Here is a 57,671-nt window from a genome sequence, read left to right as displayed (position 1 = left end):
ATGATCCTGTGTGAGGTCATTGAGCATGTGGATGAGCATCGTCTGAACCGGGTGATGGATACGATTGTGACAGAATATCAGCCGGGTGTGCTGATCGTGACGACTCCCAATCGCGAATATAATGAGGTGTATCGTATGGATCAGCAAGAGCTGCGGCATGGCGATCACCGTTTTGAATGGAGCAGAAGCGAGTTTCGTGAACGATGCGAGCAATGGATTGAGGAAGCTCCCTATTCATTAGCGCTGGAAGGGGTCGGAGAAGAGGTCGAAGGCTTTGGACAACCGACCCAAATGGCTGTATTTACGCGCAGAAAGGAGCCGAAGAATTCATGAGCAATTCATCCGAACGAACGATTAATCTACCGCATGCTGGACTGGTTGTGTTGGTAGGGGCCTCGAACAGTGGCAAAACCACTTTACTGGACAGGTTGGTGAGCGAAGGGATTCTATTGAAAACGGAAGTGGTATCCTCAGATCATTTTCGCCAGCTGGTCGGAGATACGGAATTTATAGACTGGAGCGGACTTCCAAGACTGGAATCGGACGTGCTGTTTTATGAGTATCAGCAGATGTCAGCCAAGGCGTTTGAAGCGATGGATACCATTCTGGCTATGCGCTGTCGTCTGAATAAGCTGACGGTTGTGGATGCCACCCATCTGTATGCTGAGGATCGCCAGAAATATGTACAGCTGGCAGCCAAAGCGCATGTACCAGTGATGGCCTTGGTGCTGGATGTGCCCGAATCTGTGCTGCTGGAACGTGATGCAGGTAGGGCGCATCCGCGTGGTCGCCAACGGGTCAAGCAGCAGGCACAGCTGTTAAAGCGGAACCTGCGCGGTATCCGGGAAGAAGGTTTTAACGCTTGTTATGTCCTCAAGGATGTAGAAAAGGTTAACTTTGCCCGCCGTGCTCAGCCGCTGTTTCATGATATAGGTGCAGGCATTGATATCATTGGTGACATCCACGGGTGCTACCGGGAGATGCTGGAGGTGTTAGAGCGGCTCGGATATATGGAAGATACGGAAGGACTATACCATCATCCAGAAGGCAGAAGACTGGTATCCGTTGGGGATGTGATGAGCCGTGGCCCAGCATCGTTATTAGCGGTGCAGTTTTGGAAAAAGCACGTGGATGCCGGACTCGCCTACATGATTGATAGCAATCATGGCTGGAAAATCGGTCGTTATCTTGATGGAAGAAAAGTAACTCTCAATCATGGAGATGAACGATTCGCAGAGGAACTGGTTCAATATGAACAAAAGGTGGGCAAGGCAGCAGCGGAACAGCTTAGAGGCGAGCTGAGGGATTTTCTGCTACATGCGCCCTCTCATCTTATTTTCGGCAGAAATGGGTTGCGACACCTGGTTGTGACTCATGCGGGGATTAAGGATCATTTTATTGGCAAACAGTCGGCACGTATTTCTGATTACTGTCGTTATGGAGATACGGATGGTCAGGATGCAGACGGAAAACCAATCCGCAAAGATTGGTTCGTAGAACATGAATCGGGAGAAATAGTAGTATGGGGACATGACCCGAGACCGCAGCCTACGATTGTGAACCAGACGGTGAATATTGATCAGGGTGTGGTATTTGGCGGCATGCTGACCGCTTATCGTTATCCGGAAAAGGAATTTGTCAGCGTTCCGGCTCATGAGAATTATGCGAATGACCCCGATAGCCCACTTGTCCGGTGGCAGAAAAAACGGTTTTCCCCGCCGAATTTACGTAAGCTCATCGCTGGTTACAGTGTACTAACGGAATCGTATGGCGAAGTGCGCGTACAAGGAGAATGGGTCAAATCCGCTATAGATACCGTGTCACATGTGACAGTACCGATGGAGGAACTGGTGTACATTCCACCAACTATGAGTCCTGCTCCCACGGTTTCCGCAGAAGAAGGATATCTGGAGCATCCGCGTGAGGCGCTGGCTTATTATCGTGGTCAAGGCGTACAAACGATGGTAGCGGAGAAAAAGCATATGGGTAGCCGGGCGATTTTGCTATTATTCAAAAACGAACAGGCTGCTGTCGAATATGTAGGATACCCGACATTAGGCACGATCTACAGCCGCAGCGGCCGCCCTTTCTTTGAACCAGGCCTTGCGAAGCAGGTGCTGGAAAAGCTGAATGCCGATCTACAGACTGCCGGGTATTTTGAGCGGAATCAGACGGATTTCGTGTTGTTGGATGCGGAAATTGTTCCGTGGAATCTCAAGGCTCGGGAACTGATTGCTGCACAGTATGCGCATGTGGGTGAAGCAGCTCTGCTGGATCGCAGTAAGCTGGTAGACAAGCTGAAGCAGGCGGAGGTTGCAGGCCGGGAGGTTGGAGACTGGCTGGAGGAAATGGAACGGAAATATGGCAATGCCGTAACGTTCCAAGAGGTTTTTCAAAAATATTGCTGGGATGTGGACGGTCTGGATGAAATTCGTATTGCACCATTTCATACACTGGCCCACAGCGGCCGGACGTTTTTTGACCAATCTCATCTTTGGCATATGGAGCACAACCGGGAGCTGGCAGGACTGTCCTCGCTGTTTATGGAGACAGAGTATCGGGTCATCACGGACGAAGCAAGCGAGGAAGAGGTTATCCGCTGGTGGAACGAGATGACAGAGGATGGTCATGAGGGCATTGTGATCAAGCCGGAACGCTTTTTGATGAAAAATCGGGACAAGATGATTCAGCCTGCAATCAAGGTGAGAGGCCGGAAGTATTTGCATATCATTTACGGTATGGATTATCTTGCCCCTGAGAATTTAAAGCGTCTGAAGCAGCGCCGAACGAACAAAAAGGAGCGTCATGCCCTGATAGAAGGAGCGCTTGGTATGGAGGGCGTGGAACGTTTTGTCCGTAAGGATACGGTGGATCGTATTCATGAATGCGTCCTTGCCGCGCTATCTTTGGAATCGGAGCCGATTGATCCGAGACTGTAGTTTGCGAAGGAGGGATTGAGATGGATAGGAGTACACCGTTAATTGATATTGGTGTGAACTTGATGCACCGTTCGTTTCATGCAGATCGGGAACAGGTGGTAGAGAGAGCAGCGGCTGTAGGAATTACACCGTTGATTATTACCGGAACCAGTGTCCGGAGCAGTCGGGAGGCTGCTCAGTATGCGGCTCGTTATCCGGGTAAACTGTACACGACGGCTGGCGTGCATCCCCATGATGCCAAAAGTTGCAGCACAGATACGATTCAGCAGCTCCGCCAACTTGTGGCTCAGCCGCAGGTCGTATCCATAGGGGAATGCGGGTTGGATTATAACCGTGATTTTTCTCCGCGTGATGTACAGCGCCGATGGTTCGGAGAGCAGATTCAACTGGCGGGGGAGCTGCATATGCCTTTATTCCTGCATGAACGAGATGCGCATGAGGACTTTGTCGCTATGTTGCGAGAGCATCAGGGGCTTGTTGATAAAGCGGTGGTGCATTGTTTTACCGGTACTGCACAGGAATTGCATACGTATGTGGAGATGGGACTGTATATCGGTATTACGGGCTGGATCTGTGATGAACGGCGCGGCAAGCATCTGCGGGAGCTGGTCAGGGATATTCCATTGGACCGGTTGATGATTGAAACGGACGCTCCATTTTTGACCCCGCGTAATTTGCCCGTGAAGCCCAAAGAAGGGCGTAATGAGCCGGTGTATCTCGCTCACATCGCCGCTACGATTGCCGAGTGCACAGGCCGCAGCATGATGGAGATCGAAATTGCGACGACGGAAACGGCCAAACGTTTCTTCGGATTATAGGATTGTCAAAGCCATGGATGTGGTATATATTATAGTGAATTAAAAAGCATTGTCGGGAGCTTGAGATAGTCAGGCTGAGAGGGTGGCCCTTGCCGCCGACCGTGAAATCTGATCTGGGTAATGCCAGCGTAGAGAAACCTAGAACACCTTACAAGAAACAGGAATACCGCCGATTAGCGGCGGCTAGTCGATGGATACGTTTCATATCCTATATCAAGTTAATGAGCTACAGTCTGTAAAAAGTTGCAGACGGACAAGCGTGTCTTGTTCTGTACCTGACTTTGGCTTGGTTTCAGTGCAGTAGACTGCTGTGCTATATGAGATATGTCGACAACTGATAATGTATGGTGATCATTTTATGACTGCGCATAAAGCTTGCCTGGAGATTCAGCTCCGGACAGGCTTTTTTTTATGGCCAAATGGCCTATTTTAAAGAAAAAGGGGAGCGTATCAACAATGAATACGAATGTAAGAGGAGTGTCCAAAGGGCTGAAGCTGACTGATATTTTGGTCACGATTGTAATCTCTGTAGTGTTTGGGCTGGTCTACAAAATATGGGGACCTGCCTATGATTTGATGAAACCATTCGGTCTGCACGCCGAACAACTAATGTATGGCATGTGGTTTATGGCTGGCACGTTCGCTTATCTCATCATTCGCAAACCGGGTGTTGCGATTTTGGCAGAGGTGGCCGCGGCAACCGTCAGTGCCTTTTTGGGAAGTGAATGGGGCATGTCCACCTTGTACTACGGTTTGCTGCAAGGCTTGGGAGCGGAGCTGTTCTTTGCGATTTTTCTGTATCGGAACGCCAACCTGTGGGTTGCTTCACTAGCTGCGGCAGGAGCGGCTGTCACTTCTCTGATTTTAGACTTCAGCTATGGGTATATTGATCAGCTATCGACCTGGAACTATGTTTTGTATATTGGATTTCGGATGATTGGCAGTATTGTGATTGCTGGAATATTCGCTTTCTATCTGGCTAAGGCATTGGAAGTAACCGGCGTTACGCGAAGTTTGAGACCGGCAACGGAACAAGATTATAAGGGGCTGGATTGATGAGTCCGACCAACGAAGATGTGGTGGCTTCGATCACCCGTCTTCGGTTGAAATTCCCCGGTGAGCAAGAGCTGCTTTTTCACAATATGTCCTTATCTGTTCGCAAAGGGGAAAAGCTGCTGCTACTGGGGCCGAGCGGATGCGGCAAATCAACGCTGCTTCAGGTGCTGAGCGGTCTGATTCCACGCACGATAGAAGTGCCTATGAAATGCGATGCTGCCGTGATCCCGAGTCTCTCTGGTATTGTATTTCAAGATCCCGACACACAGTTTTGTATGTCATATGCAGACGAGGAACTGGCTTTTGTATTGGAAAATAAGCAGGTTCCAAGGGAGCAGATGCCATCCCGTATTCGCGAGCTGCTAATGCAGGTTGGTCTTCCAACGCATGATATACATCTGCCCATTGCCAGCATGTCACAAGGAATGAAACAGCGGCTGGCGATTGCATCGGTGCTGGCTATGGAACCGGAAGTGCTTTTTCTGGATGAGCCGACAGCCTTGTTGGACGAGGAAGGTACTACACAGGTGTGGGATACCATTCGCAACATTTCGGCAGACCAGACGCTGGTGATTGTAGAGCATAAAATTAATGAAATTGTCCAGGATGTGGATCGGATTGTGGTGCTTTCTGCTCAAGGGGAGATTATTGCGGACGGAAGGGCGGAAGAAGTATTTCATATACACCGACAAGCATTATCCGAGTATGGCGTGTGGTATCCGGGAGTATGGGATGAATCGTCTTCACCACGTTGGAATGATTCTATGACGCAGCAGAATGATGCGTTGCTTGCGGATAGTCCGTCCACTTCAGCATGTACAACAAATTTGCTGGAGTTGAAACATTTTAGCGGACTTCGGGGAGGGAGCTCAGTCATTTATGTGGAGCAAGCGCAGGTGAAGCCTGGCGACTGGATTGGTGTGGTCGGTGAAAACGGGGCTGGCAAAAGCTCGCTTTTGCTCTCTATGATGCGCTTACTTCACACGCAGGGGTGTTATCGCGTGTGCGGAGCTGAGGCAGGCAATACGGAGCAACTGGCTGGGCGCATTGGGTTCGCGTTTCAAAATCCAGAGCTGCAATTTGTAGCGAACACCGTGCGAAGTGAACTGGAGTATTCGTTACCCAAGAGTTTGTTTACAGCTGAACAGTGTAGGGAACGAGTGGATCGAATGCTTATACAATTCGGAATGGAGCGGCTGGATGAGCGCCATCCGTATCAGCTCTCGCTGGGTCAAAAAAGACGATTAAGTATTGCTACGGCAATGATCCGGGAGCCGGAAGTGCTGCTGCTGGACGAACCGACTTTTGGGCAGGATGCGCGTAATACCTTTGTCATGCTGGATATGTTGGAACAGCTGAGAGTGGCAGGCACGGCCATTGTGATGGTTACGCATGACCCGGAAATTGTCCGTCGATATTGTACTGATATATGGCGGATTCAGAAAGGGGAACTACAGTATGAGTCTGTCCTTTCCTCATCATGAAACATGGCTGCATCGTGTGAATCCGGGCCTAAAGCTCGTAATGTTTTCTCTGCTGTTTGTGATCGTTATAGTCATCCATGATCCGAACGTTATGTTTAATGTTACATGTGCTATGCTGCTGTTGCTTGTCTGGTCAGGCCATCCATGGAAGCGGCTGCTGCTGTATGGATCTCCCTTTATATTGGTGTTTATTTCAACCTCAACAGGCATGATGATGTTTGGCAAGGGAGTGACGACCTGGTGGACATGGGGCCTGATCCATATTACGCAGGAAAGCTTTTTCCGAGGGATGCATCTGGGTTTTCGTGCACTGAGTATGGCCGCAGCAGGGTTGCTGTTTGGTTTAACGACTCGTCCGGTGAGCCTTTTTTATTCACTGATGCAGCAATGGAAGCTCCCTCCCAAGTATGCGTACAGCTTTTTGGCAGCTATGCGGTTGATGCCGATGATGCTGGATGAATTTCAGGCTTTGAGACATGCCCACCGTATTCGAGGTTTGCACCAGCATGTGTCCAAATGGAATATGTATGCCACGCTGCGCAGGTACGCCATTCCGCTGCTCGCTCAAAGTATCCGGCGTGCGCAGCGCATTGCTATAGCCATGGAAGCCAAGGGTTTTGCTAATGAAACCAAGCGTACGTATTATTATGCGATCGGCTATTCGGCTGTAGATATTATATTTATTTTGTATTTTGTGGTGCTGCTGATGCTAGCTTGGGGACTTGGTACCTGCTTTCCTTATGTGGGGGTATGGGATGTACGTTAATTGTTGTCAAAAGGCTTTGCCCGATTTCTGCTCTGTGGTATATTAATGCAATGGGAATTGACGGCTCGTACAGACCCGCCTGGGCTGGCGGGCTTATTACATTTTCCCGCAGTAATGGATCATCAGGAGGCCAAGTTTCATGATTACGCTGCATCAGGTAAACAAGCATTATACCACCTCAAGCGGCCCATTTCATGCGGTTCAATCCGTGTCTCTTCAAGTGGAGGAAGGGGAAATTCACGGTATCATAGGTGCCAGCGGTGCCGGCAAGTCTACGTTACTCCGGTTGATGAATGTATTGGAAAGGCCGGATGAGGGAAACGTGGTTGTGAACGGGGAAGATCTGACTCGCATGCCGGAAAAACATCTCCGTGAAGCGCGGCGATCCATAGGGATGATTTTTCAGCATTATCATCTTGTTCATAATCGGACGGTAAGTGGAAATGTAGCAATGCCGTTGGAACTGGCAGGTGTCGCGAAAAAAGAGAGAGCAGAACGCGTGCGCGAATGCCTGCAATTCGTTGGTTTAGCGGATAAGGCAGAACAGTATCCGGCACAACTGAGCGGAGGCCAAAAGCAACGTGTGGCGATTGCCAGAGCACTGGCGAATCGTCCTGCGGTGCTGCTTTGTGATGAGCCGACCTCGGCCCTTGATCCGCAGACGACTGCGGATATTCTAGGTGTGTTACGGGAGATCAACCGTGAACTGGGAGTTACGATTGTAATCGTCACACACGATATGGACGTGGTACGCAATATTTGTACCCGTGTATCCGAAATGCGGGACGGGCATTTACTTTCAACGAAACATGTAGCTGACCCTATGGTAGGTTCAACCTTGGAAGCAGGTGAAGCTGATGAATGACATGTTGAGCATCATTGCGCAGTATCAGTCAGAGATATGGAAAGCCATCGGGGAGACGTTTATCATGGTGGGGATTTCCATTGCAGCAGCTGTGCTGTTAGGGCTTCCGGCAGGAACGATTTTGTATTTGTGCGGCAAAGGGCAAAAATATGAAAATCGACTGCTCTTCACCATACTGAACAGTCTGGTCAATGTCATCCGCTCGTTTCCGTTTTTGCTGCTCGTGGTGTTTATGATTCCATTTACACGTTTGGTGGTAGGCACGGCGCTGGGCACGATGGCTGCTACGGTTCCCTTGTCAGTGGTAGCCATCGCCTATTATTCGAGACTGGTGGAACAATCGTTGCTTGAGGTGCCCAAGGGTGTGATTGAAGCCGCTACGTCTATGGGAGCATCCACGCTCCAGCTTATTTTTAAATTTCTATACGTGGAAGCCCGTTCCGGACTTGTACTGGGTTTGACCACATCCACCATTAGCTTCATCTCCTACTCCACGGTGATGGGCATAGTGGGCGGCGGCGGGGTAGGCGATTTTGCCATCCGCTATGGTTACCAGCGGTTTGAAACAGGCTTGATGGCGTTCACCATCGTCGTTATGATTATTTTCGTACAAACGATCCAGTTCACCGGAAGCACCATATCCCGCCGGATCGACAAGCGGTAAGAGGTTTATGAATCTCTTTATTAACACTTGCACAACTCACTATGGGAAATAAAAATGACTTTACAGTGCCTCAAAAGCGGAGCGGGCAGAATTGTTCTGGAGAAGCGTTAGCGTTCGCCTTTGAAATGGGATTCTAACCTATCATCACTTTAAATGAGAGAATCCCATTTCAACAGCGATCGGAAGAACAATCTGCACGCGAAGCGGCTCGACCTCCCACTGTAACTCATTTTTTATCTTCCCAATCACAACTAATTTGGAGGTTCATCATCGAATGAGTCGGAAAAACAACATGAAAACGAACTTGAAATTACTTACACTATTTGCAGTGGTTATGCTGCTGGTTGCCGGATGCGGTGGTCAGAAGCAGGCTACACAAGAAACAACAACTAAAGAAGCAACATCCCAAAAAGAAGTGACCTTGAAAGTAGCCACGCTGATCCCACCGATGACAGATGTGCTGGATATCGTGAAGCCACTGCTTAAACAGGACGGAGTCAATCTGGAAATTGTTGTGCTGTCAGACAATATCCAACCGAACAACGCATTGGCAAGCCGTGAAGTGGATGCTAACTTCTTTCAGCATGCTCCGTTTATGCAACAATATAATGAAAGCAACAAATCTGATTTGGTAGCGGTAAAACCGATTTACAACGCCATTTATGGCGCGTACTCCAAAAAATACAAGAACGTTAAAGACCTGCCCGAAGGTGCGACGATTGCCATTGCCAATGATCCGGCTAATACCGGACGTTCTTTGGTAATGATGGAGCAAAACGGTCTAATCAAGCTTAAAGAAGGTGTAGGCTATAATGCTACACAGGCTGATATTATTGAGAATAAGAAAAAGTTAGTGTTTAAAGAAGTGGATTTGTTGATGCTGGCGCGGTCGCTGGATGATGTGGACATGGCTGCCATGTATCCTGCATATGCCAAGCCGCTCGGTCTGACACCGAAGAAGGACGCGCTGATTACCGAAAAAGATGATACGCACTTTGCCATTAATTTGGTAGCGCGTAAGGATAATGCAGATTCCGATGCCATTCAAAAGCTGGCAAAACGAATGACCGGACCGGAAGTACGCAAATTTTTTGAGGACAATTACAAGGATAGCGTGGTTCCAGCATTTTAAATAAATGAGGATTTTGCAAAAATCCAATAAGCGACTTCCAATGAATAAGATATAGATCGAAATGGTTTAGTTCGTCTATATCTTGCACTTTGGAGCGACTGGAATCGAATTTTGCAAAATCCTGAAATAAGTATTGAAACATTATTTTTGATGATATTTGACCTGTATAATGGAGTGCAGTCTGTGAAGAGCAGATGGTCTCCCTTGTGCAGGTCTTTTTCTTTTTCATCCTTAATATGGGTAAAATTCATCGAAATCAGGGTACAAAGTCTTATTTTTTAAGATTTTAGTGTATTACAGCACTGTGAATTTTGGTCATAAAGGGTGATAGAGTAATGATAAGGAACCTATTAAAATAAATATACGAACAAACATTCGTTTTATGTTTTGTTAACGATGTTTGTAGGAGGGTCGAGAAATTCAGCTGACAACGGTTCAAAAGCGTCAATAAAAAGGAAGGTAAACAATATGAAGCTGTTTGTAACTGTAAAAAGTTTGGGAAAGCGTAAACCCGCACTCGCACAACAGGAAATAGAGCTGAGCCCTACTCCAGAAACATTGCGAGATTTGATTACAGCAACCGTTGCCCTGAATGTTCAAAAGCTACGAGAAAAGCAGGAGAGTGTCGCGCTGATTCCGTTCCTCACGGGAGAGGAAATTCAGGCACAAGGCGAGACAGGCAAAGTTGGATTCGGTTCCATATATAATGATGGTGTTCCTAATATTGAGGCTGCCGTGAACACGGCGATGCAGGCCTTTGAGGATGGTTTATACAGGGTTTTTGTATGTGATGAGGAAGCGATTGAACTGGACGCTCCTTTGTCACTTCATGCAGGGGATGAGATTGTATTTGTACGTTTCACAATGTTGGCTGGAGGCCTATGGTAGAGGAGGAGACGAAATATGCATCAGGAGAACAATGAGCAAGAATATTTCGCCACACTGAAAGAGCGCACGACGCAACTGGGTGGACAACAGCAGGAGTTGGCTCAGTATGTTGTGGAACTGGGTAAGCTTCATTACATACAAGAGGTTGAGGAGCCATTTATCAAATGTCAGCAAATACTGAAAGAACGGGCGGCAGAAAGCGGAGAACCGCTGTTCAAGCCACTGGCAGAAGTGTTGCGTTCTCTAATTGGACAAACAGCTGGCGATGTGTTTGCACATCTAACCGAGCATGTGATCGAATATCCTTACAGCACTGGGTATGAGCGCAGACCGTTTCGCACTTCTGATATTACCGCTCATACTTCCCGGGTTTATAAAAAAATGGTGCAGTTGATCCGAATGGACTGTATCGGATTCTCTATAATGGATTATTTAACGAAAAAGGATTACGAACCAGGCAGGGATTACCGGATTCAGGAAACGATTGGTGATTGGATTGCTTACGAGCTAGACAACGGCAATTCACAGGTGCTAGAGGCGCTAAAAGCTATTATTTATGGGGATAATCAGGCGGCGCTACTTACGCGCAATATGATTAAAGGCATGCTGCTAAGCCATCAAGATGAGAATTATCACATGATTGGCGAGCTGCTGGCAGCGGCCAGGCTTCAAGAGGGATTACGCCAAAGCATTGTGGAGCAAATGGATGAAGGAACTCCTCAGGCTCTCATTTATCTGTTAAAGGTGATCATCGACCAAGGCTTCATTCGATACAGTTCGGTAGTGCGGGCGCTTGCAGTGTGGACGGGCATGGGCTTGGAATCTGCCAATCAGCGGGTCGTTCGCCAGCTGATCGAGCAGGCATATGAAGCATTAACTCGCACTGAACTGCGCCAGGAATGGCTGACCAGCTCAAATGCTAACGAACTGTATATGAGCTTGTGGGCTACGGCAGTACATGAGGAACGTGATTTATATGGACAGGTTCGCCAACTTATGGAGCAGGGAGCAGCATACCAGAAGATTGTAGCACAGTATGTACTGTCTAATACTAAAAACAAGGATCTGCGCCTCGGAATTGCGAGAGAATATCTGGATGAGACGGACCCCGAGCTTCGCTATTGGATACTGACGAACTATACAACTGATTATTTTTATGAATGGGTAGAAGGCGGGACGGTCGCGGATCGAATCGTTAAAGTGGCGCGCACTCCTTTGCTGGATAGCAAAGAGGAGCGTCGTAAGGATTTTGAACGACTTCATAATCTATTTGTACATATGAAAAAGGGTGAGTCTACCGAGCCTTCCAAGGTGCTGGATTATGTAAACCTGTATCACCGCTCGGATGCACCTATTCAAAAAATGCTGTATCTCGCTGGTTATGATATGGATGCTTCCTGGATTGGGGAAATTATAGCCTTAAAGGATCAGATTAGCCCTAATCTGCGCAGCGAGATATTGAACCATTTTGTGCAGAACCCTGAGGATGCGGTACAGCGTGATTTTATTTTTTCCAGCTTGTCTGACAAAAGTATGAGTATCCGTGAGTTCGCTGTGGCCAAGGCGCGCAAGCTGACGCTGTCGGAACCAGAAATGCAGCAAATGGAAGCTTTATTAAAGCTCAAGACAGGCTCGTTGCGACAAAGTGTCATTGGTGTGTTGCTTTCACAATCGGAAGATCCGCTCGCTGGCTCATTGGAACGCTTGCTTCGTGCGAAGGCGGAACTGCAACGATTGGGTGGACTGGAAATATTGACAAAGATATATGCAGACCCGGATCGTGCCCAGCAGTATGAAAATCTGCGGGCTTTAGCGGATATCATTCAGCAACCCACCGCCAAAGAGGAGCAACTGCTGTCCAAGCTGGGACAGGAGGATGCTTATACAGGGACAAACGGCTTTGGCTTGTACGATCCGAATGTCAAGGAAGCTTGGTTGGAAGAGAAGGTTGATCTGGGTGATTTCCGAATGGCCGATGTTTTTGCTAGTCCATTGGAGAAGCTCAAGCAGTTTTTGAGTGGACTGGATGAGCTTGTTCATCATCATCGTGATGTGGAATATACTGCGGAGTATTATTCAGGCTACAAAGATACATTGCTTATTGGGACGAATCTTCGCCCTCTACGACTGGTTCAGGTCGATGAAGAAGTAGATTCCAGGCTGTCTTTATATCCTCTTTATGAGGAATGGGAACGTTATTTGCAGGAAAGCGGCATAGAAGCACGTGATCTGCTGGAGCTTGTTTTATATGATCGATTGGAGCCAATGGACCAAACGTTGGATCGCTACTATCGATATTTCTCATTTAACTTTGGCTATTCAGAACAAAGCAAGCAAAAGCTGCTAGAAGGATGGCGTAAAGACTTCGCCGAACAAATGTATCCTTTAGAGCGGATTAACGAGGTTCAAAAGTGGATGGCAGAGCTGACCTATTCCGATCAGGTAAGCACATTAATTAATGCTTATTTTATGGACACAGCCGGTTCCGAAACATTTGACGTAATCGACCTTGCCTTCAATTCACTAATGCAAAGTATGCCTAAGGATAGACCTGTAGAGGATATGGGAATGTTTCATTTATTGTCCGGCCCGTGGTTGGCATTGGAGAAAGGGCGAGTCCATGATAATGAGTCCTTTAAGCGTTTTTTCCATACCTTTGTGAACTACGCAGAATGGCCAGGCATGGAAAATCGTTTTTATTCTCCGCTGGACCTAGAGGATCACTTCAAAGCCTATGAAAAAGGGCTGATCAGTGTAGGTGAAGTGTATCGGGAGCTGCTGGCCGGTAGTGAAAGCAGAAGGCATATGAGCACCTTAACCAATGCTCGTAATACATGGATTTCCAGCAAGCCAGAATTTTTGGAGATACGTCGTACGGTTATTGATCGACTGTTAGAGGTTGAATTGGTTCGAGGCGATTTGCCTACCGAAGCCACGTCAAAGGTGATGGGTCTGAGCCGGATTGAAGGCATGGATTATTTTATCCGTATTCTGGAGGGGCTCGACAAGGAAACGTTCGTGCGTGGTTATGTGTATGGCTACGGTGATCGTATTACCAAAAAAGAATCGTTCAGCCACTTGCTCAAGGCATGTTATCCAAGTGATGGCGAGGATGCTGCATTACTCAAGGAGAAGCTGAAGAAAACTAAAATTACAGATAAACGTTTGTTGGAGGCGGCAATGTATGCCCCACAATGGATTGAGATTGTAGCAGGCTATCTCGGGTGGGAAGGACTTCGCAGTGCAGCATGGTACTTCCATGCGCATATCAATGAAGGCTTTTCGGCTGAGAAGGAAACGATTGTAGCTCATTATTCACCGATAGCTCCGCAGGATTTTAATGATGGTGCCTTTGATATTCACTGGTTTCATGAGGCCTATGAGACGCTGGGCGAGGAACGATTTGATCTGCTGTACGACTGTGCCAAGTATATTTCGGCTGGAGCCAATCATCGTCGATCCCAATTGTTTGCGGATGCGACGTTGGGTAAGCTGAAACGGAGTGAAATGGAAAAATCGGTGGAAGACAAGCGAAACAAAGACCATTTGTTGACCTACAGTTTGATTCCACTTGCCGAGCCGCCTGAACCAGATGTCCGCGAACGTTATGATTTCATCCAGAAGTTTCTGGAACAAAGCAAGAAATTCGGGGCACAGCGTAAGGCTAGTGAGGCACTGGTTTCACGGATTGCGCTCGGGAATTTGGCACGTAATGCAGGTTATGATGACGTAACCCGTCTCGTCTGGGACATGGAAGCTCGCAAGCTGGATGATCTCCGCTCTTATTTTGAGCCCCATGCCTTGGATGAGGCTACAACGATACAACTCGTCATTGATGATGAAGGAACGGCAGATATTGAAATTGTCAGCAAAGGGAAGACGCTGAAATCCATTCCGGCTCGTTTCAAGAAGGATGAGTATGTTACGGCGTTGAAAGAGCTTAAAGGAGATCTGGTAGACCAATATCGCAGAGCTCGCAAAGAATTGGAACGCTCTATGGAGTCTGGTACGACCTTTATGGTGAAGGAATTAAGAGGATTGTTAGGCAATCCTGTGCTTACTCCGCTGGTGAGGACACTGGTTTTCAAAGCTGGTGATCACCTCGGTTATTTTAATGGGGATACGTTGGTGTTGACTGCTCCTTCTGCTGAACAGCATACTATTGGAGAAGAGGATAAGTTGGTTATTGCACATCCACTTCATTTGTACGAAAGTGGTCGTTGGAGCGAATTCCAGAAGGACTTATTCGACCGCCAGATACGCCAGCCATTTAAGCAGGTGTTCCGTGAGCTGTATCTGCTGAATGCTGATGAACGTGCCAACGCGACAGTTTCCCGTCGGTATGCGGGACATCAGGTACAGCCGAATAAAACGGTATCCTTACTAAAAGGTCGACAATGGACGGTCAGCTATGAGGATGGACTACAGAAGGTGTACTATGCCGAGAATTTGATTGCGAACCTGTATGCTATGGCCGACTGGTTCTCACCAGCGGATACTGAGGCTCCTACACTGGAGACCGTGCAGTTCTTTGATCGGACAACATATAAGAGCGTGCCTTTGGAGGAAGTTCCACCTGTTCTGTTCTCTGAAGTTATGCGGGACGTCGATCTGGTCGTCAGTGTTGCTCATGTAGGCGGCGTTGATCCAGAGGCTAGTCTGACAACCGTTGAAATGCGTAAGGTCATTGTACAGGAATCCCTTCGTCTGCTGAAAATTAGCAATGTACGCTTAGATGGGAATTACGCACGTATAGATGGGAATCTTGGCGAGTATGCGGTGCACCTCGGAAGCGGTGGGGTCTACAAGCAAGCCAAGGGAGCACTGCACATTATTCCGGTGCATTCGCAGCATCGTGGTCGCATCTTCCTGCCGTTTCTGGATGAGGATCCAAGAACAGCCGAGATTCTATCCAAAATAGCGTTGCTGGCTGATGATCAGAAAATCAAGGACCCACAAATTCTTGAACAGCTTCAAGCGTAGGATAGAAATTGTAATATAGAGAAATTCATAATTAACTCAACGTTCGCATCTAGACAAGGTTTCAAATCATCGACTGTGCAAGTGGAAGCTAAGTTTAGCTGCGGAGGTTGAGTTATTTAATATCAGGTATGAATCGAGCTCGAATAAGGAGATATGCGTAAAAGTTGTTCCTGGTTTTGAAGGGAAGCTTACGGCATCACAATTGACGATAATAGGAGAATACAGCGATGATAAATAGTATCCTTTTACAAGAGTACACAACTGAGTATCAATCGCAAGTAGTCGATTTAATTCTACATATTCAACAAAATGAATATAATATCGCCATCACTAAAGAAGATCAGCCTGATCTGCTTGATATTGAAAACTTTTATCAGCATGGTAACGGCAACTTCTGGGTGGCTCTTCATGAAGGAATCGTAGTAGGGACGGTTGCCTTACTAGATATCGAAAACCATAAGACGGCGCTCAGAAAGATGTTTGTCAAACAAAACTATAGAGGCAAAACCTTTAATGTTTCGAATCAATTACTTCAGCATGCCATAGGATGGGCCAAGGAACGGTCTGTTGAGGGAATCTATCTTGGAACAACACCGCAATTCGTAGCCGCTCATCGTTTTTATGAGAAGAATGGATTTGTTAGTATAGCTCTTGATGAATTGCCAATGGGCTTTCCAGTTATGAAAGTAGATAAAAAGTTTTACAAATACACCATTCAATAAATGGCCTGAACCAAGACGATCCTAAAGGAAATTCCTGCTCAAAACTGACTTCGTGCTCGCCTCGCTGCCTTCCTGCCGAGCTGCAATACAAACTGCCGCCGAGCAGGAATTTCTTTTGTTTAGGACAGGTGTTTGCTAGAATGAAGAAGACCGTGTAAGCCAATGTTAACTATACAACTGGGAGGGATACAAGTATGAGCAAAAAGATTAAATGGGGAATTGTCGGTACGGGATGGATCTCAGATCAGTTTGTTGCGGATTTGCGACATGTTACGAATGGAGAAGGATATGCCGTTGGATCACGCAATATTGAAAGCGCTACCGAATTTGCGGCCAAGCATCAAATGGCACAGGCTTATGGTAGCTATGAGGAATTAGTGCAAGATTCCGAGGTCGATGCTATTTACGTAGGGACTCCTCATCCTTTTCATAAAGAAAATGTTCTAGCGGCTCTTCGAGCGGGTAAAGCCGTCTTGTGTGAGAAACCCTTCACCGTCAACAGCAAAGAGTTGGAGGAACTAATCCGTTACGCCCGTGAACATAAGCTATTCCTGATGGAAGCAATGTGGACGCGTTTTTTGCCTCCGATACGCCAAGTGCAGGAGTGGCTACATGCGGGACGTATTGGTGAAGTGAAGTTGGTGAAGGCGGAATTCGGTTTTCGCATAGATTGGAACCCAGAGGGAAGATTATTGAATCCCGAGCTGGGCGGAGGGGCATTATTAGATGCGGGAATTTACCCCGTTTCTTTTGCTTCGATGGTGTTTGGCCCTGAACCAGAGCATGTATGGAGTACTGCTTATATCGGGGAAACGGGCGTTGATGAGACATTTTCAATCATGTTGGATTATGGAAAAGGACGTACAGCTATGCTTAATGGGGCAGTTCGTCTCGGACTGACGAATGAAGCTTATATCCATGGAACCAAGGGCTATATTCACATTCCGTCGTTCCTGAATGGTACATCGGCTACTTTAGTTGTGGACGGTGAAGAGGCGCAAAACTTTCAGGATGATCGTTCCTCTACAGGCTATGCTTTTGAGGCAGAAGAAGTCGGGCGCTGCTTGAACGAAGGTTTGCTCGAAAGCTCTACTATTTCTTTGGATGAATCATTAGGAATTATGAAATTGATGGATCAGATTCGTTCACAGTGGGGACTTCGGTATCCGTTTGAATAATCACATTGAATCCACAGTGCTTCCAGGGACCGTTCAGGTTCCTGGATTTTTTTGTTACCCAAACTTTTTTATACATAAGTATTCCCAATTTCCTAAATAGAGGCTTTGGTCGCACGCTAAAAAAGACCATAGAAGCATGTCAAAGTGTGGGACATATGAATCATTTTTTATGATTATAAATAGTTAAAAATACGTCATTAAAAAGTTACAAAAGTGTAATCTTATGATCGGTTAACTGAATTGTTAGCGTTCTCTTTTTATGAGAAAGAATGAAGGTCCTAGTGTTCTCCTTCCAAAAACTTTCAATGAAATTTCCGAAAATGTGCGGTAGGGTGGTAAACGTGTCACTTGAGCCATTGCGGCTTTTGCTGATTTGCTTGCTTACCCCGTGGCTCTGGATTTTTGTTGGAGCTCGCAGGGTCGAGAGCCTTTGCAAGCCTGTGAGCGTTGAATAGGCATTCACCTCATGACCAAACATCAAGGAGGAATTACAAACGTGAAAGTAAAATCAACATGGGTGTTCCGTATGGTGATGATGACAGTCATTGCGGCTGTTGTGATCGGACCTATGCATATTGCAGGAGCGGCAGGAAGCCGGACAGATCGGCCTTGGATGAACACGTCCATGTCGGCTGAGAAACGGACAGCATTGCTGTTACAAGAAATGACGCTGGAAGAAAAAATAGATCTGGTGACTGGTAAGGTCAACAATTATTATGGATTTTATAATAATTCGATGGAACGGTTGGGTATTCCAGCGTTAAAGATGGCAGATGGACCTGCGGGTGTGCGGATCGCCAATCCGGATGTGCAGGACAAGCAATCAACTGCGTTGCCGGCCCCTATTGCACTGGCTGCAACGTGGGATACTCAGGCTGCCAAACAGTATGGAGATTTGATTGGAGACGAGGCTTTTAATACAACTCATAATGTGGTGCTTGGACCGGGGATGGATATTGCCCGTATTCCATGGGGATCGAGGAACTTTGAATCTATGGGCGAGGACCCGCTACTGCAATCGCAAATGGTGACCGCTTATGTCAAAGGTGTACAAAGCCATCCTGTTTTGGCGACTGCGAAACATTACCTTATGAATAATCAGGAGACGGAGCGTTTCACGACAAATGTCAAAGTCAGTGACCGTGCGCTGCATGAAATTTACATACGCCCGTTTGAGGAGGCTATTGCCAAGGCAGATTTGGGAGGAGCTATGTGCTCCTTTAACAAGGTCAACGGCGAATCGGCATGTGAGAACAAGACCATCCTGACAGACCTTTTGAAAAAGGAAATGCAATTCAAGGGCTTCGTGATGAGTGATTATGGCGCGAATCTGAGTACAGTCGAATCGGCAAATAGCGGCTTGGACCTGGAAACACCGGGAACCCCTTATGGTAAATGGGGAGATCAGCTGCTGGATGCGGTCAAGACTGGTAAAGTAAGTGAACAAACGATTGATGATAAGGCTAAGCGTATTCTGGTGCAGATGTTCAGTAAAGGTTTGTTTGATCACCCGGCTCAAAATAATCAAATTGATGCCCGTGACCATGGTAAAACAGCCCGTCAATTGGCTGAGGAAAGTATGGTGCTGCTTCAAAATAAAAACAACGTATTACCGTTGTCTCAAGATAAACTCAAATCCATTGCTGTGATTGGTCCAGATGCAGATAACGGCACCGTGGCAGGCGGAGGTAGTTCGTTGGTGAACCCGACGTACACGGTGAGTCCGCTGGAGGGCATTCGTAATCGTGTAGGCAAAGGAGTTACCGTCCAGTATGCACCGGGCACGGATCCTATTTCTGCGGGGGACATTATGCCAGGTCCATCAGCTGTTCCGTCTTCGTTGCTGACCACATCCGATCAGAAAGAGAATATCAGTGTTGGATATGCGACGTATGGCGATGCTGAGCAGGGACTGCGAGGCGAATACTGGAAGAATAACAAGATGGAAGGCAATCCGATTCTTGTGCGCAATGATGATCAAGTCAATATGAACCTTGGCTTTTATAATTATCAGGGTTTCAATGCGAAGTCTCCTAAAGTTCCCAATACACCCACGACCCTGAATGGTTTGATATCTGCACGCTGGACAGGGGCTATTGCAGCTCCCAAGGATGGTGACTATGCATTGTCATTAACCAGTCTGGGATCAAGCAAGTTGTATATTGATGACAAGCTATTTGTAGATAATCAGGGTACGAAGCTGGAAACAACGAAGAAAAACATCTCGTTCAAAGCGGGAGAAAAACATAAGATACGTATTGAATATCGTGCCGATTATCCGACAAATGGTCGCGATTCTGGCGGTATGGTTCGTCTGGGCTGGGAGCCTCCGGCAGATACGACAGACAAGCTGATTGACAATGCTGTAAAGCTGGCCAAAAAATCGGATGTTGCGATTGTGGTCACGCGTACGTATGAGAGTGAAGGCTATGTGGAGCGTTCCGATATGGAGCTGCCAAACAATCAGGATCGGCTGATCCGTGCGGTTGCCGCTGCCAATCCGAAAACCATTGTGGTACAAATGAGCGGCAGAGCTGTGCAAATGGACACCTGGCAGGACAAAGTTCCTGCGATCGTACAGGCATGGTTTGCTGGTCAAGAGCAAGGGAATGCCATAGCGCGCGTCTTGTTTGGGGATGTAAATCCTTCTGGCAAGCTACCGGTAACCTTCCCGGTTAACGAGCAGTCTACACCTGTATCCTCACCGGAGAAATTTCCGGGTGTCAATGGAGTGGGTGACTATTCAGATGGTATTTTTGTAGGCTACCGTGGATATGAAAAAGCGGGTATCCAACCTGCGTTCTCCTTTGGACACGGTTTATCCTACACGACTTTCGGATACAGTGATTTGAAGGTAAAACAGCATGCGAGTGGAAAGAAATCCGATCGTACAAGTTCAGTCGAGGTTTCGCTTAAATTGAAAAACACTGGGAAAAAAGCTGGAGCTGAGGTTGTACAGGTATACAGCGGTAAGCTTCCGACCAATGTAGAGACCCCATCCCGTCAACTGGCAGGGTGGGCCAAGGTAGAATTAAAGCCGGGCCAAGAGAAGAAGGTTCGCATTGAGCTTGACCCGAAAGCTCTCTCCTATTGGGATGAAAAATCCAAAGCATGGGTTATGCCATCTGGTGAAGTTCCGATTTATGTAGGCAGCTCCTCTCAGGATACAAGACTGACAGGAAGTGTTACGATTCCGGCAACCTTTACAGAAAAGGCAAAAAAGTAATCCCGTTATATTCCTTTTAAAGTGGTTAAATTTCAAGAGAGCACGGGCACTAGCACCGGCTCTCTTTTTGCTAAAAGTAGGTAACCATTCTAATAGGATCTAATAGGTATGCAAAGGGAAAACCGAGTGAAAGCTGTAATAGTAGGAATGATGGAGACAGGATGATTATAGAGAAAGGAGGATATAGATGAAGAAACTCCACAAACAACGACGTTCTGACTTCTTGCTGCTTATAGTTACAGCTATTATCTTGATTGGTGCTATTCTGGTCAGTCTGGCTATGCAGAATGGTGTGAACACGGCAGGCGAAAAGAATGTCAGTATGTGGCTAACCACACCGGACCCCGCGAATCGTCTAACACAGCAAGCCCCAATTCCATGGAGAATAGACGACAGTAACGAAGCTGCAGCGAGTGCGGATACACTGACGGTTGAGATTAGACCCAATATTCGTTACCAGACGATGGAAGGGTTTGGTGCAGCCGTATCCGGTTCGTCCGCATATCTGATGAATCATGGCATGTCTGCCAATCAGCGTGACCAGTTGCTCAATGATTTGTTTACAGCTGGCGGCATTCAATTAAGCTATATTCGCCATACCATTGGAGCATCAGATTATTCAGTGGATGAACAGGGACAACCTAGCAGCTATACTTACGATGATGTGGCAACCGACAAGGACTATGAGCTAAATCATTTTTCCATTGCCAAGGATCGGGATGTGATCGATGTGCTGAAGCAAATTCTGAGAAGAAACCAGGATCTACGGATTATGGGGACTCCTTGGACGGCCCCGCCCTGGATGAAATATGGTGAGCAGATATATAACGGCTGGTATTTGGACTATACCGATCCGCGTGTCTATCAGGCGTATGCTGACTATTTTGTTCGTTATATACAAGCCTTTGCGAACGAGGGAGTCCCAATTCAGGCGATTTCCATTCAAAATGAACCGGAATTCACCACGTCCAAGTATCCCAGCATGAGTATGGGAGCAGTGGAGCAGGCGAAATTTATCAAGCAATACTTAGGCCCTGCTTTAAGTCGAAACGATTTGTCTACCCACATTATTGCCTTTGACCATAACTGGGATACAGGGAGTGAATATGCCAAGACCGTGCTGGGAGACGAACAGGCTCGAAGCTATACGCACGGAACAGCCTTTCATTGCTACCAAGGAGAGCCGACAGCGATGACAGACGTGCACGATGCTTTTCCGGATAAGCCTGTTTATATGACAGAATGCAGCGGAGGAGCATGGAGCCCAGGCTTTGGAGATGATTTAAGCTGGGATATGTCCAAGCTGATTATTGGTGCACCTCGAAACTGGTCGCAAAACGTCCTCTTTTGGAATATTGCACTTGATCCATCCGGCGGTCCGGCCAATGGTGGATGTACCAACTGCAGAGGTGTAGTGACCATCGACCCGTTAAGCGGTGCCGTTACAAAAAATGTAGAATACTATGCGATTGGACATGCCAGCAAATTTGTTCGTCCAGGTGCGGTACGTATTGATTCTACCCACTATAGTGGAAGTATCGAAACAGTCGCTTATCGTAACCCCGATGGTACGCTGGTCCTGATTGCCGCCAATACGGGAGAGAACACAAAGACCTTTAAGGTTCGGCAGGGAAATCACGTTTTCAAATCAACCCTTCCATCCAAGTCAGCAGCTACCTTTCAATGGGAGCCTACAACTTCCTGATATGGTCTCTACATCAATGTTTATAAAAATTTTAGAGTGCTTAGCCCTAATTGGCTAAGTGCTCTTTTTTTCTCTATCAATTTTCAATTGTGAATAAATAAAATTTTAATGTTGTTCAGAATCGGTTCAGAAGCGGATGATAAGATCTTTTCACTAACAAAAGAATGAACCGTGTACGAGGAAAAACTGGTGATCAAGAACCAATAAAGAATGGCAGAAGGCGCTAATTGTGACGTTGCTGGCAGGTATGGCATGAAGACCACAGCTTTGTTCATGTGGAAAAGAAAGGGGACACGTCAGTAATTGTGAGTAAAGCGAATACAGTATCTTTTACCGATCAATCCAATATGTCGTCCCAAGCGTTGCAGGTGGTACAGGAGGCTGTGAAGCAAGGGCTGATCACCGGTTATCCAGATGGCTCATTTCAGTCAGATCAACCACTGACGGGTAAGGGAATGGCCGCTTTGCTGGCTAATGCACTTAAGCTTGCCGTAACGGCGAAAGCAGTAACTTTTAATGACACACAGGGGAGTTGGGCCCTTCCTTATATAGAGGCGGTGCGTGCGGCAGGTCTAATGACTGAGGACCCAACAGGAGCTTTCCACCCGGGTGCTCCGGTGAGTCATGAGGAATGTGGTAGTTCTATAACGAATCCAACACCCACACCTAACCATGTACCTGTTACAGCCACAGTTCCTCCCGATCAATATGGCATTGTAGGTTCTGGAGATACTCTAGTAGATTTAAAAAATGTATTTTTTGGTGCTGATCAGGATGAGCTATCGTATCATGCGATCACTTCAGATGTAAACGTAGTAAAAGCAGAAATAGCAAGCCAACAGCTTACGTTAAAGCCAAAATCAGCAGGAAGCACACAGGTGTTTGTGACAGCAAAGGATGGAAAAGGTGGTAGAGCGAGCGTGTTTTTTACCTATACAGTCACTGGCTCTACTTATAGCTCAACTTTGACGTAATTAGATGTTACAAAGCTGGACGTTCACGTTGTATTTAGTGGTACTGCCTGGCAGAGCGACTATATTTCAGGTTCATTAGGAACCACAGGAGGCATTTTTTTTGTTCTTTTCACAATATGTCGATGGTGGAGACGGTCGCATCGTGCTGCAATTGTTTTACAACCGAGAATGTGACTTCTCTCATAAAATAGAAGGATATGAGCTGGAGGTTCACCAATTCATGAAAAATACGAACCGCATGAACGTGTCCAGCATAGCGCTATATCCGGTTAACCCATTAATACCGTATCTGATCATAAACAGCATCTTTTATGATTTTATGGATGTGACAAATGTTTCCTATTTTAATCAAGAGGGTCATTTTTATAACCCAAGCGAATTTAATACGGTCGCATATGTACTAAAATATCATGGAACTGTGGTAGATGTGCTTGGAGAGCCTCATTCGCAGGATCAATTGTTTCCTCAAGGCGGGACATTTGTTCGTAAACAAGGTATAACATGCGGATCGCCCGTTTTTAATCAGCAGAATGAGTGGATTGCATACCCGAAAGGTACTTATCAATATGTGGGAAGGCATACACCTTAATTGTGTATATTGGGGGGGAGGCAAAAAAACTTCGAACAGAAAAGCTGAAGGTTTTCATCGTATGTATCTTACAATATTTGGTAAACTTGCTTTTACGAAATTAGTTTATAAGGATTGCTTGGTAAAAAATTAGAGATTTCCATACAGATTTGGTTGGATGCTTCTAATGGAGAAAGATGTGTAGTTATGCATGAGTGATGCTTGGCAGTAGCTTGCTTTTCAACGTTTCCCATCGATCTACCGGGTCATATTTTCCGGCTAACACAAGAATGGAAGAATTGTAACAAAAGATTAAGACTTCAATGAGCCAGAATTATAGTATCCTTGAATGAAAGTTCAACACTCCAAGGAGTAGTTTTCCTTCGCGGTCTCTACTCCTTTTGGCATTAAGCTAAAGGGAAACGTTTGTTTAATCAAACAGCGGTAGTCTAGGACTTTATTTTCTCGTCCAAGGCTGCTGCTGTCTTTTTTTGGGGGACAATCGGATACTTATTTTATCGAGTTTGCCGATTTTGAAAATTGAAAAGACGTTTGGAACTGTATATCTAGTCTAATATTTTACTTACTTATGCTTATGCCAGGTGTTTTTTTTATGATGTGGTTTTCCTATATTTGTAATCAAATCGGTTTTGCCTCTGTTAACTTCCCTCGTGTCCTTAATGCAATTGAAGTAGCGATCCGTTATCAATTTTGATTGATTTGTCTTCTGTTATTAGTACAAGCATTTTTCATCCTCTTAGCATGTAATAGAGCATGAGGGGAGGTGAATCCAATTGGCTAATACACGTCGTCCAGTAAAAAAGAAAATAACGCAATATAACTCTCCAGAACACAGATGTCACAGAAGATGTCGCAGAGCTTGCTGGTATGGTGACCACTGGGATCTTTGCGAGGAATGCAGAGTAGACCATAACGGAAACAACAACAGCTCGCGCAAAAATAGTGGTAAAAGCAGCGTTGTGAAGAAAGTGAAAAAAATCAAGAAAACTTGCAAATGTGGAAAACGATAAGTAATCAAAAACATCTGTTTGCGCTTAAAAGCCTTCTCTGTTAATACAAGAGGGGGCTTTTAAGGTTATAAAACCACAATAAAAAACATCATCGGGGATATATCATGGGATGGTTAGCAGAGGGCGTAAAGAAGAAAACATTGACTATTCGAGAGCCTACGACATTATGGAGGCATAGAATACATATGAAAAATGTATCTATATCACTAAAGTGACGACAATAGTAAACACCTGGATTAAAAACTGTGGTACTAAGATTAAAAATTCCATTTTTATTTCCTCCTTATTAAGACCCTAAACGATGTATAACTTTTTACCTGAATTTCTAAAGTTTAAAAAATAATGGGAAGAGGGAATTTTGAATGAAGAAAAATGGTTTACGGTACTTGTTACACCTACAATGGTGGCTGCATTAGGTACTTCTGTATCCGCTGCTCCTGTTGTTGACCAGTCGACTGATGCTGTTTCTGCTGTTTCTTCTGCTTCTCCTTCAGACGTGCTAACAAAAGATCAAGCTACTTCGGAATCTGCTGTCGATCAGTCCGAGCAAGAGGCTCAAAAAGTTGTCACAAAATACTTAACTGCTATGCACGAAAAGAATTTTTCAGATGCAGTAAGTCTGGTCAAAGATTCGCGGTATCTCAGTGAAGAAAAACAAATTCAAAAGTATGAGGAATACAGTAAAAAAACTGATTTTGATAAAATTGAAGTTGTTGGTGCCCAAAAAGAATCCGATTCGAGTGTAGCAGTTACAATCAAAGAGGATGGGGAAAAACAAAATTTGAAAGTACTCAAAGATGGTGAAGAGTGGAAGTTGGTTCTTGGTGATGGCAATCCTGCAACCGTTAAAGCACTGAATCCATCTGAAATTTCTACAAATGCGGCTGTAGACTATTATAGACTTAGTGGGGTTCAATATGGAACTGTACTAATTGGGGGCGATGCCTTTTCTGTTGGTTCATCCCATTCTGCGACAATCAAAGGATGGCAAGACACAGGTATTAATGGCGTAGAAGCTAAAAATAAATATGAGATTGTGGAAGATGTATGGAATGGATGGAAAGATTGGAGTGTCCCAGAGAAAATATATGGAAACAGTTCTGAAAACAATTCAAAAACCTGGTACAGTAGAACCTTTGATGGTATCCCGCCAGGTAGTGGATATCATATCAGAATCACTGGACTAACCCAACCACAAGGTTACGGTGCAAGCGGAGCAGGGAATGTTTACGTAAACTAAAACGTGAATTAAAAACAGGTTCCTTTTTACTGAAACCTGTTTTTTTATTTTTTTACTAGCTTTTACAGCTATACTATTTTGTGAAGGGAGGTAAGTGAAATTTGAAAAAAGCAATAGTATTTTTTGTTATGTTAATTGCAGGTCTAGTTGTAACCGAGCAGGCAATTGATATTCTTACGACTCGTGGACGTGGTGAAGCAATTTACAAGATGGGTATGTTAATCCCTGCCCAAGATTTTTATCTATACTTATATGGGTCCATTTTTTTGTTGATAGGGGTTTTGCTTATCTTGTCTCCTTTACTATTCAGAAAGTTTTTTATGACCAGAGAAAATAGAGTATCAACTAACTCTAAAGTAAAGTGGAATTTGAAAAGAGCGGTAGTATTTTTTATTATGCTAATCGCTGGTCTAATTGTAACCGAGCAGGCGATTGATATTCTTACGACTCGTGGACGTGGTGAAGCAATTTACAAAATGGGTATGTTAATCCCTGCTCAAGATTTTTATCTATATTTGTACGGGTCTATTTTCTTGTTGTTAGGGATTTTGCTTATCTTGTCTCCTTTTCTATTTAGAAAGTCTTTTATAGCCAAGAAGAGTGTCTAAGGTTTGGAAACAATAGGGGTTGGTAAGCATGTCTACTTGCTCTGATTGCAGTCATAATAGGTATTATTTTGTTCGGATTTCTGTTTACTTATTTGTTTATCGTTATCAGAAGATGGAAAAGAAAGCGGAATAAAATGACTTGATCGGAATGAAAAAGACGTTTCTGGGAAAGCAGGAACGTCTTTTTAATGTTCCTCGTGCTTGGCATGTTCCTCGGCTCAATTGTAGTCTTCCGAAGACATTGGGATCTCGTACCAGTTTCCTTCAGTTGAATTGTTTTCATTCAAAAAAACGAACGCTACATTTGAAGCTGCAATGCTGATTGATTGAGAAGTAGGGGGTTTCTGGAGAAATTCAGGAGAGCCCTTTTTAATACATGGTTGAAACTAAAGGCTGCCTTTTAACCAGCCGGGGTATCTGTAGCAAGTAGACTGACTGATCGACAAGTAAGGGAGCGACTCCCTCTGTTTCATATTTAATAAATAAAAATTTGCGATCATTAATGATCTCCTTGTACTTAAAGTTTTTAGATGATTATAATGAAAATATAGTTTATATTTAGACTTTTTGAAGTCGTAGAGTCCTAATATATCCAAACACTTCAATTACAAAGGAGAGAATTCATTTCATGAGTATACATTTAGAGTTGGATTCCTTGTCGGTTGAAAGGCTAGCAATGGTCCTTTCAGGACGGCCAGGCATGTTCAAGTTGTTTTATGATACAGAGGATTGTGGATGCAACGGCGTACTTACCATTTTGGTGATCGATGCACCGAATGCAACCGACACAGCAATTCAGTCCGATTCGTATTCTTTTTGGGTAGATCGGCAGCAGGAGCAGCAGTTCGATAGCCAAATGCGGCTTGAGGCAGATCCAAGTTACCCATCGTTCAAAGTAAGTAGCGATGCTGGTATATTGAGCAGCAATGTTAGAATTCAAGATCGGCGTGTAAACTCGTCCAAGACGTGATATGCGGAGGTAATAATAATATTAAGCACCAAAAAGCAATGCTGAATTAACACCAGCTTCCCAAAAACGAACCTTATTAAGCCCATAGGGCAGAGGTTCGTTTTTACAATAATCTTTATGATAATTTCAGAAGGACGATGAGATGATGAAAAACTTGCTCGTTTCTGGCTATCGTGCCCATGAGCTGAATATTTTCAGTCAAAAGCACGAAGGTATTCCATACATTAAAAAGGCGATTGCAGGCAGACTGATTCCCCTGATCGAAGAAGGGCTGGAATGGGTGATTACCCCTGGTCAATACGGGGTGGACTTGTGGGCTTGCGAGGTCGTCATTGCATTAAAGGAGCAATATCCTCACTTAAAATGCTCTATTATGATGGCTTATCAAAATATGGAGGAAAAATGGAAAGAGGATAAAAAGGAATATTTTCAGCAGATTTGTGCCGAAGTTGACTATGTGGGAGTGGTTAGCCGCCAGCCGTATCAGGGAATATGGCAACTCAAGGCACGGGATGAACTCCTTTTCCGCAAAACAGACGGTTTATTGCTTGTGTACGATGAGGATGCCGGAGAGGGCAGCCCACGTTTTATGAAGGAACTGGCATTGAAAAAACAACAGGCAGAAGGCTATCAATATATCAGTATTAGCTCAGAGGATATCCAAAGCATAGCTGACGAAGAACGATTATTCATGGACCTCTGATTTTTAAAGTATTAGCCCGGATTTTTGAACAAAAAGGACGGAATCGTCCCTTTACAATGATGTAAGCGCTATCATAAGATTTAAACAACCATAACTTATCAGTCATATAAAATAAATTTATTGAAAATACAAACCATGAAAGGAGCTAATGATCAGATGAACAAAAAATTTCGGCATACTGTGTTGCTCTGTCTCGGTGTCATGTTGTGTGGAGTGGTCACTCCAATGGATAGCCCAATCTCAGCTGCGTCTACGAGGCAAATGGAGAAGCTGAACAGGGGAACTGTCGCAGTGAAGGTACCAGAGGGTATACTGGTGAGCTGGCGTTTATTGGGTACGGAAGCGGATTCGGTTGGCTTCAATCTGTACAGAGGGTCAAGCAAGGTGAATGATGCGCCGATTACATCGAGAACCAACTTTCTGGACAAGGCAGGTACGACATCATCTTCGTATACCGTTCGTGCTGTGGTCAATGGAGCAGAGCAGGCCGCTTCTCCAGCGGTAAAGGTATGGAACAACAACTATCTGGACGTTCCCATCCAGCAGCCTGCAGGAGGCGCAACCCCGGATCATGTGAACTACACGTACAATGCCAATGATGCCAGTGTGGGGGATCTCGATGGGGATGGCGAGTATGAGATTGTGTTGAAATGGGACCCTTCCAATTCTAAGGATAATTCGCAATCCGGTTATACGGGAAATGTATTTTTGGACGGATATGAGCTGGATGGAACACGCAAATGGCGAATTGATCTGGGACGGAACATTCGGGCTGGTGCACACTATACGCAATTTCTCGTCTATGATTTTGATGGAGATGGTAAAGCAGAGGTTGTATGCAAGACAGCAGACGGCACGGTAGATGGTACAGGAGTAAAGATTGGCGACGCTTCGGCTGATCATCGCAACACGAGTGGATATATTTTGAAAGGTCCTGAGTTTCTAACTGTGTTCTCAGGTGATACAGGCAAGGCTCTTAGCACGATTGACTATGTACCTCCGCGCGGAACGGTGTCCAGCTGGGGAGATAACTATGGTAACCGTGTGGATCGTTTTCTCGCCGGTGTTGCTTATCTGGATGGCGTAAGACCCAGCATAGTGATGGCACGTGGTTACTACACGCGCACCGTTCTAGTCGCATATGATTGGCGGAACGGCAATCTAAGCCGCCGCTGGACCTTTGACAGCAATAGCTCCACCAACGCCGGGACGGCTGGACAGGGGAATCACAGTTTGAGCGTGGCAGATGTGGATGGAGATGATAAGGATGAGATCGTGTATGGCTCGCTTGTTGTAGACGATAACGGGGCGAAGCTGGCTAACACGGGGATGGGGCACGGCGATGCACTTCATGTAGGCGATTTGGACCCGGACCGTTCAGGTTATGAAGTGTTCAAGGTGAACGAGGACAAAAATGCCACTTACGGAGCCGCCATGTATGATCCGCGTAATGGCAACATTTTATGGGGCGTAAAAACAGGCAAGGATACCGGACGAGGCATGTCGGCAGACATTGATCCGCGTACCAAAGGAAACGAACAGTGGGCACCGAGCATCGGGTTACGTTCAGCCAAGGGAGAGCTCATTACCAACACGATGCCGTCCTCCATTAACTTCGGAATTTGGTGGGATGGGGATCTCCTCCGTGAACTGCTGGATCATACCTCCTCAAGCGCTGGTAAAATCGACAAGTGGAACTATACGAACTCGACGACTTCCAACTTGCTTACGGCCACAGGGACGAGTTCCAATAACGGGACCAAAGGAACGCCGTCGCTGCAGGCTGATCTGTTCGGTGACTGGCGGGAGGAAGTCATTTGGCGCAAAAGTGATAATTCGGCGCTTCGTATCTATACAACACCTTATGAGTCAGAACACCGATTTTACACGCTTATGCATGATCCGGTGTACCGCCTGAGTGTGGCCTGGCAGAACGTAGCCTATAATCAGCCACCGCACACCGGATTTTATTTGGGAGAAGGGATGTCCAAGCCCCAGCAGCCGAACATATACACTCCTTGATGTGCAGCAGCTCGATAGTGGGGTGAGTGCAGGTTAAATGAATAGTATCAGATAGGGCTCCAGGCTAATCGGGGCTCTTTTTGTTATGGGCATAGAAGAGTACGTATGATTTCCATAATAATGGGAACATTAGTTCTTATCGAGGTAATTTATGTATGGAAAAGGAGGCGGAATCTGTGAGTTCTTTAACGACAGAAAGCATGATCGAGCTCGTAACTAAAGTCGGATTCCCTGCAGCATTAAGCCTGATTCTGTTAAAATACATTCTCGTCACCCTTAACCGTAGATTGGAGCAGCTGGACCAATCTATGAAGCAAATGTCACGATCCCTGGAAGAGATCGAGGAAAAGCAGGAGAAGCGGTCAGAACCTACGCTCCCGGTAAATACGGACAAACTTCGCGCAGAATGAACAAAAAAAGGCAAATAGAAACAATTTAGCAACCCAATCGAGAAACGAAATTCTTATAATAGAGACGTGTGCAGTTTATGCAGACATATGATTATGGAGGTGTATAGAAGTATGAAAATAAATACGAAACTATCCGCACTATGTGTTGCGGCCACACTTTTGAGCGCGGCACAGGTTGCCGCTGCTGCGCCCGCTGTGTCCGCTCCAGCGAACGCAGCGCAACCAAGCGTCGCCGTTCCGTCAGCTACCGTACCGGCCCAGGTGCCAGCACCAGCAGCATCTGTGTCTGTTACGACGCCGGCTCCTGCGCAAGCGCCGTCAGTTCCAGCAACAACAGCCCCAGCCGCAGGTTCCGTCCAAACGGCTAAACCAGCAGCTCCGTCTGCACCAGCACCGCGCCCATCTACGTCGGTAGCGCCAGCGGCTGTCCCGTCCGTACCATCGACTGCCAAGCCGTCCAAGCCGCAGCAGCCATCTACTTCGGCGCCAGCTGCAGCTACGGCTACCAGCGTGAATCCAATCCAGCTGGACAAGCTGAACCATGAGAGTGCGATTCCGCTTGTGCTGGAGGCACAGTCTCGTTATCAGTATGCCACCAGCGGTGGCAAATCGTTGGGCCAAGCGTTCCAGTTGAATGGTAAAAGCTACCGCTATTTGTCCGAGGACATCGGCACGAAGACCAAATTGATCAACTATCTGACGCAGGCCTATACCAAACAGGCCAGTGAGCAATTTGTCAGTAAATTTTTTGTTGAGGTCAATGGCAGACTAGCTCAGTTGAATGCAGATGGCGGCAATTTGCTAGAGTTTAGCCGGGCTACGGCGAAAATGGTAACCATGACTCCGGTGAAGCGCAGCTACCTGCTGACCGTGCCTTATCCGGCAGAAGCCAAACAGCCAAACGAGAAAATCACCGTGAATTTTGAAAAGGTCGGCAGCTACTGGAAGGTTAGCTCCGCGCCGCATGTTATTTTCTAAATTAAGATTTTGCAACGTTCTTTATAAATAGGGTAAAGTGATGTTAAGGCTTGTTTCGTAAGCCCTAATTCAACGCAGGGGAGTGCTGTGCAATGATGACACCGATCAAGGTAAAAAACGTTAAGGATATTGAGAAGATCAATCAAATCGTATCCAATTATACGTATGACATCTGGATTCATGGCAAAAGCGGCATGGCAGATGCCAAATCCATTTTAGGCATGTATGTGCTCAAGCTGGATGAGCCGCTAACTCTGGTTGTACCTGACAACGTCAATCCCAAAAAGCTGTTCAAGGAGTTGGAGGAATTTATTCATTTTCCTGCTCAAGCAGAATAAACAGCAAAGAAGCACCTGCAGACACTGCATACGCTATTTTTCAAAATGAATGCAAAGAAGCCATGGAACTCAGGTTCCACGGCTTCTTTTTTAATGTTCCTCCTCGTCCAAAAACGGGAGATTCACCGAATAGTACATAACCCCCATAAGCAGCACGCCACCCACCAGATTCCCAAGCGTAACCGGAACGAGATTATGGATGACGCCAGCGACAGAGACCGTACCCGGATGGTCCAGCACGAGCGCAATGGCGAAAGTACACATGTTAGCTACACTATGCTCATATCCCGAAATGAAAAAGCAGAATACAAACAGCATCATAGCGAACATCTTTGCGCCATTTTCCTTCATAAACATCGGCACAAAAAAGGCGAGGCAGACCAGCCAATTACACAAAATAGCGCGGAAGAATAGCTGCAGTGCAGGCGCTTCCATTTTATGCTCAACTACGTTCAGCAGAAAGCTGTTCACGCTGGAGGAGTCAAACAGCCCTGTCAGGTATATAAGGAGTGCGAATACCCCCGCACCTAACAAGTTACCTCCATAGCTGGCAGTCCACAATCGAAGCACCTGACCCCAGCGCAGCTTTTTACGGAGCGCAGCATAGGTGTAATAGAAGGTGTTGCCAGTAAACAAATCACCGCCGCCGTACGCGATCAGAATGATGGCTGCCCCAAAGGTGAGCGCCGCCATGGGATAAGTGAATGGAGAATGCTCCATGTAAAAAAAGTTACCCGTCTTGAAGGCGACAATAACGCCGAATCCGATAAACATACTCGCCAGCATGGAACGCGCCAAATACCGGAGCAGGCTTTGCTTGTAAATTTTGTACTTCTTCAGGGCTAGCTGTTCGACATTGCGTAAGCCTTCCGTTTCCATAGCCAACGACAACCTCCTATTTTCTCATATCTAAGTCATTAAACCGACTTGATTTTTCCCGAAACATGCTCAGCGTGTCAAACAATTCTGTTAGCTTAACAAACCAAGCTTTTGCAGTCCGTATAAAATACCGTCTTCATCTGCGCGTTTTGTGACCATTGTAGCAGCGGCTTTGGCTTCATCACAACCGTTCCCCATCGCTACACTGTTATGTATAGTTGTCAGCATCTCCACATCGTTTAATCCATCGCCAAAAGCGTATTGATTCTCATCGGCAATGCCCAGTCTGGATGTAATTTCGCGGATTCCCTTTGCTTTGGAGCCAGCGTGAGGAACAACGTCCACTGAACTTGGATGCCAGCGTACAAAGTCAAATGCTTTGAATACCGCTTCATAGTAAGGCTCTTCTTCTGCTGTACACATCAACAGCGTCTGATAAATATCTCTCCCTTGGAAATAGAGCGGATCGTACCCAACCGAAATCTTGGCCTTAAGCGTTTGGACCGATTTCTCCACAAGCTCATCGTTAGGAATATTAGCCTTCATGTCCATATGATCCATATATACGAGAGCATGATTATGTGTGAGTGCCAGATCAGTCATCGCTTGCAAGGCTTCTCGATTCAGCGGATTGGTAGCGACGACTTCCCCACGGAGCACCACATATTGCCCGTTAAAGCTAACGTAGGAATCAATTTCTAACTGCTCGCGGATATCCTTGAACATAAAAGGCGCACGTCCTGTTGCGATGGCTACCTCATGTCCTTGCTCTTTCAAAGCAAAGACTGCTTTTTCAGCCGTTAACGGCATCTTCTTTTCATCGTCCAGTAATGTACCGTCGATATCAAAAAAAATAATTTTTTTGTCTGACATGTCCTTACACCTGACTTTCAATAATATATTGTCGAAATAAACTCATATGGATTCATTATATCAAAGGAACTGCTTCTGGATACACAAATACGTATAAATCCTCATGAATGTCCGACCTCTATAGCTTACAATATGAAATAAGGATTACTGTAAACTTTAATGTCTATCTCCTATTTTCGAAGATGGGATGTGATCACCATGACAAAAATCCAAGTCACACCGGAGCAGCTGGATAACGTGGCCTCCCAATTTGCCAATGCCCACGGCATACTGTATAACCAGCTGAACGGTCTGGATAGCACAATGAACCGCCTTCACAGCCAGTGGGATGGTATGGAGAGAAATCGTTTTTATAATGACTATCGTACAGCTAAATATACGCTTTCTTCTATATTAAATAAGGTTCAATCCATTGAAATTGAGCTGAAAAGCATTGCTTTGAAGTTTAGAAATGCGGATGCTGGGAGCACACGTGGCTTCTGGTCAGCCTTGGCAGCAGCGATGAACGCTAGTGCAGCGCTGGCGGGCAGCGGAGAGGCTGGAAATCATGCTGAAGATATCGTGAATTCACCCAAAAATATAGACGAGTGGGAGCAGGCAGACGCGGACAAATATCATCAATATGAGGAACTATTGAAAAACGCGGAGACCATCGGCGACAAGCAAGTCATGCAGAAAATCCACGACCAGATGAATGTCCTGCGGCTGCAATACGAGGACTCGGTTACTCGCACAGATTACAATACAGGAGAGACTTCCAAGATCACATCCGATTCCCTTGTTGCCGTCACTGAACTGACAGGTAAAGACGGAAGCAAAACAGATATATCTATAGATAAAAAAGGAAATATTATAAGTTATGAGCAAAATACGGACCAATACGATTACTGGGTCCAAAAGCATACTCAATCAGCCGGAGAACACGCTCTAGGTAAAACGGCCCAGACCGTTACCGGATATGGAATGGGTCTTATTTTGTCGCGCGGGACTGACGTCAGTGGAACAGGTTCGGGCGCAGCCTCCGGCTGGGGGGAACACGTTGTCGGCGTTGGTGGCGGTATGATCAGTGACAAGGTGCTGTTCTCTGTTCCCGATGAGGGAGAAACCCGTACCATGATCTACCGGACAAATAAAGAAACTGGGCATGTCGAGAACATGATCATCGTCACCAAAGGTGAGAATGAAATGAAGTATCGCTATTGGGAGGATTATAACTAGGTCTTGAGCAGTGAGAGATCATAACGTGAATACGAGTATCTATAAAATCTACAGACTTTTTCAAGACTAAGCGAGCGGCAGTGGAAGACTGCGAAACTCATCAGTTGGTAAAATCTGTAGATTTTTTTCGTGCGCATATTTCTAATCTAAAATTCTATTAGAGTTATTTAATTGTTACATAGTATTTATGATTTAAGCAGCAATTTCATGGAGTAAAGGACATCTGACTCATGTAGTGTCTTTAATTTATGTTTTCAAACATAGAGCAATCTGAGCTTAAGAGCAAGGTTCAAAAAAGAGTATAATATCATAATTTGGATAAATACAATAATATAATAAGTGTGTAAATTTTTTTATCTTTTAAAAATATTTAACAATTGCATAATTTAATTTTATTTATTTTTATGTAGTGAAAATAATGAAAAAAGCTATTCTTTCAAGAAAACGACTTTATCTAATGATAATCAACAAATTTCTACATTTTGCGACCTTTTATTTACAAAAATGTAACATTCGAAGGTTGACTTATTCATTGACTTTGTTGAAATAAATCGTTATTTTAATTCGTAAAAGGAGTAAAACATGGGTTGGAATAACGATTGATAAATTATTAATACAAGCTTATTAAATGCTAGTGCACGGTGATTACATATGATTTAATTTGTTTTTAAAATGATTCTTTTTTTCATTAATTATGTCGATCATAAATTTCTGCTTTAATACTATAAAGGTTATAACTTGCAACAGAAGTTAAATTTGAAAAGTACACATATTCAGGAAGCTCACTGGAGAAGAGGTTTTCAGATGAATAAAGTATCTTTTATTTTTCCTGGGCAGGGTTCGCAATATGTAGGAATGAGTAAAGAACTATGGGATAATTTTACTGTGGTAAAGCGTTTATTCGATGAAGCGGATGATATCTTAGGTGTAAAACTCTCAAAACTTTGCTTTGAAGGAGATTCCCAAGAGCTTCTTCAGACCATGAATGCCCAACCAGCCTTACTTACTGCCAGTCTTGCTGCATACTATGCTAGCAGAGAAATACTGGAACTGGAACCTCAACTGTTGGCCGGTCATAGTTTAGGAGAATACTCAGCATTGGTGTGCAGCGGTTTTTTCTCCCTTCAAGATGGACTTCAAATCGTGAGAAAACGAGGAATGTTCATGCAGCAGGCTACAGCCAACGGGGTAGGGACTATGGTTGCTGTTGCGAATGTTTCCGCTTCTATTCTGGAGAGCTTATGTCAAGAGATATCTACGGATCGTGATGTTATATCTATTGCCTGTCACAATTCAAACAATCAGTACGTGCTATCGGGACATACAGAACCTATGGCTCGAATAGTGGAGCAAATCAAACGTCTAGAACATAGTAAGGTTAACTATTTAACAGTAAGCGGGCCTTTTCACAGTATTCTGATGAAGCCTGCAGCAGATAAGCTTGCCGCAGAACTAAAAAAAATCCCGCTACGCAAGGGAAGGTGGCCGGTTGTTTCCAATGTAACAGCCTTACCACATGATGAATTCTCAATTTATGACTTGTTGTACAAGCAAATGATAAGCCCTGTACGTTGGACAGATACGATGGATTATTTATACCAGAACGGTATTACTGTTGCGCTAGAATTAGGTCCGAGAAAAGTACTTGGACAGCTAATGAAAGAAAGATATCCTAGTATCTCTACTTTTTCTATTAATACCAGTTCTTCTTTAAAAGAAGCGGACAAGTGGCTAAGTAAGCAGCAAACTACACGCAAATTTACACTTGAGCGTCTGGAGGAAGGCTTTGCAGCAGCGCTTATTGCACGAAATCGAAACGGGGATTACAAACAACATATGGAGGGAGTTGTTTACCCTAGTCAGCAGATCCGAAATAGGATCAATCAACTTCAAAATCATAAAAATGACACCGTTTATAATGCGGTTAATACAGAGGTGTTAGAGCTCATTCGTACTATTCTCACTACCAAGCAAGTGCCCGAGCAAGAACAACAGACGATTCTTAATATGATCTAAATAAGATTCATCAATGATGTTGGAAATTGTAAATTTATTAACTGGAAGCTAATAAATCTTACGATATACGGGGGGAATAGCATGTATACAAATAGGTTCAAAACCCTGGTTGATGTTATTACAGAACGGGGAAAGAGTGACCATAAATTTATAACCTTTATTGAGTCGGATCAAAACGAAACAACACTTACTTATAAAGATTTATATTGGGAAGCTCTAGCGTTTCTGGAGAATCTTCAGAATGCAGGAGTGAAGCAGGGACAGGAAATCGTATTTCAAATAGAAAATAATCGTCATTTTGTGAAAGCGTTTTGGGCTTGCATTCTTGGTGGTATGATCCCGGTACCTGTCAGCATCGGTAACAATGATGAGCATAGAATGAAGCTTTTTAAAATCTGGGATGTTCTTAACGATCCTTTTTTACTCATTGAGCCTAAAATATTAAAAGACCTTGAGAAATATACCCTGAAAACCAATCAGAATAACCTATTCGAAAATATCCGCCATCGTCATCAATTACTTCTTCAAGACCATGAACAACCTAAGCAATCCTTTGCAAAGATACACACCCCTCAATTGGAGGATATAGCATTTATTCAGTTTTCCTCCGGTTCCACAGGTGATCCTAAGGGAGTCATCCTTACACATCATAATCTCATTCATAACACAAGTGGAATTATAAATAGGACGGTCGTCACAGAGCAAGATTCGTTCTTGCAGTGGATGCCTCTAACCCATGATATGGGTTTAATTTACAATCATATTACCCCATTAGTTGCTGGAGTGAATCAGTACATTATGCCGACTTCGCTGTTCATTCGTCAGCCAGTACTTTGGATAAAAAAAGCTAGTGAACATCAAGTAAGCATTATATCCTCGCCAAACTTTGGATATAAGTATTTCATGCAATTTTTCAAACCCGAAAAAGCAATGAACTGGAATCTGTCCAAGATCCGTACCATCATCAATGGTGCTGAACCTATCTCTACTGAATTATGTGACGCATTTCTTGAGACATTAGCTCCTTTTGGATTAAAAAGAACGAGTATGCGAGCATCATATGGTTTAGCAGAAGCATCGGTTGGAGTTGCTATCCCGCCAATTGATGCTGACTATATAACCGTTTATGTTGATCGTAAGCACTTAAACATTGGAGAGTCTGTCTTGGAGGTAGACAAGACTTTTCATAATGCTCTGCCATTTGTTGTAGTCGGTCAGTCGTTAGATTATTGTGAAATCAGAATATGCAATGACGAGGATGAGGAAGTCGCAGATCGCGTTATTGGGCATATACAAATCAAAGGTGAAAATGTTACAAAGAGATACTATAACAACGAGAATTCGACATCCAAACTTTTGACGCTAGACGGATGGGTGAGAACTGGCGATCTGGGGTTCTTCCGTGAAGGTCAATTAGTCGTCACAGGGAGAGCAAAGGATATCATATTTGTAAATGGACAGAACGTTTACCCTCATGACATCGAGCGTATCGCTGAGGAAGTAGAAGGAGTCGAACTTAATCGTGTGGCGGCGTGTGGAGTTCGTGTTAATGGGATGGAATCAGAGGAAATTGTGGTATTTGTCGTATCCAAAAAGACGATAGAAAAATTTTCTCCAATTGCAACTCAATTAAAAAAACATTTGTATCGTCATGGAGGATGGGCGGTTCACGATATTATACCTATTAAGCAAATGCCCAAAACGACCAGTGGGAAGTTGCAGAGGTATAAGCTTGCGGCTCAGTATGAAGCGGGACATTATCAGGAGACTTCATTAGTTTTAAAAGGGATTATGGAGCAAGAAAACAAAAATCAAAAATTGCCTACACTTTCGTTTGAGATCGAAAAAGTACTTCACGATATTTGCTGCGAGGTATTACTTAGGGAAGAGGTTGATACGAGAGACAGCTATTTTGATTTAGGAGCCAATTCCCTACAACTGGTTCAGATTACAGACAAAATTGAAAATCAGCTGGGGATTAAGCTTGCAGTTACCGATTTGTTTGATCATCCCTCAATAGCTCACTTGGCAGAATTTTTAGCGAGCCCTACTGATTCTGAACAACAGCATATTCCTACGGATGATACGGATCACAATCATAGCAAGGACGTGGCTATTATTGGGCTCTCTTTGGACTTACCTGGTTCTTCATCTGTGTCACAGTATTGGGATCATATTGTCCAAGGCGATGACTGTATCGGGAACTTAGGCTCTCAACGTAAGCAAGACGCCATCGATTATTTATCAGTTGTGGATCAAAGGAAGGGAGAAGAAGAGTTTATAGAAGGCGGCTTCCTAGAAGAAATTGATAAATTTGATTATGCGTTCTTCAAGCTGAGTCCTGTGGAAGCTAGCTATATGGACCCTAATCAGAGATTGTTCCTTCAGACCGCATGGCATGCACTTGAAGATGGGGGTTATGCAGGGGATCGGATTCATGGACAAAAGGTAGGAGTTTACGTCGGCTTCTCAAAAGTGGGCTACGATTATGAGCGGATGCTCTCTAAAGGAGAACCGGACAAATTTCACCAGTATATTGTTGGAAATTTACCGTCAGTGCTGGCAAGTCGGATTTCTTACTTTCTTAATTTAAAAGGTCCAGCAGTAACAGTAGATACGGCGTGCTCCTCTTCACTTGTCGCGATTCATATGGCTTGCAAGGCGTTAGCGACGGGGGATTGCAAGATGGCGATTGCCGGAGGAATCCGAACGATGCTATTACCAGTGAAGCTGGGACTAGATATGGAATCGCCAAATTACAGAGCTCGTACCTTTGATGCAGAAGCGGATGGAACAGGTGTAGGAGAAGGGGTTGCAGCGGTTCTGTTGAAGCCTCTCGATCAAGCTTTGCAAGACGGAGACCGTATTTATGCAGTAATAAAAGGAAGTGCGGTGAATCAGGATGGTACAACGGTAGGAATTACTGCGCCTAGTCCTTCCGCACAGGCAGAAGTGGTGGAGGCAGCTTGGAATGATGCGGCTATTCACCCGGAAACTCTGTCATTTATCGAAGCCCATGGAACGGGAACTAAACTGGGGGACCCTATTGAGATTGCGGGATTGACACAAGCTTTTGAAAAATATACGGACAAAAAACAATTTTGTGCAATCGGTTCGGTCAAACCCAATATTGGTCACTTATTTGAAGCAGCAGGAATATCCAGTCTTATTAAAGCAGTTCTGATGCTGCAAACGAGGAAGAATCCTCCGTTGGTTCATTTTAAGAAACCTAGTTCCCGTATTAATTTTGAATTGTCGCCGTTTTATTTGACAACAGAAGTAGCCGATTTAAGTTCAAATGATGCCCCACTTCGCTGCGGAGTAAGTTCTTTTGGTTTCAGTGGAACCAATGCTCATGTTGTTATGGAGGAGTTTATAGAAACGCGAACACATGAGGAATCTGTAAACACGCCGGATGGTGTTCATCTTTTTACGGTTTCTGCAAAAAATGAGCGAAGCCTGCATCATTTGGTTGAGGAATATGTGGACTATTTACGCCTAAATCCAGCGGTTTCCTTGGAGCAGATGTGCTATACCACACATATCGGCAGAGCTCATATGGAACATAAATTAGCAGTTATCACTTCCAGCTTAGAAGATTTATTACACAAGTTGGAGCGATGGACTTCCGGGAACCAACAAGAGAATGTACCTGATATGTATATAGGTTCTCATAAACAGAGCGTTGATCATAAACGGGAAAAAGATGATACGGTAGGTCGATTGATTACAGCTATCAGAGCAAGTGCACATACAGATATTCACGCTCTACGTCAATTGGGTGAACTGTATGTCAAAGGTATGGCTATTCCGTGGCAAGCGCTTTATACGGATGAGATCAAAATAATCCAGTCGCTGCCTTTGTACCCTTTTGAACGAAATCGTTGCTGGTTTACTCCAAAAGTAGTGCAGATAAGTAACGTAGGCAGGGAGGAGAGACGTATGGAGTCCGCGTATCCAAAAGAGCTGCAAGCTACAGATCAGATCGGCTACACAGCGAATATTTCCAAAGTATTAAAAGATGTAATCAGTAAAGTTTCTGGTTTTACGGTGGAACAACTGGATGAGCAGATGCATTTTCTAGAAATGGGCTTGGATTCAATTATGCTAGTTCAAGTTCAAAAAGAAATTAGAGAACAATTTAATGTGGATGTTCCCATGAACCACTTTTTTGAAAGTGTCACAAACCTGGATCGTCTAACAACGTTTATTTCAGATTTGACATATACCACCCAATCAGTTGCGGCTGCGGATGCTCTAAATACGGTCGATGATCGGACAGAAGTCAATCCGGAAAATACGGTTGCTGCAAAGCCTTCGTCCGAGTTGGGTGGCCTGGAAAAGTTACTCTCTCAACAAATTGAATTACTGAACAACCAACAGCTGGGACTTACTCAAGTGTTGACCAAACAACTGGAGATGCTTAGTGGCGGTCAAGGAGGAACTATTCAGGCAGCACCGTTAACCACAAACAAAGACACAGTCAGTGTTCAGCCTACATCTCTGCATGTTGTGGCAACTGACGTGCCTATCACTTCTACAATTAAAGTGAATCCAACTACTGAATCCAAACCCTTTGTACCCTATCAACCTCTACTGATCGGTGAGGAAAGTGGATACAGTGCGCGGCAAAATGATTTCTTACAGCGTTTTATTAAACGATATACTCAACGAACCCTTGGGTCCAAGAAATACACACAGGAAAGTCGACTGGTTCATGCCAATAATCGTCATGTGTCTGGGTTCCGATCCTATTGGAAAGAAATTGTATATCCTATCATTTCAGAGAGCGCTTCGGGTTCAAGGATATGGGATGTGGATGGGAACGAGTACATTGATTTAACTATGGGCTTCGGGGTTCATTTATTGGGTCATAATCCAGCTTGGCTAACCGATACTTTACGGAGCAATGTGCACGACCGTACGCCTTCGATCGGCCCTATGTCGAATACAGCAGGCGAGGTTGCTGCCTTGATTAGCGAGCTAACAGGAGTGGAGCGGGTTGCCTTTTACAATTCGGGGTCAGAAGCTGTTATGGTCGCTTTACGTTTGGCTAGAGCAGCTACAGGACGCTCCAAAATAGTACTATTTGCTGGTTCTTATCATGGAACATTCGATGGTGTACTTGCCGTGTCTGATCCGAACTCAAGCGGGGGAGAGGCTTTGCCCATGGCACCGGGAATCCCTTCGAGCATGATGGAGGATGTAATTGTACTCCCTTATAATCACCCGGATTCTATAAAAGCTATCAAACATTATGCACATGAACTTGCCGCCGTATTGGTGGAGCCTGTACAGAGTCGAAGACCGGATTTGCAACCAAAGGAGTTTTTGGAGCAAATTCGCGAGATAACAGCACATTCGGGAACGGCACTTATTTTTGATGAAGTAATCACAGGATTTAGAATTCATCCAGGAGGTGCTCAGGCCTGGTTTGGAATTAAAGCTGATTTAGTTACTTACGGAAAAGTGGCGGGCGGAGGTATGCCTGTTGGCATAGTCGCCGGAAGCTCAGAATTTATGGACACCGTAGATGGAGGTGTGTGGTCGTTCGGAGATAACTCCTATCCAGAAAACACGAATATTAAAACGTTCGTAGGTGGTACTTTCTGTACACATCCGCTGACCATGCATACGGCTCTAGCCACTTTGAAATATTTGAAGTCTGAAGGACCGAATCTTCAGGAACAACTGAACCGAAGAACCAACGAATGGGTAGCAGAGCTGAATACTTATTTTAAACAAAATAGTGTGCCTATCCACATGGTGAACTATGGCTCATTATTCCGGTTTGTTTCGTTTGGCGACATTGAGCTCTTTTTCCATCTGCTGATTGACAAGGGAATTTACATATGGGAAGGTCGCAATTGCTTTTTATCGACTTCTCATACAGATGGAGACCTTCAACAAATTACACAGGCTGTAAAGGAAAGTGTGGAGGAATTGAGAAAAGGGGGATTCCTACCTGACCATACGCCATCACCAGATGGAAATGGAAGCCGAAAAAATGATGTGGTTCCCCTCGAATCCTCATCGTTCCCTTTAACAAAGGAGCAGCAGCAAATTTGGTTTGCTACGCAATCCAGAAGTGATTCATCTACTGCATTCAACGAGATAGCAGCATTGCGAATGCAGGGTCAACTGCAGCTTGATACTGTAAAACGTTCAGTACAGACAATTGTGAATCGGCATGAGTCGCTACGGACGGTTATTGACCCCGATGGTGAAGAACAGCATGTTCTTGAGAATGTGAATGTGGTCATCTCCCTGAATGATTTCTCAGGATTTCCTCCATCAGAGCATGAAGAAAAGGTCAAGCAATGGTTTGAGGAAGAGGGGCAAAGGACGTTTGATCTGACGTCCAAAGAACCATTGTTCCGAACTCACATTTTACGTTTAAAACCGGATGAACATATTGTAGTATTCACGTTTCATCATATTATTGCGGATGGTTGGTCAATGGCAGTGTTTATCCGTGAATGTGAGCAAGTCTACACTTCTTTCTGCAAAGGTGAAAATATAGTCAAGCTGCCTGTACCGCCAAAATTCAGGGAATTTCAAGCTTGGCAACAGTTGGAACTAGAGCGTGCAGGAGTGAGTGAGGCAGTTTCTTACTGGGCACAGACATTGGATTCCGTCTCTGTCGCCATGGACATTCCGTCAGAGGACGGTGGTATGAAGAAACCAGCGTATAGTGGAAGAAGAATAAATATTCGGGCAGACAGTACGCTGACGAGAAAATTGAAAAAATTTAGTATTAAAGCGGGTAACAGTCTGTTTGTCACACTTTTGACAGCATATAAAGTATTTCTGCACCGTTTAACGGGAAACACCACGATAGTAGTAGGTATTCCTACCTCTGGTCAGTCTAGAATGGAACAAGTTAATTTGATCGGAAACTGTGTTAATATGCTACCGATTGTGAGCCATATTACCAGCAAAGAATCATTATTTAAGTATATGACACAAGTTAAGCGAGTCATGCAGGAAGTCGAACCGCTTCAAAACTACTCTTTTGCTGATCTAATTGAGCGTATAGAAAACATACTGATTCCTGAAATGAATGTCATCTTCAACATGGATCGACCGATGCAGAATTTTCATTTTCATGGACTGGATGTTGAATTGATACCGACACCGATCCTGTACTCCAAATATGACATGTTTCTCAATGTGATGGAGGTTGAAGGAGAGCTTTGGTTTGATTTTGATATTAAAGCTAGCTTGGCCGCATCAGAAACAATGCAGATTTGGGCAAAGTACTTTTTGCACATCCTGAACACGATTGCTGATGGGCAGGAACGGGATTTTGTAGATATCTCACTCTTAAATCAGGATGAACTGAAATATGGGGCTAAAAACTACAGGGACTATGTGGAACTCGAATCCAGCGACATTACGGACAATGATTCACCAAGAGCCATCTATTTACTGGATCATTATCTGCAACCTGCGCCTGTGGGGACGATCGGGGAATTGCATGTAGTACAGGAAAACGAATCGCCTTCCGAAAATTTAGTATATTTACCGACAGGAATCCTGGCTTTGCGAACCGCAAACGGTGAATTGCGATTGTTGGGACCTGTTCAGAAGCGAGCCTATATAAAAGGACATGCCATATATACTGAACAGCTTGAACGATTTATTACCTCTATTCCACAAATTAGCGAATGCCAAGTGATAGCCCAGAGCACAGACGGCAGAGCAGACACACATTTGGTTGCTTATGTTACGAGTCTTAATGATGGAATAGAGGAAATCCTACGCAAGCAATTGCGAAATCATTTGCAAGACCAATGGGTACCTCAACAGATCGTACAGCTTGAAAACATGCCCTTAAATTCGCAGGGATATGTAGACTTGTCGCAGCTTTCTACTATGAAACAAGCTGTTAGCAAAGAACCTGTTGAGGCAGTTAGTAGCACGGAGAGAAAAGTAGGAGAAATTTGGGAAACGGTGCTGGGATTAAATCGTGTTAGATCTGATGACAATTTCTTTGATCTAGGAGGAGATTCGTTGAAGGCGACTCTCTTGCTTGCCAGAGTTCATCAAGAGTTTGGTAAACGAATCCCTTTGAATGTACTTTTCCATTCACCGACAGTTTCGACCTTGGCCAAGGTGATCGAAGGAGCCAAACAAGGAACAGCCGTTTCTATTAAAAAGCTCGAAGAATGTACGCATTATGCAGTATCAGATGCCCAAAGGCGTATGTTTGTCTTACAGGATATGGGGATAGGTACAGCCTACAATATTACGGGTCAGGTGCGTATTGATGGGGATCTAGATATCCCCCGTCTTCAGAAGGCTTGCCTGGATTTGATCCGGCGTCATGAATCATTTCGTACTTCTTTTAATATCGTGGATGGCGAAATTGTACAAGTTATTCATGATGAGCCGACTTTTGAAATCAAAGTCACAGAAATATTGGAGAAAGATGCAGACGAGATGAGTCGCTTGTTTGTCCGTCCGTTTGATCTGCGCCAATGGCCACTTTTCAGAGCAGAATTGTTTCGCTTTGAGGCTAATAAACATATGTTGGTCATGGATATGCATCACAGTATTGCAGATGGGCTTTCGTTATCCCTTTTCCTTAATGAACTCGTACAACTGTACCGGAGTGAAGTTTTAGCTCCGATCCAAATTCAATATAAAGATTTTGTTGCATGGCAAAAGGAACAGTATACCAGTAATCGTTTGTTTGAACAGGAACATTATTGGAAAAATGTTTTGAACGGAGAATTACCTATACTGGCAATGCCTACGGACTTCCCTAGACCATTACATCAAAGCTACGAAGGGGCTGTATTGTCGTATAACATCACTTCAGCGATGACAGAAGAATTAAAGAAGCTTGCCAAAAATACGGGGACTACAGCTTTTATGATCCTGCTTGCGGCTTATAATATACTGCTCGCAAAGTATACGGGTCAGGAAGATATTATTGTAGGAACAGCGGTGGCAGGGCGTCAGCATCCGGACACGGAAACGATGATGGGGATGTTTGTCAACACGTTAGCTTTGCGGAACCGTCCGTCTCCTCAGCGTAGTTTTCATTCATTTTTGCAAGAGGTCAAGGAAACGACTCTACGAGCTATGGATTATCAAGACTATCCTTTTGAAGCATTGATTGAGAGACTGGATATCCGTCGTGACCAAGGACGCAATCCTTTGTTTGATACGATGTTTGTCATGCAGAATTTTGAGATGAGTTCGCTTGAAGCCAATGGAGTAAAATTTCATCCAAGTGAATTCAATCCAGGGATTTCCCAATTCGACTTTGTACTAAGTGCTGACGAATGGCAGGAGGGTCTGGCCTTACGCTTCAATTATTGTACCCAATTGTTCCGATCAGAAACGATTGATCGCCTTGCTAGTCTTTATATACAAATACTACGCTCCATTTTGGAACAACCTTGGAGCGAGATTGGGAAGTTGGAATGGTTACCTGAGGAAGAGAAGTTACAGCTAATACACGGCTTTAACACTTTTGATCTGCCCTCTTCATCGATAGTGAAGAAACAAGAAACGCTGCACTTGCAATTCGAAGAGCAAGCCCTCAAAAGTCCGGATCATGTAGCTGTAGTTCATCAGGGACATGTGATTACTTATAAAGAGCTGAACGAGAAATCAAATCAGCTGGCGAGGGCATTAATGAAGCGGGGAGTAGGGGCAGACACTGTAGTCGGATTAATGGCGGGTCGTTCATTAGATTTGGCCGTGGGTATGTTGGCTATTTTAAAAGCCGGTGGTGCCTATCTTCCAATCGACAGTTCTTATCCAGAAGAACGAATTCACTTTATGCTTGAGGATAGCGGGGCTCCGCTCCTGTTGTTGAATGACTCATCTAATTACAATGCTACTACTTATGAAGGCTTAGTCCTAAATATGGACGATGATGAGTGGTATAAAACAGAAAGCAAGTTGTCTTCCAAGTGGGAATCGGATTCAAGTCATTTGGCATATGTGATCTATACATCGGGCTCAACCGGTACTCCTAAAGGAGTTTGTATTGAGCATCGAGCGATATTAAATACGTTATCTTGGAGAATAAATGAATACGCACTAGAAGCAACAGACCGTATCCTGCCATTGCTGTCTAGCTCATTTGATGCTTTTGTGGGTGCCTTTTTTACTCCGCTGCTGTCTGGAAGTACGGTGGTGCTGCCTACGAATGAGGAATTGAGTGAATTATCGGCTCTGAAGACCTTAATTTTATCAAGTCATATTACACATCTCGTGTGTACTCCTTCCATGTACATGTCTGTTATAGAGGGTCTGGCCCCAGATGAAGCCATGTCTCTCAAGGTTGTAACGTTAGGCGGTGAGAAAGCAACGAAACGGTTGGTAGAAGCCAGCCAAGCCAAACATCCTGGCATTCAATTGTTCAATGAATATGGCCCAACAGAAAATAGCGTAGTTACAACGATGTTACGAGATATGGGGCCTGAAGAAGTGGGGTGTATTGGAAAGCCGATTCCAAATACGGGTGTTCTCATTCTGGATCAATACTTGCAGTTGCGACCAATAGGACTTCCAGGAGAATTATGTGTTTGGGGTAAAGGTATTGCGCGAGAATATCGTAATCGTCCTGAGCTTACGGCGCAGAAATTTATCCCACACCCTTATTTGGACAATATGAAGCTCTACAGAACAGGAGATTTGGCGAGATGGTTACCTGACGGAACGCTAGAGTATCTTGGCCGAGCAGATCAACAAGTTAAAATCAGAGGCTACCGGATTGAGCCAGGTGAAATTGAAAGCACATTGTTGGCTCACAGAGCGGTAAAAGAGGCAGCAGTAGTGATTAAAGGAACAGATGACAATCCGTATTTATGCGCTTATGCCGTTTTGCGGGAATCAGTTACAGTAGATATTTTGAAAGACTATTTGTCGTCAAGCCTGCCTCACTATATGGTACCAGCCCATGTAATTTTGTTGGATGCGATGCCGCTGACAGCAAATGGTAAAGTTAGTAAAAGTGCATTGCCTGAACCAGGTGGTCATCTCAACAAAGAATTACAGCACGTTGGGCCCAATAATGAAACGGAGCAGCTATTGATCGAAATGTGGCAGGATCTGCTGGAGATTTCGCCGATTGGTATACACGATCATTTTTTTGAAATAGGTGGGCACTCGATGAAAGCTACTCTGTTGACTGCGAAAATCAACGAGGTCTTTCATATCGAAATTTCGACTCAAGATATATTTGGGGCACCAACAATCGAAGCACTCTCCAAGAAAATACTTGCTGCCAAGCCAACAGATTATCGACGAATTGAGGCAGTGACTGAGGAAGCTTATTATGAGGTTTCTCCAGCACAATCCAGATTGTTGGCCGTGCTGCCGCTGGATGAGACGGGTGTGGCTTACAACATGTCGGCAGCATTGATGATCGAAGGTCATGTAGATCGAAGAAGAGTGGAGCGTACCTTTGAGCAATTATTAGCTCGGCACGAAGCATTTCGGACCTCGTTCGGATATGTGGATGATAGAGCGGTGCAATTTGTACAACCAGAGGTAAGCTTTGAACTTGGCTTTGCCCGGGCTGCTGGTGATATTACGACAAAGGGCATAGATACATTGATCCATAATTTCATCCGTCCTTTTGATGTTGGCAAAGCCCCACTATTTCGGGCGGAGCTTCTTCAAATGGATCGTGATAAGTTTATGCTTCTTATTGATATGCACCATTTGATAGCTGACGGTACTTCTATCGACACTATTATTAACGAATGGAACAAGCTGTACAAGGGAGAAGAACTTCCCGCTTTACCGCTTCAATACAAAGATTACTCTGCTTGGCTCAGATCGAATACAGAAATTCATGCAAAGCAAGAACAGTATTGGCTTGATCAATATAAAGGGGAGCTTCCCGTACTAGATCTGCCTACAGACTATCAGCGGCCACAATTGCAGAGTTTTGTTGGAGATATGGTGAAAGTCGAACTGTCCGAGAAGCTTATAGAACAGTTGAATCTCACGTGTATTCAAACAGATAGCACACTCTTTATGCTTCTATTTGCTGCCTATAATGTGCTGCTGGGGAAATATGCGGGACAGGAAGATATCGTAATCGGCATCCCAACATCTGGACGAACGCATGCAGATACCAATGGGATCGTAGGGTTATTCGTTAATACACTGGCTATTCGAAACCATCCGGCTAGTCATAAGAGCTTCAAAACCTTTTTGAACGAAGTAAAAGAAAACACGCTGCAAGCTCTGCAAAATCAATCGTATTCATTTGCCGAACTGGTTGATAAGCTGTCCATCAAGAGAGACCTGAGTCGAAATCCGTTGTTTGACACGATGTTCTCCTTTATGAATACGGATGCACAGCAGTGGCAAGCCGATAACCTTAATTTTGAGCTATATCCGTTCAAAACGGGTATTTCCAAATTCGATCTTGTACTGAATGCCGAACAAAAGGCTGGGAGAGTTCATCTGGAATTTGAGTACAGTACAAAACTGTATAAAAAAGAAACCATTGAGCTTCTCGTCGAGCATTACCTGAATGTATTGGAGGAAGTAGTCCAAAACGCTGATATGGCATTGACTGATATTAATCTTCTAAGCGCAACAGAAGCGGCTGCTATGGAGGAACGGTATAACAGCACTCATATAGCTTATCTACAGCCAAGACCCATACATCATTATATTGAGGAGCAGGCTGATAGAAGACCGGATGCTAAAGCTGTTATCTATCAAGATCAGGTGCTGACCTACAAGGAGTTAAATGATCAGGCGAACGCGATAGCAAGCAATTTGTTGGCTAAAGGAATTGGACTTGGAAGTTATGTGCCTATACTCATGGAACGGAGCCTGGAACTGGTAGTATCCATGCTGGCTGTTATGAAAACAGGTGCTGCTTTTTCGCCTCTTGATACAGAGTGGCCTATTGACCGCTTACAGAGCGCCCTGCAGGATTTGGGAAGTTCTACCCTATTGGTCAATTCAAGTACACCTATCAGCTCAGAAATAAATGCTGAAGAGTATCTAGTTATAGACTGCTCTGTAGTCGAAAAGAGGAGTAACGCTATCAGTAACCCGGAAGTAGATGTAGATATGGAATCACCAATCTATGTAATCTTCACTTCGGGTTCAACCGGCAAACCAAAAGGAGTTATTGCTGCCCATAAAGGAATCACCAATCGTTTTCTATGGATGAATGACTATTTTGGAACATCGGCTGCACAAAGTGTTCTCCAGACGACTCATCATGTATACGACAGCGCGGTCTGGCAATTGTTCTGGCCATTAATGAACGGTGGCACAACTGTTTTGCCGGAAACAGGCATGACAGTGGATGCTACGTACATGACAAATATTATTGAACAGGAGCGTATTTCTTTTACAGACTTCGTTCCATCCGTATTTAATGCTATTGTCAACCAGTTAGATCAAAATTCAACTCGAACTAAGCAATTGGATTCTCTTCAACAAGTTATTCTTGGTGGTGAGGAAATTACGCCATCGACAGTTCATACGTTTTTAACCATTTTTCCTCATGTTCAAATCACGAACCTGTATGGTCCAACGGAGGCAAGTATTGGCTGTGTTGCTTATCGAGTGACAGGAGATGAAGACAGAATTCCGATCGGAAAGCCAATTGCCAATACCAAGATTTATATATTGGACTCTGGACTAAAGAGGGTTCCCGTAGGAGTTACAGGAGAAATGTATATTGCAGGTACACCACTTGGGATTGGATATTTGAATGATCCGATCAAAACGAAGGCCAGCTTTATAGATAATCCTTATTCAATGCCTGGCTATGAAAAGCTCTATAAAACGGGGGATTTAGCTAAATACTTGCCTGACGGTAATATTGCATTCCTGGGTAGATCCGATTTTCAGGTCAAAATTCGCGGGTACAGGATTGAACTTAGTGAAATTGAATATCATCTTTTAGGCATAGCTGATATTCAGGAAACTGTCGTGATGGTCAAAGAAAATAAGGGAAGTTCTTATTTATGCGCTTATGTGGTATCAGCTAATCCAGTAGATACGGATCGTATCAAAATACAGTTGGCTAAGGAGCTTCCTGATTACATGATACCTTCGGTGTATGTTCCGCTTGACATGATTCCCATAACACCAGGCGGAAAGATTAACCGTAAAGCATTACCTGAACCTGACTGGAGCGGTGCCTTAGAAGTAGAGTATGTGGAACCAACAGGTGAGACTGAAGTATTGCTGGCCCACATATGGGAGGAAGTGCTTGCCGTAACAGGCGTAAGTGCGACTCACAACTTCTTTGATTTGGGAGGAGACTCTATTAAGGGTCTACAAATCGTCTCACGTTTGAACACGCATGGCTACAAGCTAAGCATTAAAGAATTATTTTTGTACCCTCAGATTAGACAATTGAGCCCATTCGTTAAGGTGATCCGTCGGAAGATTAGTCAGGAAGCCATTGAGGGAGAGCTGCCTTTAACGCCAATACAGCAGCGATTCTTCCATCTACAGAAGGTAAGTCCTCAGCATTTTAATCAGTCCGTCATGCTATTTTCTGAAGACGGTTTTGATGAGCAAGGGATTATGGCTGCATTTGACTGCATCGTTAAACATCATGATGCCTTAAGAATGACATTCTGTCAGAGAGAAGATCGCATCGTTCAATACAATGAAGGACTAAACAATCAACCACTATCCTTGACGATAAAATCACTGCCTGAAGGTCTACCAGCAGAAGCATGGATTGAGCAAGAAGCGACGGCTATTCAAAGTAGTTTCGATTTCACCACCGGTCCTTTAATGAAGCTTGGATTATTCCGGACTGCTGAGGGGGATCACCTGCTCATTGCGGTTCATCACCTGGTAGTTGATGGGGTTTCGTGGAGAATTATTTTACAAGATTTTACGTCCCTTTATCAGCAATATCAGCAGGGGACAGCACTACACTTGCCAGACAAAACGGATTCTTACCGCTCATGGGCACAAGAAATAAGCCAATATGCAACAAGCGAGGAGCTGGCGCAGGAACTGGAATACTGGGCACAGCTGGAGCAAACTCAGTCTGGAGCGTTGCCTAAAGACAGCTCCTATGAAACCAACATGTTGCGTGATAGTGAAAATGTAAATGTATCACTTGATAATGAGAACACTAGCAAATTGTTAAGACAGGTGCACCAGGCCTACAATACTGAAATTAATGACATTTTGCTCACTGCTCTTGGATTAAGTATCAAAGAATGGACTCAGCAGTCTCGTGTGTTGATCTATCTTGAAGGGCATGGGCGAGAAGAAGTATTTCAGGAAATGAACATTTCCAGAACTGTTGGCTGGTTCACAACAATGTATCCATTTTTACTGGAAGTGGACAATGCGCATGATCTCTCATATCAGATTAAGAACATTAAAGACAGCCATAGAAGGATACCGAACAAGGGCTTTGGGTATGGGGTATTAAACTATGCTCAAGTGAATGAGTCTGGTGTGACTGCATTTCAGGCCGCTCCTGAAATTGCCTTTAATTATATGGGGCGTTTTGATACGGAACTAGATACAGATGTATTTACACTTTCTAAATTTTCCTCTGGAGAAGAGGCTAGTCCCTTCACGGAAAGATCTGTAGCGTTAGATATCAACTGCATTATTAATGAAAGCGAACAATTAATTATTACATGCAACTATAACAAGCAAGAATACCAGCAACAAACCATTGAACAACTATTATTTTTATTCCAAGAACATTTGACGAATCTAATCGACCATTGCTGCAGCAAACAAGTAACGGAACAAAGTCCAACTGATTTTCTCTATGACAAGTTGTCAATCGATGAGTTTCAGAACCTGTCCCAACTCTTAAGTAACAAACTAAACTTGTAGCAAAGTGGTGAGCCGTATGAGAAACGCACTCATTCAAAACATTTATCCATTGACACCCATGCAGGAGGGGCTTCTATATCACTCCATTTTAGACGAGCACTCAGAAGCATATTTTGATCAAACGGTCATTACCTTAAATGAACGGTTGAATGCAGAGACGCTGAAGGAAAGCTTCCAAACCCTAATTGACCGTTATGATGTGTTACGGACTGTGTTTGTTTATAAAGAAACAGACCAACCGTTACAAGTCGTGCTGGCTAATAAGGAAGCAACGATTGATTATAGAGACATTACTGAATTAAATGAAGCAGAACAACGTTTATATGTTGATAATTTTACGATTAATGATCGGAAAATGCGTTTTGATCTTGAAAAAGATCTCCTTATTCGGATAAGTGTTCTTGCATTAAGTGATACAAGCTGCAAAATGGTTCTAAGCTTCCATCACATCATTATGGATGGCTGGTGTATTGGTACCATTGCGAAGGATCTGTTCCAAATTTACAGAGCTTATTCCATCAAGCAGAAGCCAGAATTGGACGCTGTATTTCCGTATAGCCGATATATCAGTTGGTTAGGGCAGCAAAATAGAAAGACAGCTCTTGCTTATTGGGAACAACAATTATCAGGTGTGGAAGAGCAAAGTGGCTTACCTCTTAGCAGCAAGTCAACTGAGGATGGAAGCTACAAGCTGAACAACCATATTTTTACCTTGGATGAGCAGTTAACCCGTGGTTTGGAAATGATAGCACAGCAAAATCAGGTAACCTTAAGTTCTGTATTTCACGGGATATGGGGTCTGTTGCTGCAAAGATACAATGACACCAAGGATGTGGTATTTGGTTCCGTTGTTTCCGGCCGTCCAGCTGAGCTGGAAGGGTCGGAGAAAATGGTTGGATTATTTATTAATACGATTCCTGTACGTATTTGTCATAAAGAAGCACAAACATTTTCTCAAATAATTAAACAATTTCAGCAGAACATGATGGAATCGGGGAAGTACCATTTTCTATCCTTGGCTGATATCCAGATGCTAACCCCACTGGGTAAGAACTTGATCCACCATATCATAGCGTTCGAGAACTACCCAATTACTGAAGAGCTTGCGGGTGGCGAAGGAGAACAGCTTGTTTCAATTGTGGAAACCGAAGGTTTTGAGCAAACGAATTATGATTTTAATATTGGAGTCATTCCTGGTAAAGAATTGAAAGTTAAGTTCGGATATAATAGTATTGCTTATCAAGCTTCAGATATTCAAAGAATTGAACTGCACCTAAAACAAATAGCTGAACAGGTAGTCTCTAATCCGCACATGGATGTGGACGATATTGATTTGCTTTCTGGCGAGGAAAAACACAGAATCCTGCGAGATTTTAATGATACAAATGCCTTGTATCCTCAAAGTCAAACGATTCAACAGCTTTTCGAAGAGCAGGCGGCGCTGACGCCGAATCGTTTGGCAGCAGCATTTGCTGATGGGCGGTTAACTTATCTGGAATTGAACGAACGGGCTAATCGATTGGCTCGCGTCTTGAGGATGAAAGGGGTGCAAACTGGCCAGATTGTTGGGATTGCAGCCTATCGCTCACCGGAGATGCTAGTCGGGATCATGGCTATTCTTAAGGCAGGGGGGGCTTACTTGCCAATCAATCCAGAGGATCCTCTGGAACGAATTCAATATATAGCGGGTAACAGCGGAGCTTCCATCCTGCTGGTGCAGCAGGAAATCCAATCTACACTGAAGGATCTTTCACAGAATATCAGCGTGCTTGCGATCGGAGCAGACTGGGCAACTGAAAAAACTAATCTTGAACCTTACAGTGGGCCGGAGGATGTAGCTTACGTAATTTATACTTCCGGTTCTACAGGTAAGCCTAAAGGAGTTATGATTCGTCACACCTCTATAGTGAATCGACTTCATTGGATGCAAAAAAAGTATCCGATTGGTGTGGACGATATCATTTTACAGAAAACACCTTACACCTTTGATGTTTCTGTATGGGAACTATTTTGGTGGGCTATAGCCGGAGCTTCAGTCTACTTTCTTCCACCTGATGGGGAGAAGGATCCCAAGCTACTGGTGAACACGGTGGCAGAGCAGAAAATTACAACCCTTCATTTTGTACCTTCCATGTTGTCTGTTTTTTTGGAGTATGTTGAGCAGCACCAAGCAGAGGGAAAACTCAGCAGTATTAAACGAGTTTTCGCTAGCGGGGAGGCACTAACAGTAAAGCAAGCCAGACGGTTTAATACTCTGCTTCGAAAGCCGAATGGCACAACTCTGCATAATTTATACGGACCAACAGAGGCAACAGTGGATGCAACATGGTTTGATTGCCCGGATGGAGATGATTTGCAGAGTATTCCAATCGGTAAGCCGATTGACAATAACCGGTTGTACATTTTGGATCAGGAGGGGAGACTGCTTCCTGTCGGTATTCCGGGGGAACTTTATATTGCTGGTACAGGAGTAGCCCTAGGCTACATTAATCAACCTGATCTAACGGACGAAAGATTCACAGATAGTCCCTTCGTTATCGGAGAGCGCATGTATAAAACAGGGGACTTGGCAAAGTGGCTTCCTGATGGCAATGTGGAGTATCTCGGAAGAACAGACCATCAGGTGAAAATTCGTGGATATCGTATTGAGACTGGAGAAATCGAAAAGGTCCTGCTCTCTCATCATGACATCAGAGAGGCCGTTGTTCTATCTAGAAAAGACCAAGAGGACGAAACGTATTTATGCGCTTATATTGTGTCTGACCGTGAACTCTTAACACAGGAAATACGATCCTATTTGAAAGCGTCTCTACCCTTGTATATGGTACCTGCTCATCTAATACAGATTGCTGCGATACCTCTTACGACTAATGGAAAGGTGAACCGAGGAGCGCTTCCTGAGCCCCATCATGTGATTCGGGAGCAGGGGTTTGTAGCTCCTCGTACAGATACAGAAACTCGTCTAGTACGTTTGTGGGAGGATATTCTGCATGTGAGCCCAATAGGTGTACACAGCCATTTTTTTGAACTGGGTGGACATTCGCTGAAGGCTACAATACTGATCGGGAAAATTATTCGAGAATTCCAGGTCGAGTTGCCTATGCGTGAAATATTTGAGTATCCAACTGTGGAAAGCATGAGCAAACTCATTGAACGTACCATCGGGAGAGGGGCAGGTACATTTACCGAAATTGCTCTACTTTCTGGTCAAACCTATTATCCGGTTTCCTCCTCGCAAAGACGTCAGATGATACTGCATCAACTTGAAGGAGCGGAACTGGTTTACAATATGCCTTCTGTCATGCTCGTTCAAGGCCATCTGGATCAGGAGCGGTTGAAAATGGCATTCACCACTCTGATTCACAGGCATGAAGCATTGCGCACTTCATTTTCATGGATCAACGGAGAGCCGGTTCAAAGCGTACATGACGAAGTAGAATTTGAGTTGAAGATTCATAGTCTGACCAGCAAAGAGGATTTAGAGGAACAGCAAATAGAAACGGTGCTAAGTGAATTCGTCCAACCGTTTGACCTGAGCCGTGCCCCTTTATTAAGAGGCGAGCTGATTCCGTTGACAGAGAACCAAAATATGCTGCTGGTTGATTTGCACCATATTATTTCGGATGGCGTTTCTATGTCTATTATTATGGATGAATTTGTAAAATCGTATGATGGACAAGCACTTCCGCCTCTATCCGTTCAGTACAAAGATTATGCTAGCTGGCATAATGAGCAAGTAAATCATGGATTTATTAAAGATCAGGAATCCTACTGGCTGGACATTTTTAAAAATGAGCCACCTGTACTGGAGCTACCAACGGATTTTCCAAGACCGTCTATTCAAAGCTATGAAGGTAACACGGTATCTCGAATCCTGGGCGATGATATAACAGAGCCACTTCATAAACTCGCAGCTGAAACTCAAAGTACATTATTCATGATTTTACTGGCTGTATATAACGTTGTTTTGTCCAAGCATGCACGACAAGATGACATTGTCATCGGTACGCCGGTTGCTGGGAGGAGACATCCAGACACGGAAAAGATCGTCGGCATGTTTGTAAATACGTTGGCACTGCGTACTAGCCCTTCATCGGAGAAGAGTCTTTCTGCTTTTTTGGATGAAGTTAAGGAAGCGGTTTTATCTGCTTTTGAGCATCAGGAATATCCCTTTGAGCAATTGGTCGAAAAGCTTGCGCTGCGGAGAGATGTGAGCCGAAGCCCGATCTTCGACACCATGTTTGTTATGCAAAATACAAAAGGACAACCCCTACAATCTAGTGGGTTGGAATTCAAACCGTTTCCGTTCAATCCAGGTGTTTCCCGATTTGATTTAACCTTGAGCGCGGAAGAAACAGGCAGCTATCTTCATTTAAATTTGGAGTACAACAGTGCTTTGTTCCAAAAGGACACTGTCGAACGCTTCTTGGATCATATGGTGGTGGTGCTAAGGTCTTTTGTAGCTCATAGCACACAAACGATAGGTGATACAGATTTATTAACAACGGTAGAAAAAGAAGTGATTTTGAAGAAATTCAACGGGACGGCTGCGCCTTATCCAAGGGAGAAGACGATTCATCAATTGT

Annotated in this window: 31 protein-coding genes (1 of these 31 running past the window's edge); 29 read left to right on the top strand and 2 right to left on the bottom strand. The window is 44.5% G+C overall.

The window, feature by feature from the left end; genetic code table 11:
* From G9G57_RS14475 to G9G57_RS14345, 25 genes are all read left to right on the top strand, one after another.
* Positions 1–333 carry the 3' end of a 3' terminal RNA ribose 2'-O-methyltransferase Hen1 gene (locus G9G57_RS14475; protein WP_164965124.1) on the top strand. It extends 1,107 nt beyond the left edge of the window, so 333 of the gene's 1,440 nt are visible here — the last part of the coding sequence; the start codon falls outside the window, past its left edge; the stop codon is at positions 331–333.
* A complete protein-coding gene (locus tag G9G57_RS14470) occupies positions 330–2,939 on the top strand; it encodes a polynucleotide kinase-phosphatase (protein ID WP_164965123.1) in 2,610 nt (869 codons plus the stop codon). Before G9G57_RS14475 ends, G9G57_RS14470 begins: the two co-directional genes overlap by 4 nt.
* 20 nt (positions 2,940–2,959) lie before the next feature.
* Positions 2,960–3,757, top strand: a complete 798-nt coding sequence (locus tag G9G57_RS14465) for a TatD family hydrolase (protein ID WP_164965122.1) — start codon at positions 2,960–2,962, stop codon at positions 3,755–3,757.
* Between the two features lie 456 nt (positions 3,758–4,213).
* The gene (locus G9G57_RS14460) at positions 4,214–4,813 is read left to right on the top strand and encodes an ECF transporter S component (RefSeq protein ID WP_164965121.1); all 600 of its coding nucleotides are present in this window, start codon (positions 4,214–4,216) and stop codon (positions 4,811–4,813) included.
* Positions 4,813–6,297 (top strand): ABC transporter ATP-binding protein, encoded by a 1,485-nt coding sequence (locus G9G57_RS14455; protein ID WP_164965120.1) that lies wholly within the window; start codon positions 4,813–4,815, stop codon positions 6,295–6,297. Before G9G57_RS14460 ends, G9G57_RS14455 begins: the two co-directional genes overlap by 1 nt.
* Positions 6,272–7,063, top strand: a complete 792-nt coding sequence (locus G9G57_RS14450) for an energy-coupling factor transporter transmembrane component T family protein (RefSeq protein WP_019686248.1) — start codon at positions 6,272–6,274, stop codon at positions 7,061–7,063. Before G9G57_RS14455 ends, G9G57_RS14450 begins: the two co-directional genes overlap by 26 nt.
* Before the next feature lie 139 nt (positions 7,064–7,202).
* Positions 7,203–7,928: a methionine ABC transporter ATP-binding protein gene (locus G9G57_RS14445; RefSeq protein WP_019686249.1), complete on the top strand. Its 726-nt coding sequence runs from the start codon at positions 7,203–7,205 to the stop codon at positions 7,926–7,928.
* Entirely contained in the window at positions 7,921–8,592 is a 672-nt protein-coding gene (locus G9G57_RS14440; protein ID WP_019686250.1) for a methionine ABC transporter permease, read from the top strand. Before G9G57_RS14445 ends, G9G57_RS14440 begins: the two co-directional genes overlap by 8 nt.
* Before the next feature lie 274 nt (positions 8,593–8,866).
* A complete protein-coding gene (locus tag G9G57_RS14435; protein ID WP_164965119.1) occupies positions 8,867–9,724 on the top strand; it encodes a MetQ/NlpA family ABC transporter substrate-binding protein in 858 nt (285 codons plus the stop codon).
* A gap of 468 nt (positions 9,725–10,192) precedes the next feature.
* Positions 10,193–10,612, top strand: coding sequence for a hypothetical protein (locus G9G57_RS14430; RefSeq protein ID WP_164965118.1), 420 nt, complete (start codon positions 10,193–10,195; stop codon positions 10,610–10,612).
* A 15-nt stretch (positions 10,613–10,627) separates the two neighbouring features.
* Positions 10,628–15,595: a DUF4132 domain-containing protein gene (locus G9G57_RS14425; RefSeq protein ID WP_164965117.1), complete on the top strand. Its 4,968-nt coding sequence runs from the start codon at positions 10,628–10,630 to the stop codon at positions 15,593–15,595.
* Positions 15,596–15,822: 227 nt separating this feature from the next.
* Complete coding sequence (locus G9G57_RS14420) at positions 15,823–16,317, top strand: GNAT family N-acetyltransferase (protein WP_044787123.1); 495 nt, start codon at positions 15,823–15,825, stop codon at positions 16,315–16,317.
* A gap of 194 nt (positions 16,318–16,511) precedes the next feature.
* Complete coding sequence (locus tag G9G57_RS14415) at positions 16,512–17,495, top strand: Gfo/Idh/MocA family protein (RefSeq protein ID WP_044787122.1); 984 nt, start codon at positions 16,512–16,514, stop codon at positions 17,493–17,495.
* Positions 17,496–17,991: 496 nt separating this feature from the next.
* Complete coding sequence (locus G9G57_RS14410; protein WP_164965116.1) at positions 17,992–20,721, top strand: beta-glucosidase; 2,730 nt, start codon at positions 17,992–17,994, stop codon at positions 20,719–20,721.
* A 187-nt stretch (positions 20,722–20,908) separates the two neighbouring features.
* A complete protein-coding gene (locus G9G57_RS14405) occupies positions 20,909–22,426 on the top strand; it encodes a glycoside hydrolase family 30 protein (RefSeq protein WP_164965115.1) in 1,518 nt (505 codons plus the stop codon).
* 305 nt (positions 22,427–22,731) lie between these two features.
* Entirely contained in the window at positions 22,732–23,400 is a 669-nt protein-coding gene (locus G9G57_RS14400; RefSeq protein ID WP_164965114.1) for an S-layer homology domain-containing protein, read from the top strand.
* A gap of 100 nt (positions 23,401–23,500) precedes the next feature.
* Complete coding sequence (locus tag G9G57_RS14395; RefSeq protein ID WP_044787117.1) at positions 23,501–23,989, top strand: hypothetical protein; 489 nt, start codon at positions 23,501–23,503, stop codon at positions 23,987–23,989.
* A 1,368-nt stretch (positions 23,990–25,357) separates the two neighbouring features.
* Positions 25,358–26,239 (top strand): hypothetical protein, encoded by an 882-nt coding sequence (locus G9G57_RS25905; protein WP_238799293.1) that lies wholly within the window; start codon positions 25,358–25,360, stop codon positions 26,237–26,239.
* 101 nt (positions 26,240–26,340) lie between these two features.
* Positions 26,341–26,847, top strand: coding sequence for a hypothetical protein (locus G9G57_RS25900; RefSeq protein WP_238799292.1), 507 nt, complete (start codon positions 26,341–26,343; stop codon positions 26,845–26,847).
* 628 nt (positions 26,848–27,475) lie between these two features.
* Positions 27,476–27,817 carry an iron-sulfur cluster biosynthesis family protein gene (locus tag G9G57_RS14370; protein WP_164965113.1) on the top strand — a complete coding sequence of 114 codons (342 nt, stop codon included), beginning with the start codon at positions 27,476–27,478 and terminating at the stop codon, positions 27,815–27,817.
* A 145-nt stretch (positions 27,818–27,962) separates the two neighbouring features.
* Positions 27,963–28,520 carry an SLOG family protein gene (locus G9G57_RS14365; protein ID WP_025364125.1) on the top strand — a complete coding sequence of 186 codons (558 nt, stop codon included), beginning with the start codon at positions 27,963–27,965 and terminating at the stop codon, positions 28,518–28,520.
* A gap of 156 nt (positions 28,521–28,676) precedes the next feature.
* Positions 28,677–30,542: a rhamnogalacturonan lyase gene (locus G9G57_RS14360; protein WP_446724832.1), complete on the top strand. Its 1,866-nt coding sequence runs from the start codon at positions 28,677–28,679 to the stop codon at positions 30,540–30,542.
* Positions 30,543–30,718: 176 nt separating this feature from the next.
* Positions 30,719–30,952 (top strand): hypothetical protein, encoded by a 234-nt coding sequence (locus G9G57_RS14355; RefSeq protein WP_164965112.1) that lies wholly within the window; start codon positions 30,719–30,721, stop codon positions 30,950–30,952.
* A 111-nt stretch (positions 30,953–31,063) separates the two neighbouring features.
* Positions 31,064–31,930 carry a DL-endopeptidase inhibitor IseA family protein gene (locus G9G57_RS14350; RefSeq protein ID WP_016819914.1) on the top strand — a complete coding sequence of 289 codons (867 nt, stop codon included), beginning with the start codon at positions 31,064–31,066 and terminating at the stop codon, positions 31,928–31,930.
* 92 nt (positions 31,931–32,022) lie between these two features.
* On the top strand, positions 32,023–32,268 hold the full coding sequence (locus G9G57_RS14345) for an HPr family phosphocarrier protein (protein WP_016819915.1): 246 nt from the start codon (positions 32,023–32,025) through the stop codon (positions 32,266–32,268).
* Positions 32,269–32,358: 90 nt separating this feature from the next.
* On the opposite strand, the gene G9G57_RS14340 is transcribed toward G9G57_RS14345, so the two are convergent.
* Together G9G57_RS14340 and G9G57_RS14335 are read right to left on the bottom strand one after the other, a co-directional pair.
* Positions 32,359–33,147 carry a formate/nitrite transporter family protein gene (locus tag G9G57_RS14340; RefSeq protein WP_164965153.1) on the bottom strand — a complete coding sequence of 263 codons (789 nt, stop codon included), beginning with the start codon at positions 33,145–33,147 and terminating at the stop codon, positions 32,359–32,361.
* A gap of 90 nt (positions 33,148–33,237) precedes the next feature.
* On the bottom strand, positions 33,238–34,020 hold the full coding sequence (locus G9G57_RS14335) for a Cof-type HAD-IIB family hydrolase (RefSeq protein WP_164965111.1): 783 nt from the start codon (positions 34,018–34,020) through the stop codon (positions 33,238–33,240).
* Positions 34,021–34,218: 198 nt separating this feature from the next.
* Between G9G57_RS14335 and G9G57_RS14330 the strand changes: the two genes are divergently transcribed.
* The 4 genes from G9G57_RS14330 to G9G57_RS14315 all read left to right on the top strand — a co-directional run.
* Positions 34,219–35,238, top strand: a complete 1,020-nt coding sequence (locus G9G57_RS14330; RefSeq protein WP_164965110.1) for a WXG100 family type VII secretion target — start codon at positions 34,219–34,221, stop codon at positions 35,236–35,238.
* Between the two features lie 804 nt (positions 35,239–36,042).
* Entirely contained in the window at positions 36,043–37,254 is a 1,212-nt protein-coding gene (gene fabD / locus G9G57_RS14325; RefSeq protein ID WP_164965109.1) for an ACP S-malonyltransferase, read from the top strand.
* Between the two features lie 81 nt (positions 37,255–37,335).
* A complete protein-coding gene (locus tag G9G57_RS14320) occupies positions 37,336–53,085 on the top strand; it encodes a non-ribosomal peptide synthetase (protein ID WP_164965108.1) in 15,750 nt (5,249 codons plus the stop codon).
* Positions 53,086–53,101: 16 nt separating this feature from the next.
* Positions 53,102–57,671, top strand: a 4,570-nt coding sequence (locus G9G57_RS14315; RefSeq protein WP_164965107.1) for a non-ribosomal peptide synthetase, incomplete at its 3' end; no start/stop codon positions are given.

Origin of the sequence: Paenibacillus sp. EKM211P (genome assembly GCF_011066175.1) — a bacterium.
Taxonomy (GTDB): domain Bacteria; phylum Bacillota; class Bacilli; order Paenibacillales; family Paenibacillaceae; genus Paenibacillus; species Paenibacillus polymyxa.
The sequence above is the reverse complement of the archived record's forward strand: the minus strand, read 5'-3'. Positions and strand labels throughout refer to the sequence as shown.

Excerpts from the sequence above, each read along its gene's own strand:
- G9G57_RS14405 (WP_164965115.1), top strand. The coding sequence starts at position 20,909 with ATGAAGAAACTCCACAAACAACGACGTTCTGACTTCTTGCTGCTTATA.
- G9G57_RS14430 (WP_164965118.1), top strand. The coding sequence starts at position 10,193 with ATGAAGCTGTTTGTAACTGTAAAAAGTTTGGGAAAGCGTAAACCCGCA.
- G9G57_RS14440 (WP_019686250.1), top strand. The coding sequence starts at position 7,921 with ATGAATGACATGTTGAGCATCATTGCGCAGTATCAGTCAGAGATATGG.
- G9G57_RS14425 (WP_164965117.1), top strand. The coding sequence starts at position 10,628 with ATGCATCAGGAGAACAATGAGCAAGAATATTTCGCCACACTGAAAGAG.
- G9G57_RS14420 (WP_044787123.1), top strand. The coding sequence starts at position 15,823 with ATGATAAATAGTATCCTTTTACAAGAGTACACAACTGAGTATCAATCG.
- G9G57_RS14455 (WP_164965120.1), top strand. The coding sequence starts at position 4,813 with ATGAGTCCGACCAACGAAGATGTGGTGGCTTCGATCACCCGTCTTCGG.
- G9G57_RS14465 (WP_164965122.1), top strand. The coding sequence starts at position 2,960 with ATGGATAGGAGTACACCGTTAATTGATATTGGTGTGAACTTGATGCAC.
- G9G57_RS14460 (WP_164965121.1), top strand. The coding sequence starts at position 4,214 with ATGAATACGAATGTAAGAGGAGTGTCCAAAGGGCTGAAGCTGACTGAT.
- G9G57_RS14470 (WP_164965123.1), top strand. The coding sequence starts at position 330 with ATGAGCAATTCATCCGAACGAACGATTAATCTACCGCATGCTGGACTG.
- G9G57_RS14360 (WP_446724832.1), top strand. The coding sequence starts at position 28,677 with ATGAACAAAAAATTTCGGCATACTGTGTTGCTCTGTCTCGGTGTCATG.
- G9G57_RS14415 (WP_044787122.1), top strand. The coding sequence starts at position 16,512 with ATGAGCAAAAAGATTAAATGGGGAATTGTCGGTACGGGATGGATCTCA.
- G9G57_RS14435 (WP_164965119.1), top strand. The coding sequence starts at position 8,867 with ATGAGTCGGAAAAACAACATGAAAACGAACTTGAAATTACTTACACTA.
- fabD (WP_164965109.1), top strand. The coding sequence starts at position 36,043 with ATGAATAAAGTATCTTTTATTTTTCCTGGGCAGGGTTCGCAATATGTA.
- G9G57_RS14445 (WP_019686249.1), top strand. The coding sequence starts at position 7,203 with ATGATTACGCTGCATCAGGTAAACAAGCATTATACCACCTCAAGCGGC.
- G9G57_RS14320 (WP_164965108.1), top strand. The coding sequence starts at position 37,336 with ATGTATACAAATAGGTTCAAAACCCTGGTTGATGTTATTACAGAACGG.
- G9G57_RS14370 (WP_164965113.1), top strand. The coding sequence starts at position 27,476 with ATGAGTATACATTTAGAGTTGGATTCCTTGTCGGTTGAAAGGCTAGCA.
- G9G57_RS14345 (WP_016819915.1), top strand. The coding sequence starts at position 32,023 with ATGATGACACCGATCAAGGTAAAAAACGTTAAGGATATTGAGAAGATC.
- G9G57_RS14330 (WP_164965110.1), top strand. The coding sequence starts at position 34,219 with ATGACAAAAATCCAAGTCACACCGGAGCAGCTGGATAACGTGGCCTCC.
- G9G57_RS14365 (WP_025364125.1), top strand. The coding sequence starts at position 27,963 with ATGAAAAACTTGCTCGTTTCTGGCTATCGTGCCCATGAGCTGAATATT.
- G9G57_RS14335 (WP_164965111.1), bottom strand. The coding sequence starts at position 34,020 with ATGTCAGACAAAAAAATTATTTTTTTTGATATCGACGGTACATTACTG.
- G9G57_RS14340 (WP_164965153.1), bottom strand. The coding sequence starts at position 33,147 with ATGGAAACGGAAGGCTTACGCAATGTCGAACAGCTAGCCCTGAAGAAG.
- G9G57_RS14350 (WP_016819914.1), top strand. The coding sequence starts at position 31,064 with ATGAAAATAAATACGAAACTATCCGCACTATGTGTTGCGGCCACACTT.
- G9G57_RS14450 (WP_019686248.1), top strand. The coding sequence starts at position 6,272 with ATGAGTCTGTCCTTTCCTCATCATGAAACATGGCTGCATCGTGTGAAT.